General features: G+C 32.0%; 57 protein-coding genes, 1 tRNA gene and 1 other annotated feature (1 of these 59 cut by a window edge). Of the genes, 47 read left to right on the top strand and 11 right to left on the bottom strand.

What is annotated here, in order from left to right; all coding sequences use genetic code 11:
- Positions 1-12 precede the first annotated feature (12 nt).
- The 3 genes from HALHA_RS08385 to cobT all read left to right on the top strand — a co-directional run bounded on the left by HALHA_RS08385 (position 13) and on the right by cobT (position 3,018).
- Positions 13-1,029 (top strand): FecCD family ABC transporter permease, encoded by a 1,017-nt coding sequence (locus tag HALHA_RS08385; RefSeq protein WP_015327364.1) that lies wholly within the window; start codon positions 13-15, stop codon positions 1,027-1,029.
- Between the two features lie 51 nt (positions 1,030-1,080).
- Entirely contained in the window at positions 1,081-1,857 is a 777-nt protein-coding gene (locus tag HALHA_RS08380; protein ID WP_015327363.1) for a heme ABC transporter ATP-binding protein, read from the top strand.
- Positions 1,858-1,968: 111 nt separating this feature from the next.
- The gene (cobT, locus tag HALHA_RS08375) at positions 1,969-3,018 is read left to right on the top strand and encodes a nicotinate-nucleotide--dimethylbenzimidazole phosphoribosyltransferase (protein WP_015327362.1); all 1,050 of its coding nucleotides are present in this window, start codon (positions 1,969-1,971) and stop codon (positions 3,016-3,018) included.
- A 52-nt stretch (positions 3,019-3,070) separates the two neighbouring features.
- Here the strand turns inward: cobT and HALHA_RS13850 are convergent, their stop codons facing one another.
- A complete protein-coding gene (locus tag HALHA_RS13850) occupies positions 3,071-3,202 on the bottom strand; it encodes a hypothetical protein (protein WP_015327361.1) in 132 nt (43 codons plus the stop codon).
- A 92-nt stretch (positions 3,203-3,294) separates the two neighbouring features.
- Between HALHA_RS13850 and cobU the strand changes: the two genes are divergently transcribed.
- From cobU to HALHA_RS08335, 8 genes are all read left to right on the top strand, one after another.
- Entirely contained in the window at positions 3,295-3,879 is a 585-nt protein-coding gene (gene cobU, locus HALHA_RS08370; RefSeq protein WP_015327360.1) for a bifunctional adenosylcobinamide kinase/adenosylcobinamide-phosphate guanylyltransferase, read from the top strand.
- Between the two features lie 106 nt (positions 3,880-3,985).
- Positions 3,986-5,527, top strand: coding sequence for a cobyric acid synthase (locus HALHA_RS08365; RefSeq protein WP_015327359.1), 1,542 nt, complete (start codon positions 3,986-3,988; stop codon positions 5,525-5,527).
- Positions 5,524-7,035, top strand: coding sequence for a cobyric acid synthase (locus tag HALHA_RS08360; RefSeq protein WP_015327358.1), 1,512 nt, complete (start codon positions 5,524-5,526; stop codon positions 7,033-7,035). Before HALHA_RS08365 ends, HALHA_RS08360 begins: the two co-directional genes overlap by 4 nt.
- Positions 7,036-7,222: 187 nt before the next feature.
- Positions 7,223-8,167, top strand: coding sequence for an adenosylcobinamide-phosphate synthase CbiB (cbiB, locus tag HALHA_RS08355; RefSeq protein WP_015327357.1), 945 nt, complete (start codon positions 7,223-7,225; stop codon positions 8,165-8,167).
- 176 nt (positions 8,168-8,343) lie between these two features.
- Positions 8,344-9,723: a cobyrinic acid a,c-diamide synthase CobB gene (locus HALHA_RS08350; protein ID WP_015327356.1), complete on the top strand. Its 1,380-nt coding sequence runs from the start codon at positions 8,344-8,346 to the stop codon at positions 9,721-9,723.
- A 1-nt stretch (position 9,724) separates the two neighbouring features.
- Positions 9,725-10,318, top strand: coding sequence for a cob(I)yrinic acid a,c-diamide adenosyltransferase (locus tag HALHA_RS08345; RefSeq protein ID WP_015327355.1), 594 nt, complete (start codon positions 9,725-9,727; stop codon positions 10,316-10,318).
- Positions 10,318-11,052: an adenosylcobinamide-GDP ribazoletransferase gene (gene cobS, locus HALHA_RS08340; RefSeq protein WP_015327354.1), complete on the top strand. Its 735-nt coding sequence runs from the start codon at positions 10,318-10,320 to the stop codon at positions 11,050-11,052. The genes HALHA_RS08345 and cobS overlap by 1 nt, the downstream gene beginning before the upstream one ends.
- A 46-nt stretch (positions 11,053-11,098) precedes the next feature.
- A complete protein-coding gene (locus HALHA_RS08335) occupies positions 11,099-11,980 on the top strand; it encodes a GHMP family kinase ATP-binding protein (RefSeq protein WP_015327353.1) in 882 nt (293 codons plus the stop codon).
- A 97-nt stretch (positions 11,981-12,077) separates the two neighbouring features.
- Here the strand turns inward: HALHA_RS08335 and HALHA_RS08330 are convergent, their stop codons facing one another.
- Positions 12,078-12,230 carry a ribbon-helix-helix domain-containing protein gene (locus HALHA_RS08330; protein WP_015327352.1) on the bottom strand — a complete coding sequence of 51 codons (153 nt, stop codon included), beginning with the start codon at positions 12,228-12,230 and terminating at the stop codon, positions 12,078-12,080.
- 94 nt (positions 12,231-12,324) lie between these two features.
- Here HALHA_RS08330 and tnpB point away from each other — a divergent pair, with 94 nt between their 5' ends.
- Together tnpB and cobD are read left to right on the top strand one after the other, a co-directional pair.
- Positions 12,325-13,437 (top strand): IS200/IS605 family element RNA-guided endonuclease TnpB, encoded by a 1,113-nt coding sequence (tnpB, locus tag HALHA_RS08325; protein WP_015327351.1) that lies wholly within the window; start codon positions 12,325-12,327, stop codon positions 13,435-13,437.
- A gap of 106 nt (positions 13,438-13,543) precedes the next feature.
- Positions 13,544-14,602 carry a threonine-phosphate decarboxylase CobD gene (cobD, locus tag HALHA_RS08320; protein WP_015327350.1) on the top strand — a complete coding sequence of 353 codons (1,059 nt, stop codon included), beginning with the start codon at positions 13,544-13,546 and terminating at the stop codon, positions 14,600-14,602.
- Between the two features lie 98 nt (positions 14,603-14,700).
- Here the strand turns inward: cobD and HALHA_RS08315 are convergent, their stop codons facing one another.
- Entirely contained in the window at positions 14,701-14,937 is a 237-nt protein-coding gene (locus tag HALHA_RS08315; protein WP_015327349.1) for a hypothetical protein, read from the bottom strand.
- Positions 14,938-15,118: 181 nt separating this feature from the next.
- Here HALHA_RS08315 and htpG point away from each other — a divergent pair, with 181 nt between their 5' ends.
- Positions 15,119-17,026, top strand: a complete 1,908-nt coding sequence (gene htpG, locus HALHA_RS08310; RefSeq protein ID WP_015327348.1) for a molecular chaperone HtpG — start codon at positions 15,119-15,121, stop codon at positions 17,024-17,026.
- 39 nt (positions 17,027-17,065) lie between these two features.
- On the opposite strand, the gene HALHA_RS08305 is transcribed toward htpG, so the two are convergent.
- Complete coding sequence (locus tag HALHA_RS08305) at positions 17,066-18,487, bottom strand: MATE family efflux transporter (RefSeq protein ID WP_015327347.1); 1,422 nt, start codon at positions 18,485-18,487, stop codon at positions 17,066-17,068.
- Positions 18,488-18,652: 165 nt separating this feature from the next.
- On the opposite strand from HALHA_RS08305, the gene HALHA_RS08300 reads away from it, so the two are divergent.
- From HALHA_RS08300 to cobC, 3 genes are read left to right on the top strand one after another with little or no spacing between them, the layout of a single operon-like run.
- The gene (locus HALHA_RS08300) at positions 18,653-19,102 is read left to right on the top strand and encodes a MarR family winged helix-turn-helix transcriptional regulator (RefSeq protein WP_015327346.1); all 450 of its coding nucleotides are present in this window, start codon (positions 18,653-18,655) and stop codon (positions 19,100-19,102) included.
- A 26-nt stretch (positions 19,103-19,128) separates the two neighbouring features.
- Entirely contained in the window at positions 19,129-19,683 is a 555-nt protein-coding gene (locus HALHA_RS08295; protein WP_015327345.1) for a flavodoxin family protein, read from the top strand.
- Positions 19,684-19,716: 33 nt separating this feature from the next.
- Complete coding sequence (cobC, locus tag HALHA_RS08290) at positions 19,717-20,325, top strand: alpha-ribazole phosphatase (RefSeq protein WP_015327344.1); 609 nt, start codon at positions 19,717-19,719, stop codon at positions 20,323-20,325.
- Positions 20,326-20,359: 34 nt separating this feature from the next.
- On the opposite strand, the gene HALHA_RS08285 is transcribed toward cobC, so the two are convergent.
- A complete protein-coding gene (locus HALHA_RS08285; RefSeq protein WP_015327343.1) occupies positions 20,360-20,887 on the bottom strand; it encodes a LysM peptidoglycan-binding domain-containing protein in 528 nt (175 codons plus the stop codon).
- A 175-nt stretch (positions 20,888-21,062) separates the two neighbouring features.
- On the opposite strand from HALHA_RS08285, the gene sigG reads away from it, so the two are divergent.
- The 5 genes from sigG to HALHA_RS08260 all read left to right on the top strand — a co-directional run bounded on the left by sigG (position 21,063) and on the right by HALHA_RS08260 (position 24,197).
- A complete protein-coding gene (sigG, locus tag HALHA_RS08280) occupies positions 21,063-21,848 on the top strand; it encodes an RNA polymerase sporulation sigma factor SigG (protein WP_015327342.1) in 786 nt (261 codons plus the stop codon).
- Positions 21,849-21,850: 2 nt separating this feature from the next.
- A complete protein-coding gene (gene spoIIR / locus HALHA_RS08275; RefSeq protein ID WP_015327341.1) occupies positions 21,851-22,573 on the top strand; it encodes a stage II sporulation protein R in 723 nt (240 codons plus the stop codon).
- Between the two features lie 108 nt (positions 22,574-22,681).
- Entirely contained in the window at positions 22,682-22,948 is a 267-nt protein-coding gene (locus HALHA_RS08270; protein ID WP_015327340.1) for a YlmC/YmxH family sporulation protein, read from the top strand.
- A 140-nt stretch (positions 22,949-23,088) separates the two neighbouring features.
- Positions 23,089-23,541, top strand: a complete 453-nt coding sequence (nrdR, locus tag HALHA_RS08265; protein WP_015327339.1) for a transcriptional regulator NrdR — start codon at positions 23,089-23,091, stop codon at positions 23,539-23,541.
- Positions 23,542-23,552: 11 nt separating this feature from the next.
- The gene (locus HALHA_RS08260) at positions 23,553-24,197 is read left to right on the top strand and encodes a hypothetical protein (protein WP_015327338.1); all 645 of its coding nucleotides are present in this window, start codon (positions 23,553-23,555) and stop codon (positions 24,195-24,197) included.
- Between the two features lie 18 nt (positions 24,198-24,215).
- On the opposite strand, the gene HALHA_RS08255 is transcribed toward HALHA_RS08260, so the two are convergent.
- Positions 24,216-24,503, bottom strand: a complete 288-nt coding sequence (locus HALHA_RS08255; RefSeq protein ID WP_015327337.1) for a hypothetical protein — start codon at positions 24,501-24,503, stop codon at positions 24,216-24,218.
- A gap of 105 nt (positions 24,504-24,608) precedes the next feature.
- Positions 24,609-24,854 (top strand) — a binding site (T-box leader).
- 75 nt (positions 24,855-24,929) lie between these two features.
- Between HALHA_RS08255 and aroF the strand changes: the two genes are divergently transcribed.
- The 10 genes from aroF (at position 24,930) to HALHA_RS08200 (ending at position 35,184) form a co-directional block, all read left to right on the top strand.
- Complete coding sequence (gene aroF, locus HALHA_RS08250; RefSeq protein ID WP_015327336.1) at positions 24,930-25,739, top strand: 3-deoxy-7-phosphoheptulonate synthase; 810 nt, start codon at positions 24,930-24,932, stop codon at positions 25,737-25,739.
- Between the two features lie 21 nt (positions 25,740-25,760).
- The gene (gene larAH6, locus HALHA_RS08245) at positions 25,761-27,014 is read left to right on the top strand and encodes a nickel-dependent malate racemase, LarAH6 family (protein ID WP_015327335.1); all 1,254 of its coding nucleotides are present in this window, start codon (positions 25,761-25,763) and stop codon (positions 27,012-27,014) included.
- A 194-nt stretch (positions 27,015-27,208) separates the two neighbouring features.
- A complete protein-coding gene (locus HALHA_RS08240; RefSeq protein ID WP_015327334.1) occupies positions 27,209-29,146 on the top strand; it encodes a methyl-accepting chemotaxis protein in 1,938 nt (645 codons plus the stop codon).
- A gap of 135 nt (positions 29,147-29,281) precedes the next feature.
- Positions 29,282-29,785: a L,D-transpeptidase family protein gene (locus HALHA_RS08235; protein ID WP_015327333.1), complete on the top strand. Its 504-nt coding sequence runs from the start codon at positions 29,282-29,284 to the stop codon at positions 29,783-29,785.
- A gap of 344 nt (positions 29,786-30,129) precedes the next feature.
- Positions 30,130-31,029: a hypothetical protein gene (locus HALHA_RS08225; protein WP_015327332.1), complete on the top strand. Its 900-nt coding sequence runs from the start codon at positions 30,130-30,132 to the stop codon at positions 31,027-31,029.
- 31 nt (positions 31,030-31,060) lie between these two features.
- Positions 31,061-31,804, top strand: coding sequence for an MBL fold metallo-hydrolase (locus HALHA_RS08220; protein ID WP_015327331.1), 744 nt, complete (start codon positions 31,061-31,063; stop codon positions 31,802-31,804).
- Between the two features lie 13 nt (positions 31,805-31,817).
- Positions 31,818-32,966, top strand: a complete 1,149-nt coding sequence (locus tag HALHA_RS08215) for an amidohydrolase (protein WP_015327330.1) — start codon at positions 31,818-31,820, stop codon at positions 32,964-32,966.
- Positions 32,967-33,022: 56 nt separating this feature from the next.
- Complete coding sequence (locus tag HALHA_RS08210) at positions 33,023-34,180, top strand: YkvI family membrane protein (protein ID WP_015327329.1); 1,158 nt, start codon at positions 33,023-33,025, stop codon at positions 34,178-34,180.
- Positions 34,181-34,244: 64 nt separating this feature from the next.
- Positions 34,245-34,631 (top strand): hypothetical protein, encoded by a 387-nt coding sequence (locus tag HALHA_RS08205; RefSeq protein ID WP_015327328.1) that lies wholly within the window; start codon positions 34,245-34,247, stop codon positions 34,629-34,631.
- A 157-nt stretch (positions 34,632-34,788) separates the two neighbouring features.
- Positions 34,789-35,184, top strand: a complete 396-nt coding sequence (locus HALHA_RS08200; protein WP_015327327.1) for a hypothetical protein — start codon at positions 34,789-34,791, stop codon at positions 35,182-35,184.
- Positions 35,185-35,221: 37 nt separating this feature from the next.
- Here HALHA_RS08200 and HALHA_RS13495 read toward each other — a convergent pair whose 3' ends face one another.
- Positions 35,222-35,371, bottom strand: coding sequence for a hypothetical protein (locus HALHA_RS13495; RefSeq protein ID WP_156801227.1), 150 nt, complete (start codon positions 35,369-35,371; stop codon positions 35,222-35,224).
- Positions 35,372-35,562: 191 nt separating this feature from the next.
- Here HALHA_RS13495 and HALHA_RS08190 point away from each other — a divergent pair, with 191 nt between their 5' ends.
- The 9 genes from HALHA_RS08190 (at position 35,563) to HALHA_RS08155 (ending at position 42,833) form a co-directional block, all read left to right on the top strand.
- A complete protein-coding gene (locus HALHA_RS08190; RefSeq protein ID WP_015327325.1) occupies positions 35,563-35,964 on the top strand; it encodes a hypothetical protein in 402 nt (133 codons plus the stop codon).
- 241 nt (positions 35,965-36,205) lie between these two features.
- Positions 36,206-36,328, top strand: coding sequence for a hypothetical protein (locus tag HALHA_RS13845; RefSeq protein ID WP_015327324.1), 123 nt, complete (start codon positions 36,206-36,208; stop codon positions 36,326-36,328).
- Positions 36,329-36,448: 120 nt separating this feature from the next.
- Positions 36,449-36,526, top strand: a tRNA-Arg gene (locus HALHA_RS08185).
- 156 nt (positions 36,527-36,682) lie between these two features.
- Positions 36,683-37,051 (top strand): YccF domain-containing protein, encoded by a 369-nt coding sequence (locus HALHA_RS08180; RefSeq protein ID WP_015327323.1) that lies wholly within the window; start codon positions 36,683-36,685, stop codon positions 37,049-37,051.
- A 62-nt stretch (positions 37,052-37,113) separates the two neighbouring features.
- Positions 37,114-37,671, top strand: coding sequence for a hypothetical protein (locus HALHA_RS08175; RefSeq protein ID WP_015327322.1), 558 nt, complete (start codon positions 37,114-37,116; stop codon positions 37,669-37,671).
- A 70-nt stretch (positions 37,672-37,741) separates the two neighbouring features.
- Complete coding sequence (locus tag HALHA_RS08170; protein ID WP_015327321.1) at positions 37,742-38,101, top strand: hypothetical protein; 360 nt, start codon at positions 37,742-37,744, stop codon at positions 38,099-38,101.
- 142 nt (positions 38,102-38,243) lie between these two features.
- Positions 38,244-38,444, top strand: coding sequence for a hypothetical protein (locus tag HALHA_RS08165; protein WP_015327320.1), 201 nt, complete (start codon positions 38,244-38,246; stop codon positions 38,442-38,444).
- A gap of 18 nt (positions 38,445-38,462) precedes the next feature.
- Positions 38,463-40,802 carry a 5'-nucleotidase C-terminal domain-containing protein gene (locus tag HALHA_RS13045; RefSeq protein WP_015327319.1) on the top strand — a complete coding sequence of 780 codons (2,340 nt, stop codon included), beginning with the start codon at positions 38,463-38,465 and terminating at the stop codon, positions 40,800-40,802.
- Positions 40,803-40,832: 30 nt separating this feature from the next.
- Positions 40,833-42,833 (top strand): 5'-nucleotidase C-terminal domain-containing protein, encoded by a 2,001-nt coding sequence (locus HALHA_RS08155; RefSeq protein ID WP_015327318.1) that lies wholly within the window; start codon positions 40,833-40,835, stop codon positions 42,831-42,833.
- Between the two features lie 22 nt (positions 42,834-42,855).
- Here HALHA_RS08155 and HALHA_RS08150 read toward each other — a convergent pair whose 3' ends face one another.
- Complete coding sequence (locus HALHA_RS08150) at positions 42,856-43,749, bottom strand: LysR family transcriptional regulator (protein WP_015327317.1); 894 nt, start codon at positions 43,747-43,749, stop codon at positions 42,856-42,858.
- 129 nt (positions 43,750-43,878) lie between these two features.
- On the opposite strand from HALHA_RS08150, the gene HALHA_RS08145 reads away from it, so the two are divergent.
- From HALHA_RS08145 to pepF, 6 genes are all read left to right on the top strand, one after another.
- Positions 43,879-44,853 carry a YeiH family protein gene (locus tag HALHA_RS08145; RefSeq protein WP_015327316.1) on the top strand — a complete coding sequence of 325 codons (975 nt, stop codon included), beginning with the start codon at positions 43,879-43,881 and terminating at the stop codon, positions 44,851-44,853.
- 131 nt (positions 44,854-44,984) lie between these two features.
- A complete protein-coding gene (locus HALHA_RS08140) occupies positions 44,985-46,745 on the top strand; it encodes a GGDEF domain-containing protein (RefSeq protein ID WP_015327315.1) in 1,761 nt (586 codons plus the stop codon).
- Positions 46,746-46,856: 111 nt separating this feature from the next.
- Positions 46,857-49,541, top strand: coding sequence for a type I pullulanase (pulA, locus tag HALHA_RS08135; protein WP_015327314.1), 2,685 nt, complete (start codon positions 46,857-46,859; stop codon positions 49,539-49,541).
- 132 nt (positions 49,542-49,673) lie between these two features.
- A complete protein-coding gene (gene pulA / locus HALHA_RS08130; protein WP_015327313.1) occupies positions 49,674-52,610 on the top strand; it encodes a type I pullulanase in 2,937 nt (978 codons plus the stop codon).
- Positions 52,611-52,748: 138 nt separating this feature from the next.
- Entirely contained in the window at positions 52,749-53,666 is a 918-nt protein-coding gene (metA, locus tag HALHA_RS08125; protein WP_015327312.1) for a homoserine O-acetyltransferase MetA, read from the top strand.
- 113 nt (positions 53,667-53,779) lie between these two features.
- Positions 53,780-55,582 (top strand): oligoendopeptidase F, encoded by a 1,803-nt coding sequence (gene pepF / locus HALHA_RS08120; protein WP_015327311.1) that lies wholly within the window; start codon positions 53,780-53,782, stop codon positions 55,580-55,582.
- A 24-nt stretch (positions 55,583-55,606) separates the two neighbouring features.
- On the opposite strand, the gene HALHA_RS08115 is transcribed toward pepF, so the two are convergent.
- The 3 genes from HALHA_RS08115 to HALHA_RS08105 all read right to left on the bottom strand — a co-directional run.
- The gene (locus HALHA_RS08115) at positions 55,607-55,843 is read right to left on the bottom strand and encodes a PspC domain-containing protein (protein ID WP_041607751.1); all 237 of its coding nucleotides are present in this window, start codon (positions 55,841-55,843) and stop codon (positions 55,607-55,609) included.
- A gap of 94 nt (positions 55,844-55,937) precedes the next feature.
- Entirely contained in the window at positions 55,938-56,669 is a 732-nt protein-coding gene (locus tag HALHA_RS08110; RefSeq protein WP_015327309.1) for a PHP domain-containing protein, read from the bottom strand.
- Between the two features lie 104 nt (positions 56,670-56,773).
- Positions 56,774-57,671 carry the 3' portion of a glutamate synthase-related protein gene (locus HALHA_RS08105; protein WP_015327308.1) on the bottom strand. 740 nt of this gene lie beyond the right edge of the window, so 898 of the gene's 1,638 nt are visible here — the last part of the coding sequence; its start codon lies off the right edge, out of view — the gene reads right to left on this strand; its stop codon occupies positions 56,774-56,776.

Below are 57,671 nucleotides of genomic sequence, written 5' to 3'. Positions count from 1 at the left end.
AGTTGATACTATATGAAGACTAAAAAAACAAAATGGCGAGGCATTATTGTAGGATTAATTATATTCTTGATTTTAACAGTTATAGTAGCGACTAGCTTAGGAGCAGTAAAGATCCCTTTTTTAAAAGTAATACAGATTTTATTTAAATTAGGGGAAAAGCTGGGGGTCAGTCAGACTATTATTTGGAAGATTAGATTACCTAGGGTATTATTAGCTGGTTTAGTAGGATTAGCTTTAGCAACTTCAGGCACAGTTTTTCAGGCTTTACTAAAGAATCCGATGGCTGACCCTTATGTAATCGGGATTTCTTCGGGAGCATCTTTAGGAGCAACTTTAGGGATGTTGTGGGATTTTCAATTTAGTCTATTAGGCTTAAATAGTATTCCTATATTTGCTTTTAGTGGCGCCTTAGTAACTACTTTTATTGTTTATAATCTAGCTAAAGTGGGGCACAAGATTTCAGTAAGCACTTTATTGCTGGCAGGAGTAGCAGTTGGTTCATTTCTGTCGGCTATTGTTTCTTTATTGATGGTCTTTAACAATCAAAGTATGCAACGAATTGTATTTTGGATGATGGGTAGTTTAGCTGTAGCTGATTGGGCTAAGGTAGAAATGATCTGGATTTATATTATAATTGGTTATTTTTCAATTCATGTTTTTGCTAGAGATTTGAATATTATGTTATTAGGGGCAGAAGCAGCCCAGGGCTTAGGGGTTGAAGCAGAACAAATAAAGAAGATTTTATTAATAGTTGGTTCCTTATTGGCTGGGGTAGCAGTAGCAGGAAGTGGAGTAATTGGTTTTGTAGGCTTAATCATTCCCCATTTAGTGAGATTATTAGTTGGCCCAGATCATAGAATTTTAATTCCTAGCTCAGCTTTGGTAGGTGCAATCTTTTTAATTTTAACTGATACATTGGCCCGGACAGTAATTGCTCCAACTGAAATTCCTGTAGGGATTATAACCTCTTTATTTGGAGGCCCTTTCTTTCTTTATTTGTTAAGTAAGAAAAAGACTACAGGATTTTAACTACAAATTGATAATTAAAATCTAAAACCAAATTCACTATAGGAGGAGGTAATGATTGTTAGCAAACTTGAAGTTGATCAATTAAGTTATAGCTATGATAACTTAGAAGTTTTACAAAATATTAGTTTTGCTATTAAAGAAGGAGAGTTTATAGGTTTAATTGGTCCAAATGGCTCTGGAAAATCTACTTTACTTAAGAATATAAATAATATTTTTCAGCCTAAATCGGGAACAATTTATTTAGATAATTTTGATCTGCAGAGATTTAAGAAGAAAGAAATAGCTAAAAAGTTAGCTGTTGTACCTCAAAATACTAGTGTTAACTTTGATTTTACGGTTAGGGAGTTAGTGATGATGGGCAGAAACCCTTACCTTAGTAGATTTATTAGTGAAACAGCAGAAGATGTAAAGATTGTTAAGCAAGCGCTAGAGTTGACTAATACTTTAGAATTAGCTAATAGATCTATCAACCAACTTAGTGGAGGAGAAAGACAAAGGGTTATTTTAGCTAGAAGCTTGGCCCAACAGCCAGAAATATTATTATTAGATGAACCGACCTCTAATTTAGATATTAATTACCAGTTAGAAATAATGAATTTATTAACAAGACTTAATTGTAATCATAAATTAACTATTTTAATAGTACTACATGATTTAAATTTAGCTGCTAAGTATTGTGATAAATTACTACTGCTTAAGCAAGGCCAAATTTATGATTTTGGTAGACCAGAAAAAGTAATTACTTCCCAAAATATAAAGGAAGTTTATGGGGCAGAGGTGCTAGTCAAAAAAGATTACGACACCAACAAACCATATATAATTCTTTAATTCAAAAAAATGGATAAAGGGATTTTATTTTAACATATATCTTTGGCTATTAGCAATTTCGGTATTAGTTTTGTGAAGTATGATCATCTGAGGAATAGAGGAGGCATAAAAATGGGTTTATTAGAAGAGACAGTTGCCAAGATTGAAAAGTTAGATCAAGAAAAGATGAATCAGGCCCAAGAAAGGTTAGATAGTTTAACTAAGCCACCAGGAAGTTTAGGGAAATTAGAAGAAATTGCAGTTAAATTAGCTGGAATAACTGGAGAATTATTTCCTAAGGTTGACCATAAAGCTCATATTGTAATGGCTGCTGACCATGGAGTAGTAGCTGAAGGGGTAAGTGCTTTTCCACAAGAAGTAACTACTCAGATGGTTTATAATTTTTTAAATGGAGGAGCTGCTGTTAATGTGTTAGCTAAACAGATGGCAGCTGAAGTAACAATAGTAGATATAGGAGTTGTTAATGAATTAGAAGCTGAAAATCTGGTTATTAAGAAAGTAAAGGCAGGAACTGATAATTTAGCTCAAGGTTCTGCTATGTCTCGTCAGGAAGCTAGGGCTGCTTTAGAAGTAGGAATTGAAGTCGGTAAAGACCTAATCTCTCAAGGAGCTAATTTAATTGGAACAGGTGAGATGGGAATTGGAAATACTACCGCTAGTAGTGCTATTTTGGCTACTATTACTGATTTATCATTAGATGAGATAGTTGGTTATGGAACAGGAATTGATGAGGCAGGATTAAAAAAGAAGAAGCAAGTAATTACTCAATCTTTAGCAGTAAATCAGCCCCAAGTTGATGATGGCATTGATATCTTAGCTAAAGTAGGTGGCTTAGAGATAGCAGGTATGGCTGGAGTTATGTTAGTAGCAGCTGCTAATCGCGTACCAGTTATAGTAGATGGTTTAATTTCAGGAGCTGCTGCTTTGATCGCTAAGAAACTAAAGCCACAGGTTACAGGTTACTTGATTTCATCTCATAAATCAGTAGAACCAGGCCATATTAAAATCTATGATCTATTAGGTTTAAAACCATTATTGGATTTAGATATGAGGTTAGGTGAAGGAACAGGAGCAGTTTTAAGTATGAATCTAGTAGAAGCTGCAACTAAGATTATTAGTGATATGGCTACCTTTGAAGAGGCGCAGATAATAATAGAATAGTAAATGATATAAAATATCTGGGAGAGGTCAAAGACCTAACCCAGATTAATCATTATTCTCCTGTAAGAGCCCAAAGCATAATTTCATCATTTTTTCTATTTTTATTTATTCTAGCTTCAGTTTCTTTAATCATTTTAACTTGTTCAGCCGTTAAGTCAGCAAAATCATATTCTTCAACAGTCATATTAACCACCTCCAGTTTTATTATTATAATTTGTGATTTAAGTAGAAATTATGCTTTTTTATAGAGGGTTAGTTAATTTAGGAGGAGTATAAATGAGTAGGTTAATTCTAGTGTTAGGCGGTGCAAGAAGTGGTAAAAGTAGTTTTGCCGAAGAAATTGTTACAAATTTAGGAGGTTTAGAAGTTACATATATTGCAACTTCTCAGCCTAGAGATAAAGAGATGAAAGAAAGAATAAAACAACACCAAGCATCTCGTCCTCAAGAGTGGACTACCATTGAGGAAAGTAGAGAAGTTAGTCAGATTTTAAGTGAAATAAAGAAAGGTTCGGTTGTTTTGGTAGATTGTTTAACAGTATTAATTTCAAATCTGCTATTACAGAATGAAGAGTTAAATGAAGATGAATATGATTTTAATGAGCAAATGAAAGAAGAAGAAATAATAAGTGAAATAGAAAAAATAATTACTAAAATTAAAGAAAAAGATTTAACTGTAGTGCTGGTTTCTAATGAAGTGGGCCAAGGTTTAGTACCTCCTTATAAATTGGGTAGAGTTTATCGAGATATTGCAGGAAGAGTTAATCAGTTAGTAGCGAATGAGGCCGATGAGGTTTATATAACTTATGCTGGTTTACCTGTTGAGATTAAAGAGTTGGCAGAGCGGACGAAATTCAATTAACAATTAAAAGGAAAATTCAGATATGTCTTATATGCAATGTAGCTTAATTGATTTTAACTGTCAATTGTGCATTCTAAATTGTCAATTAGTTACTGGAGGTGAGTAGATGGTGCAAGGAATTATGATTCAGGGTACAGCTTCTAATGTAGGAAAGAGTATATTAGCTACTGCTTTATGTCGCATGTTGGCCCAGGATGGCTATCAAGTAGCTCCCTTTAAGTCTTGGAATATGGCTTTAAATTCTTATGTTACACCTCAAGGAGGGGAAATTGGTTGTGCTCAAGCAATTCAAGCAGATGCAGCAGGAATAAATCCTACTGTTAAGATGCAACCACTATTAGTTAAACCTAAAGGAAAGGGCCAATCCCAAGTAATAGTTAGAGGAGAACCTTATGGTGACTTTGGATTAGAGAGAAAGAGTTCTAAGTATATTAACTGGGCGTTAGAAATAATATCTGATTCATTACAGGATTTGGCCCGAGAATATGAAGTGATTGTTTTAGAAGGAGCAGGGAGTCCAGCAGAAATAAATATTAAAGATCAAGATTTAGCTAATATGAAGGTAGCTAAATTAAATCAGACTCCTGTATTGTTAGTAGCGGATATTGACCGAGGAGGAGCATTAGCTTCAGTAGTTGGAACTTTAAAGTTATTAGAACCGGAAGAAAGAGAATTAGTACAAGGGATTATATTAAATAAATTTAGAGGTGATTTTGATTTATTAAAGCCAGGAATTGAGATACTAGAGGAAAAGGTAGGGAAACCGGTAGTAGGAGTCATACCTTATTTAAGAGATTTTAGATTACCTGAGGAAGATAATGTTTCCTTAGCTAGTTTTACTAAGCAGGAGGCTGAAGTTAAGATAGGAATTATTAAGTTACCTCATATTTCTAATTTTACTGATTTTGATGCTTTAGCTTTAGAACCACAGGTAGCACTTAAGTATCTAGAAAGAAATGACCAATTATCTGGTTTTGATACAATAATTATTCCTGGAACTAAGAATACAACTGCTGATTTAGAATATTTGAAAGAAACAGGTTTAGCTGAAAAAATAATTGAATTAGCAGAAAAAGGAGTATCAATTATTGGTATCTGTGGTGGTTATCAGATGTTGGGTAATAAGTTGTTAGATTCTGAATTGACTGAAGGAGATAAAAGAGTCAGTAGAGGACTAGGGTTATTAGATATAGAAACGGAGTTTAGTCCAGCTAAGTCAACTTATCAAGTCAGTGCTGAGATAAAAAGTAAGCAAAATTTCTTTTCTAATCTAGTGGGCCAACAAGTAACAGGCTATGAAATTCATATGGGCCAAACTAGTTTAGGAGATCAAGTAGAACCTATTTTTAGGATCAATTATCGGTCTGATCAGCAGGTAGAGATAAATGATGGAGCCTGTAATAAAGAAGGAACTATCTGGGGTACATACTTACATGGTTTATTTGCTAATGATCAATTTAGAAGAGAATTTATCAATAATTTACGGAGTCAAAAAGGATTAGCTAAATTAGATGAAGATTATTCTTCTAGTAGCGAAGAATTAAAAAAGAATTATAATCGATTAGCTGAAGTAGTGCGGGAAAATCTTGATCTAGAGTTATTTTATGAGATCTTAGAGGGTGGAGAGATTAGGATGGTGAGAAAGTGAAAAAGACAATAATGTTTCAGGGAACAGCTTCAGATGTAGGTAAAAGCACCTTGACAGCTGCTGTAAGTAGGATTTTAATTCAAGAAGGCTATCATGTAGCCCCTTTTAAGTCGCAAAATATGGCTTTGAATTCATATGTGACTAAAAAGGGAGGAGAAATTGGCCGAGCCCAAGCTGTCCAAGCTGAAGCTGCAAAAGTAGAAGCAACAATAGATATGAACCCAATTTTACTCAAGCCTAAAGAAGATACTACTTCCCAAGTAATTATTCATGGTCAGGTTAAGAAAAATATGACTGCTAAAGAGTATTTTAGTAAGCAACAAGTTGGTTTACAAGCAGTTAAAGATTCTTTAGCTAGATTAAAGAATGAGTACCAGGTAGTTGTTTTAGAAGGGGCGGGTAGTCCAGCTGAAGTGAATCTAAGGGATTATGATATGGTTAATATGAAGATAGCTAAGTTGGCCCAAGCACCTGTTATTCTGGTAGCTGATATTGATCGCGGAGGAGTTTTTGCTAGTATTATTGGGACTTTAGAACTGCTTAATGAAGCAGAGCAAGAACGAATTAAAGGGATTATTATTAATAAATTTCGTGGTGCTGTAAAACGGCTACAATCTGGTATAGATTATATTGAAGAAGAGACTGGGATTCCTATCTTAGGGATAATTCCTTATATAAGTGATTATAATCTTCCAGAAGAGGATTCAATACCAAGTTATAAGCAGGGAAGTAAAGATTATCAGTTAGATATTGTAGTAGTTAAGTTACCTCACATTTCTAACTTTACTGACTTTGATGCTTTAGCACAGGAGTTTGAGACTAGAGTAAGGTATGTGGATCTTAAAAAGGAATTAGGAAGTCCAGATTTAATCATTCTACCAGGGAGTAAGAATACAATTGAGGATTTAGAATACTTATATCAGACTGGTGGTGCAAAAAGAATTATTGAACAAGTAGAAGCTGGAGTACCAGTTGTAGGCATTTGTGGTGGCTATCAAATGTTAGGTAACGTTATTTATGATCCATCTGGAATAGAAACAGACCAAGGAGAGATTAAAGGGTTAGGTCTATTAGATATAAAGACTACTTTATTAACAGATAAGGTTACTAATCAGATAGCAGCTAGAGTTAAAGAGGATAGTTTATTTAATTCTCAGCAGGAAGTACTAACAGGTTATGAAATACATGTCGGAGAGACTAAACTAGGGCCAACTGCTAACCATCTCTTTGAGATTACAGAGCGTTCTAGAAGAGAAGTTCAAATTCTAGATGGGACATATAGTCGATCAGGTCTAGTCTGGGGGACATATATTCATGGTTTATTTGATAATGATCAATTTAGAAGAGATTTTATTAATCAGTTAAGAGTAAAGAAGGGATTATCTTCAATAGCTAAGAATACTCTTTCAGTCAAGCAGGAGAGAGAAAAAGCTTATAATCAATTAGCAGATGTGGTAAGAGAACATCTGGATATGGAGTTGTTGTATCAGGTTATAGATATTAATTGACAATGTACAATTTACAGTGATTTACACGAACAGTCCAGAGGACTGGTAGGAAATTCAAACCTCAAGACAAAATCTATATAGTTCTTTATATACTATTGGGTTAAAAGGGTTTGATTTTAATTTTCAATTTACTGTTAGGACATTTGTCCTATTAAAATGAGGATTGAACTTTATAAGAGGTGAGAAGATGAATAGATATCTATTACTACTAGCAATAATAGTTGATTTAATAATTGGGGACCCGAGGTGGTATCCTCATCCAGTAGTAATCATTGGTAGAGGAATTGAAAGGTTAGAAAAGTTTTTAAGAAAACTATTTAGTAAGCAATCAGAAAGAGTAGCAGGAATTATATTATCTTTAATTATGATTATCAGTACTTATTTAATTACTCAAAAGTTGATTGATTTAGCTTACTATATTAATTATTACTTAGGATTGGTAAGTGAAGTTTGGATATTGACTACTACAATAGCAATTAAGGGGTTGGCCCAGGCTGGAAAATCAATCTATCAACCATTAATTAATGATAATTTAGAGTTAGCTAGAAAAAGATTAGATTGGATTGTAGGTCGAGATACAGATAAATTAACTGTAGCAGAAGTTACTAGAGGAACTATAGAAACGGTAGCTGAAAACACCAGTGATGGAATAATTGCTCCTCTCTTTTATGGGGTAGTTGGGGGAGCACCTTTAGCAATGGCTTATAAAGCAATTAACACTCTTGATTCTATGCTAGGCTATAAAAATGAAGAGTATCAATATTTTGGCTGGGCTGCAGCTAGCATTGATGATTTAGCTAACTGGATTCCGGCTCGAATAACAGGATTATTATTTGTGATAGCTGCTTTATTTACAGGTGATAGTTGGAAAGGTGCTATAGATATTATGATTAGAGATGCTAATAAGCATCCTAGCCCTAATGCTGGTTTTCCTGAAGCAGCAGTTGCTGGAGCTTTAGGTATTCAATTAGGAGGAGTCAATTATTATCAAGGAAGAGAGAGTTTTCGGGCTTATTTAGGTGATGCAAAGGTTGAATTTCAGCCGCAGCAGATTAGACAGACGATACAGCTAATGTACTGGGATGTTGGGGCTTTTATCGTATGTTACTCTTTTGTACTAATGATAGTTTAAGTTTAATTGATATTAAGTGCAATTGACAATGGACAATGAACAATTTACAATTAAACTTCAAAATCGTATAAACTCTTGATTTAGAAAGGTTTTAAGGGGTTCTAATTGTCAATTGTTAATTGTTAATTGTAAATTAAAAGTGAAACTATTCATACAAAATACTGGGAGGGAATAAAATGAATCCTCGCGTAGTAATTGCTGGCACAGAAAGTGGAGTAGGAAAGACTACAGTAACAATTGGTTTGATGGCTGCTTTAGATAAACAAGGATATAATGTGCAGCCTTATAAAGTTGGCCCGGATTATATAGACCCTGGTTTTCATACTCTAGTAACAGGTAATCAATCACGAAATTTAGATAGTTTCTTCTTAGGAGAAGAAGGGGTTAAAGAATCATTTTTGAATGCCGGAGGAGAGAGTGATATTTCAATTATTGAAGGAGTTATGGGCTTATTTGATGGTAAAAAGGGTACAGATGGAGCAGGAAGTACAGCTCATATAGCTAAGATTTTAGAAACACCAGTAGTTTTAGTTATGGATGTTAAAAAGATGGCTAGAAGTGCTGTTGCTCTCGCCTATGGTTATCAAAATTTTGATGCAGATTTAAATATAGCCGGAATAATTCTTAATAATGTGGGAAGTAAAGGACATTTTGAGATGATAAAGAAACCCTTAGAAGAGGAAGTTGGAGTTAAGGTATTAGGCTATTTACCTTATCAGAAAGATTTAGAATTACCTGAGCGACATTTAGGTTTGGTACCAACTTTTGAAAGCAAAGAGCTAGCGAACTTTAGGAGCCAACTAGTAGAATTAATAGAGAAATATATTGATTTAGAGCAGTTAGTTTCTTTATCCCAAGAAGGAACTGGAGTTGAGGTTACAGAGAAGAAGATATTTACATCTGCTAAGGATTATAATCTAACTTTAGGGGTAGCTTATGATGAAGCATTTAATTTTTATTATCAAGATAATTTTGATTTATTAGCTAGTAGAGGAGTTGACTTAAAGTTTTTTAGTCCTATAGAAGATAATAAACTACCTAAAGTTGATGGTTTATATATTGGAGGGGGCTTTCCAGAGAGTTTTTTACAGCAATTAGTTAATAATAAGAGTATAAAGCAAGATATATATCGGCATATTCGAGAAGACTTACCTACTTATGCTGAATGTGGAGGTTTGATGTATTTAACTGAAGAGATAATAGATAATGAAGGTAAAAGATTTCCTATGGTAGGAGCAGTTTCTGGTCAAGTTAAGATGACAGATAGTTTGCAAGCTATGGGCTATGTAGATGTTAAAGCAGTTAGAGATAACATCCTATTGAAACAAGGAGAGAAAGCCAAAGGTCATGAGTTTCATTATTCTAAATTAATCAATTTAGCAGATGAGAGTAAACAAGTTTATCAACTCTATGGCGGACGAGGTGAAGAAGGAAGATTGGAAGGGATAGTTAGAGATAATTTATTGGTTAGTTATGTTCACTTACACTTTGGTAGCCAACCTAAAGTAATAAATAGATTCTTAGGATATTGCCAGAAGTATAAAAGGGGGAGCTAAAATGAATGCGAAATTAAAGCAAGGTTTAGTACAAGTATATACAGGTAAGGGTAAGGGAAAGACTACTGCTGCTTTAGGATTAGGATTAAGAGCAGCAGGTCATGGATTTAAAGTAGAGATGATTCAGTATCTAAAAGGAAGTAGTTATACAGGAGAATTATTTTCTACAGAAAGGTTACCTAACTTTAATATTAAACAATTTGGCAAAAGTTGTTCTTATGCAGCAGGAATTAAAGAGGGACTAATGGATTGTCAAGGTTGTGGAGATTGTTTTGTTAGTCAAACTGAAGATAAAGAGATGCACCAGCAATTTGTTGATTGGGCTTATAAGTACACAACTAAAGTATTACAAGAGGAAGCTAGAGATATTGTTATTTTAGATGAAATTAATAATGCTTTACGATATGATTTACTAACAGTTGATCAGGTATTAGATTTAATCAATTTAAAAGCAGAAGAGACAGAGCTAATTTTAACTGGTCGAGGGATACCAGAAAAGATTTTAGATAAAGCCGATTTAGTAACAGAGATGAAAGCTATTAAACACCCTTATCAAGAACAAGGTATTAAAAGCAGACGGGGAATAGAGTACTAATGAATAAGTTTTTGTTGGCCCTACAGTTTATTACTCGTATTCCTGTTAAACAAGAGTTAAATTATGATGAACAAGCAATCGGGGCCTCAATGGTCTACTACCCTGTAATTGGAAATTTGATAGGGGCAATTTTAGTGGCAGTTAATCAATTAGGAGAATTATATTTTCCTCCCTTAGTGACAAATGCTTTGTTGATAATTGGAATGGTAGTTTTAACTGGTGGACTTCATCTAGATGGTTTAATGGATACTTGTGATGGTATCTTTAGTGGAAGAGATAAAGAAAGAATTTTAGATATAATGAGAGATAGTAGAGTAGGTGCCTTTGGTGTCATTGGTGTAGTACTATTATTGTTGTTGAAGTTTAGTTTATTAGTAGAAAGTCCAATTGAATATAAGAGATTAATTTTATTATATGCCCCTACAATTAGTCGTTGGACTATGGTTTATGTAGCCTTTGTCTATCCGTATCCACGCCAAGAAGGATTAGGAAAAGTCTATCAGAAACATTTGAAATTGAGACATTTTTTATTGGCTACTAGTTGGACGTTATTGGTAGGAGTTTTTTTATTTGAAATACATGGGATATATATTTTATTAGCTAGTTGGTTAGTTACAATAGTATTAGTTAAAGTAATTATGGATAAAATAGATGGCCTGACAGGAGATAATTATGGTGCTATTAATGAAGTAATAGAGGTAGTTTCATTGTTAGTGATGGTAGTTACTTTGTAGCAAAAAAGCTATACTTTACTCAAAATTAATCTAGAGGAGTAAGAAGATGACACAAGAAGTAACAGTTAAGGTGCCTGGCACTTGTGGAGAATTAATGCAAGGGATAATTGATGGAGTTGACCTTCAGATTAGCTGTCCAATTGATCGATATAGTTATGTAACAGTTAAAAGAGATAGTTCTTTATCTAATATTAAGATTAATCAAGCAGCAGCTAAGACAGTACTTGCTATTGAGAAGACTTTAGAGTATTTTAATATCTCAGATATTGGTCTGCAAGTTAGTTTAAAATCTGAATTATTAGCAGGTAAAGGGATGGCCAGTAGTACAGCAGATATTGTAGCTGGGATCATTGCTACCATGATAATTTTAGGAGCAGAAGTGAATATTCAATTAGTTAGGAAGATAGCTATATCTATTGAACCAACTGATGCTTGTTTTTTATCTGGGATAGTAGCTTTTAATCATTTGCAGGGTCAACCTCTAACAAACTTAGGTCAGATAAAGTCTGTTCCTATTTTAATTTTTGATGTTGGAGGAGGGGTAGATACAATTAAGTTCAATGCTAGAGAAAATCTAACTAAATTAAAATTAGAGAAAGAAAAGAAAGTAAGAAAAGCTTATCAATTGATTGCGCAGGGAATTAATAGAGAAGATATGAGGTTAATTGGAAAAGGAACTACTATAAGTAGCTTGGCCAATCAATCTATTTTATACAAACCTCAGTTGAAAAGATTAATTAAGTTAGCTAGGCAAGAAGAAGAAATTTTAGGAATTAATATAGCCCATAGTGGTACTTTAATAGGGGTTATTTTAGCTTCAGAAGAAAGAGTTAATTCTATTTTAGCTAGAATTAGAAGTCAAACACCTAGTTTAAAGTATATTACTAGGACTAGAATAATTAATGGTGGTCATCAAATAATGAGGTGATAAAAGTTAAAGTCCACTCGCAAACCACTGTGGCGGATTTATCGTAACAAGGGTTTCCCTTGGTAATATCCTGTGGTAAGAGTGGACGGTCTTGACTTTATTCTTTATGCTTTTTAAGTAAATCCTTAATAGCTTCATCAAATAATTTAGATTTAGGTATTCTAGTTTCTTTAGAAAGATTATCTAATTTATCAATTAAATCTTTATCTAAAGTAGTAGTAATTCTTTTTCTAGTAGTTAAATCTGACATAATTAACACCTCCTAAACTAATTATAACACTTAAATATTAATGTTGCAACTTATTTAAGTTTATGCTATAATATTAAGTAGAGGAGGTGAAAAAATGGTAGTTAGAGAAAAAGCGTATAGGTTTAGATTATGTCCTAATAAAGAACAGAGAATATTAATCAATAAATCAGTAGGTTGCGCTAGATATGTTTATAATCATTTCTTAGATAAAGCAAAAGAAGATGAGTATAAGACTTATACTAAATATTCTAAACAACTAACTCAATTAAAGAAAGAACTAGAATGGTTAAAAGAGCCAGATAAATTCGCTTTACAGAATGCACTTAAAGACTTAGACAGAGCTTTTAAGAATTTCTTTAACAAAAAATATAGTTTCCCTAAATTTAAGTCTAAGAAAAATAAAAAGAACTCTTATCGTACTAACAAATTTACTAGAAAAAGTGGAACTACTAATATTGAGATTAAAGACAATAAAATTAAATTACCTAAACTAGGTTGGATTAAGTTTAGAAAATCTAAAGAAATCAAAGGCGAAATATTAAATGTTACAGTTACTAGAAATAATACAGATAAATATTATATTTCAATAGCAGTTAAAGAAGATATTAAAGAACTGCCTAAAAAAGATAATGCTATTGGAATAGATTTAGGGTTAAAAGATTTTGCTATAATTTCTGATGGTGAAAAAATAGCTAATTCTAGAGTATTAAAGAAATACGAGAGAAAGATAGCTAGATTAAATAGGAGTTTAGCTAGAAAAGAAAAAGGTTCTAATAATTGGCATAAAGTTAAAAAGAAATTAGCTAAGGTATATGAAAAAGTTAGAAATATCAGATTAGATTTTCTTCATAAATTGTCAACTAAGCTAATTCGTGAAAATCAAACAATTTGCTTAGAAACACTTAAAGTGAAGAACATGCTTAAAAACTCTAACTTAGCTAAAAGTATTTCTGACGCTAGCTGGAGTAAATTTGTTGAATTGTTAGAATACAAAGCAAAATGGTATGGTAGAAATTTAGTTAAGATAGATACCTTTTTTGCTAGTAGTCAAAAATGTAGCAACTGTGGCTACAAAAATAAAGAAGTTAAAGATTTAAAAGTTAGAAAGTGGAAATGTCCTGAATGTGGAGAAATACACGACCGAGATATTAATGCCAGTAAAAATATTTTAAACGAAGGATTAAAAATGAAGGTAAGTACCACTTAGGATATGTACTGTCGGGCTGACAGGAAGTTACGCTTAGGAGATATGAGTAGTGGTTACACTCTCAGCCTAAGAATCCTCGGTGGCTTGCCCCGAGGAGGGTCAAATTGTGCAACAGAATCATGGAGGAAATATTAGAGCAGCAGCTAAAGAGTATAATTTAGATCCAGCTGAAATAATTGATTTTAGTGCTAATATAAATTTTTTAGGACCACCTGAATCAGTAACTAAGGCACTTAAGAATAACTTAAAGGGGATAAAGGATTATCCTGATCCGGAGTGTAATCAGCTAAAGACTATAATAGCTAAGCAAGAAAATTTAGAAGAGGATAATTTAGTAATTGGTAATGGAGCAGTAGAGTTGATTTATTTGTTGGCTACAGTATTATCACCTAGAGAGGCTTTGGTCTTAGCTCCTACCTTTTCAGAGTATAGATTGGCGATAGAGAGTGTGGGAGGAAGTATAGAGGAGTTTCAACTACAGAAAGAAGAAGGATTTAGATTTAATCTAGATGATTTATTACCTAGATTAGATAATATTGATATCTTCTTTTTATGTAACCCCAATAATCCTACCGGAAAATTTATAACGAGAGAAGATATAATTGAGATAATCAATTATGCTGCGAGTCAAGATACTTTTCTGGTAGTAGATGAAGCTTTTGTTGATTTTTTAGAGGAAGATATAACAGTAATTGATTTAGTTAAGCAGTATGATAATCTATTTGTATTGCGTTCGTTGACTAAGTTCTTTGCCATTCCTGGTCTACGATTAGGTTATGGAGCAACTAATAAGGAATTAATTAAGAAGTTAAATGCTAGCAAAGATCCCTGGAATGTTAATTGCTTGGCCCAGTTAGCTGGGGAAAAAGCTTTAAATGATAAGGAATATATCAAACAGACTGAGGAAGCTATCTTACGAGAAAAAGAATTTTTATATCAAAAATTGAATCAATTTTCCAAATTTAAAGTGTATTATCCTCATGCTAATTATATCTTGGTTGATCTAGAAAATAGTAACTTAACTTCTACTAGATTAGAGGAAAAGTTGGCCCAACAAGGTATTTTAGTTCGAAATTGTAATACTTACTCTGGTTTAGGAGAAGACTTCATTCGAGTAGCAGTTAAGAGTAGAGAAAATAATCTAGAATTGATTAATAGATTATAGGCTAAATTTATGATAAATATCTGTATGGGATTTTATAAGAAGAATAACTTTAAAAAGCCACCACTAGAACTAGATAGTTTAGAGGTGGCTTATTACTATTACTTATCATCACAGTCAACATCAATTAGATTATTATAATTAAAGCCTACACTTTCAGATAGTTCATCAAACATGTGTTCAGTAGATACTCTTCTTAATGTTGCTAGTTCTAGATCTTGCTCTTCTAAAGCTGAAAGTAATTCTTCTTTATCTAAATTAGCTTCAGCTGCTAGATCATCAAGTGAACGAAAAGGATTTTCTTTTAATCTTTCGATTGCTTCTTTTGTATTTTCCATACTTAACAACTCCTTTTCTTATTAGGCTTCTTAAGATTAGTATAACACAGTTTAATTATATTTATCTAAGTGTAGTTAAGGTAATTCTATCCTTCATAATTTTGGGATATACACTTGACAATAAATCCCATATGATGCTACAATATATGCTGGATAATGATTACTTAAAGGAGGAAATATTATGACAGCTAAAGAAGTAGAAAAAAAAGAATTTCAGACTGAAACTCAAAAAGTACTTGACTTAATGATTAATTCGATTTATACAAATCAAGAAATTTTCTTAAGAGAACTAATTGCTAATGCATCTGATGCAATTGATAAGGTTAAATTTCAGTCACTAACTGATGTAGACCTATTAGAAGGAGACTCTGATTTTGAAATCTGGCTTGACATAGATGAAGAAAATAATGTATTTACAATTAAAGATAATGGAATTGGAATGACGTATGATGAAGTTATAGAGAGTATTGGGACTATTGCTCAGTCAGGTTCGCAAAAGTTTTTACACCAACTACAACAAAAACAAGCTCAAGAAGATGATGCTCTAGATTTAATTGGTCAGTTTGGAGTTGGATTTTATTCTGCATTTATGGTAGCAGATAAGGTAACTTTAAGTACTAAAGCTCCTAGAGAAGATACAGCAATTAAATGGGAATCAACAGGCGATGGTACATACACAATAGAAGAAGTTGCTAAAGATAAGCGAGGAACTACAATAAAATTGCATCTAAGAGATGAATTTGTTGGTGATGAAGCTGAAATAGATTTAACTAAGCGCCAGACTATAGAACAATTGGTGAAAAAACATTCTAATTATGTAGAGTATCCAATTAAAATGAAGTTTTACGAAGATGATGAAGATGGTAATGTAACAGAAGAAATAAAAACTTTAAATAGTATGAAACCACTGTGGGTTAAAAATAAAGGAGACATTAAAGAGGAAGAATATAATGAATTTTATCAAGAAGCTTTTAATGACTGGACTGAACCCTTAGAAGTAATTCATAATAAGGTAGAAGGATTAGTTAAGTATGCTGCTTTATTATTTATTCCCCAGCAAGCTCCATCTAATATTTTTTCTGAGGACTTTGATCAAGGATTAAGGTTATATTCTAAAAATAATTTTGTGATGGATAATTGTTCTAAATTATTGCCGGATTATTTAAGATTTGTACGTGGATTAGTAGATTCTCCTGATTTTAATTTAAATCTATCTCGACAGGTTTTGCAGGATGATAAGCAGTTAAAAGTAATTAGTAAGACTTTAGAAAAGAGGGTTCTAAAACGATTAAAGAAGATACTTACTAACGATCGGGATAAGTATAGGAAATTTTGGAGTGAGTTTGGTCAGTTAATTAAGAGTGGGGCTAATATGACTTTTGGTCAAAAGCAGGATAAATTAGTTGAGTTAATGATCTTCCCTTCTTCTGATTGTGATAGTGAGATGACTACCTTAAATGAGTACGTTAACCGTATGAAAGAAGATCAGGATGTAATTTATTATGTCACTGGGGAAGATAAAATGGCAGTAGAAAATATGCCTCAGATGGAATTACTCCAAGAAAAAGGTTTAGAAGTGCTTTATTTCTTTGATGAAATTGATGAGTTTGTAATTAATAATTTAAGAGAGTATGATGATATAGAGTTTAAATCAGTTCTGCGTGGTGATTTAGATTTAGATGATGCTGAGGATGATGTTGCAGCTGATCAAGATGAAGTTGAGGAATTATTAACTGCAATAGAAGATAATCTAGAGGGTAAAGTTAGTGATGTTCGGTTAAGTAGGCGATTAAAGTCAAGTGCAGTCTGTTTAGTTAGTGGAGATGCTGGATTAAGCATGTCAATGGAGAAAGTGCTAGAAAAGATGAATCAAAATATGGGCCAAGCCCAGCGGATTTTAGAGATTAATCCAAATCATGAGCTATTTAATAAGTTAGAGCAGATTTATAATACTGAAGGTAATTCAGAACAGTTGGCCCAATATAGTGAATTATTATATTCTTTAGCTTCTTTAATGGAAGGATTCACACCAGATGATCCAGTCGCACTTAGTGATCAAATTACAGAGTTGATGGTTAAAGCAAATTAATTATTAATAAAAAAGCTGCCATTTGTGGCAGCTTTTTTATTAAGCAGGTTCATATTCATAATCTTCTTTTGTTTTAGTATCTTTTTCTGCCGTAATCTTTTTCATCTCACTTTTTATTAGAAGAAATGTAATGATAACAGCAAGAATATCTGCTATAGGAAAGGATATCCAAACTCCCATTAATCCCAAGTTAAATAATCTTGGGGTGATTAAAATTAATGGAGTTAATATTATAAATTGTCGTAAGAGCGATAGTATAATTGCTGGCACTGCTTTACCAAGTGATTGGAATAAGGTTCCACCTACAAACTGAATTCCTATAAAAGGTACCATAGCAATCATAATTCTAAAGACAGTAGCTCCTTCTTTAATTATAGTTTGATTTTGAGTAAATACTTTGATGATTGTTACCGGAAATGCTTCTCCAACTATCCAGCCTAATGTAGCTAGAATTGTAGAAACAATTATTGATAATTTAACTCCTGTTTTAACTCTTGCTATTTTTTTAGCTCCATAGTTATAGCCTACAATTGGTTGCATACCTTGGACAACCCCTATAATAGGCATAAATAGGAAGGCAATAATTCTATTAACAATACCAAAGATAGTAATAGCTATATTTCCGCCATAGATTCGTAAAGAGTTATTAACAACTATAGCAAAGATTGTACTAGTAGCTGACCTAGAAAAAGCAGAGAAGCCTACACTGAATATTTCTTTAATAATTTCCCACTTTAATTTTAGGTGGTCTAATTCAACTTTGATAGAGCTTTTGCCGCTATACATATAACTCATAATATAAACAAAAGAAGCAAACTGAGAGATTATTGTTGCAGTAGCTGCTCCTTGAATTCCCATATCTAATCCTGGGAGGGTAAACCAAATCAGATTAAGTTGACCAAAGATAAAGAATGGATCTAGTAAAATATTTAGCCCTGTACCAATAATCATAGAGAACATTGCTATTTTAGCATTCCCTTCAGCTCGAATAATATTATTTGAAGTTACTGCAAAGGAGAAAAAGACAGTTCCTAAAAAGATAACTTCAATATAATCTTTAGCATAGGGGAGAAGTTTCTCAGTAGCACCAAAGAGTGTTAACAATTGATCAACAAAGAGTGACCCCAAGATTGTAAAAATAAGACTTATGATAAAGATTGACATATAAGCATTACCAGCTACTCGATCAGCCTTTTCAACTTGATTAGAACCTAAGAATCTAGAAATTGCTGAGGAGGCTCCAATACCTACCATTTGAGCAAACCCCATAATTAACATTTGGATAGGGAAAGCTATAGCTAACCCCCCAATAGCTAAAGCTCCAACACCTTGGCCAATAAAGATAGTATCTATCACATTGTATAGTCCGTTAACCATCATAGCAATAGCTGCTGGTAAAGAAAGTCTTAGTAAAAGTTTGCCTATTTTTTCTGTACCTAATTTTTTACTACTTACTTGCATATATTTTTCTCCTTTCAAGTTATTAGCGTACTTTTTAATAAATAATATTGACTTTTTATAGAAAAATTATTATCATTTATATAACAGTTATAAAATAATAACCATTATACTTATATAACTATTATATAATCCAAAGTAAGAAAAAGCAATTATAATTTTTATGAGGTGATTACAATCAATAATCAAAACTTCACATCCATTGTAGAGAGTTTATTTGCTCTCTTTCCTTTATTTAAAAAGAAGCTTATTAAACCCAAAGCAAAACAAGATATTGATCTCTCACCATCCCATTTTAAGATATTATTTTTAATTAATGATTTGGGTAAGATACCGATTTCTGAAATTGCAAAAAATCTCCACATTGCAAAATCTAATATGACCCCTTTAATTCAGAAATTAATTGATAAAGGTTATATAGAACGGATAAGAGATAAGAATGATAGAAGGTATATTAATATTGCTTTAACAAAAGCGGGCCAAGAATTCATAGAAGAGCATAAAAAAATAATAGCAAATGATCTAAAAAAAAGACTTACTGTTCTTAGCCAAGAAGACTTAGAGCAACTATCTGTTTCTTTAAATAATGTTAAGCGAATTATTTCAAAATTAGATTAGTCATTAAAAAGTGAAAGGAGGAGTTTATGAAGAAAGTAGTTGGCTTTATAGGAAGTGCAAGAAAGACTGGAAATACTAGTAGTCTCGTAAAGCAAATTTTACAAGGGGCTAAAGATGAAGGGGTTGAGACTAAAAATTATTATTTAAATGAGTTGAATATAAAAGGTTGTCAAGGTTGTATGTATTGTAGGAAGCATAATAATTGTTGTATTAAAGATGATATGCAAGAAGTCTATCAAGATATTAAGGATGCTGAAGCAGTTATAATAGGTAGTCCAATATACATTCATCAAGTTTCAGGTCAAACTAAATTAATGTTAGATAGATTTTATCCGTTAACAAATGAAAAGCATAAACCTAGGTTTGGTAAGAAAAAGTTAGTAATGGCGTATACTCAAGCTGCTCCTTTTAAATGTTTTTTTAAGAAGTATAGAAAGTATATTAAAAAATCATTAAAAGCAATGGGGCTTATACATCATAAAGATATTGTGGCAACTAGGTGTTTTGAAAGTGATGCAGTAAAGAAAAATAAGAAAGTATTAAATAAAGCATATAAGTTAGGAAATTCATTGTTTGAATAGGTAAAATTAGAAATGGTAAACGGGAGGATTTAAATGGGAACTGAAATAGTATTAGTAAGACATGGTGAGACAGATTGGAATCAGGCTGGTAGATTTCAGGGCAGTGAAGATATTCCTTTAAATGATAAAGGTAAGTCCCAGGCTAAGAAGTTGGCCCAACGACTAAAGAATAAACAATTTGATGCTATTTATGCTAGTGATTTAAGTCGTGCTTTTAAGACAGCTGAAATTATAGCTGATAATCATAATTTAGTTATAAAAGAAAGAAAGGCTTTACAGGAGATAAACTTTGGGGAGTGGGAAGGCTTGACTTTTGCTGATTTACAAGCAGAATATCAGAGTGAATTTGAAGCTTGGGAACAGGACCCAGTAACTAATGGTGCTCCTAGTGGAGAAAACTTAGCAAAGTTTCAAACTAGAGTAGTTGCTAGTTTAAAGAAAATTTTAATTGATGATACCTCAAAAAGGGTGTTAGTAGTCACTCATGGTGGTGTAGTTAGAGTTTTAGTAGCTACTTTTTTAGGTATGCCTCTTGCTAAGTGTTGGCGTTTATCACAGTCTAATACAGCAGTTAGCCAACTTAATTTCTATGATGATGAAGTGATTTTAGAGTTATTTAATTCTACAGTTCATTTGGAATAAGAAAAGGGTCTGGGGATATCCCCAGACCCTTTTTCTATGCACATGGAATAATTAAGATTCGCCCAGGAAATATTATATCAGGATCAGCAATATTATTTATTCGGACTAATGCATCTACAGTAGTATCATACTCTTGGGCAATTTCGTATAAGGTATCTCCAGGTTGTACATAATACTTAATATGCTGGGCTGGTGGTTTAGGAATTTTAATTGGAAGATAGATTAATTGACCGGCTTCTGGAGTATCAGTTAGTTTAGGATTTAATTCTTTGATTTTAGCTACAGTAGTATTATATTCTCGGGCCAAAATACGAAGGTTTTCTCCAGGTTGCAATATATGTTGGGCATAATAGATTTCATCAGCTGGTGGACTAGGTAATTCTTCTTCTAGTTCATCCATTAAAGTTTCTAAGATATCAATTTGTTTTCTTTGTAGATTACATAAAAAATTAGCAGCTCTTTGATAGCGAGTATTTTCTAATTCTATACGAAGTTGTTTATAAAGAGGTTGATCTTCTTTTTCACTTTTTAATAGTTTATCAATAATTTCTAAACTATTCATTGAGTTTACTAGACCTCCTTTCCATACTTTAATATAAACTATGCAGTAAGCTAGTACTTCGTTAGTATAAAATCATAAAATTAAATGTATATCTAACTCAATTCAAACTAATACTGTTAATGATGTTGATTGAAAAGCTAATTAGATTCAATTTTGGGGAATTAGGAGGGAGTTTATGGGAAAAAAAGTAGAAATTTCAGGTGTTAATACTTCTGAACTACCTGTTTTATCAAATAAAGAGATGAGAAAGTTATTTAAAAAGATGCAGACTCGTGGAAGTGATTTTGCAAGGAGTAAAATTATTGGTGGGAACTTACGTTTAGTATTAAGTGTTTTGCAAAGATTTAATAACCGTGGGGAACCCATTGATGATTTATTCCAAGTAGGCTGCGTAGGTTTAATTAAAGCCATAGATAACTTTGATTTAAGTAAAAACGTTAAATTTTCTACTTATGCTGTACCAATGATTATTGGGGAGATTAAGCGTCATCTAAGAGATAATAATCCGATTAGAGTTAGCCGTTCTCTCCGTGATACAGCTTATAAAGCTTTACAGATGAAGGAAACATTAGAGAATAATAAGACTAAAGATCCCAATTTAACTGAAATAGCTAAAGAGTTAGGAATTCCCCGATCTGATATTGTACGAGCATTAGATGCTATACAAGATCCAATATCTTTATTTGAACCGGTTTATCATGATGGTGGAGATCCAATTTATGTTATGGATCAAGTTCGTGATGATGAAGATGATGACCATGATTGGTTAGAAGCAATTGCAGTTAGAGAAGCTTTACGCAAGTTAGATGATAGAGAGAAGTTAATTTTAACTTTAAGATTCTATGAAGGGAAGACACAGATGGAAGTAGCAGGAACAATAGGAATATCCCAAGCTCAAGTTTCAAGATTAGAAAAAGCTGCACTACAGGATTTAAAGAAGCATGTTAGGGAGAAGGAATGAAAATGAGGATTAGCAAAAGGATTAAGGTAGTAATTTTAACCTCTATTTTAATAAGTTTATTATTTATAATAGGAATACGAGGTAGCATAACCTTTAAAAATGAGTCATCAAAAAGAGCAAGCAGTTCTGATAGTTTAGTGAGATTACATGTAATAGCTAACAGTAATTCTTTAGAAGACCAAAGAATAAAGAGACAAGTTAGAGATATACTTCTTAAGCAAGCATCTAAATTATATATAACAGCTGCAAAAGGAAAAAAGATTTTTGATCCTAAAGCTATAGTTAGAAAGAATTTAAATAATCTAGAAGAAATTATTGAAGCTAAATTAGGCCAAGAAAATAAAAGCTATGGTGTTAGTTTAAAATTAGGTGAATTTCAGTTTCCAACGCGAAGCTATGGTGGAATGACTTTAGTAGCGGGAAAGTATCAGGCTTTAAGGGTAGTTTTAGGAGCAGGTAATGGAGCAAATTGGTGGTGTGTATTATTCCCTCCGCTTTGTTTTATTGATTCAGTTAATGAAATATCTAAGCGTGAATTAAAAAGAATGTCATTTAAAAAGGAAAATAAAGAAGAAATACCAGTAGAATTTAAATTTAAATTAATAGAAGTGCTTAGAGAAAATCCTCAGTATGTTAAATCGAAATTGAGGTTGGCCCATATTTTAGAAACTTCTTTTCCGGGATTAAGCAAACTAATATTTTCTGGTAAAGAGCAGGATGAATAAGCAGAGCCTTCATGCTAATGAGGGCTCTTTTATAATTTTTTGTAACAAACTTATGTTTTATACATATAAATACTATAGATACTATTATATTGGAAGGAGGATAAAAATATGATGCGCACTTCAGAGTTAGAGACTAAAGAAGTAATTAATATTGATACGGGCCAACAGCTAGGGATGATTCTTGATGTTGATATAAATTTAAATAATGGGCAAATTAAAGGTTTAGTAGTTCCAAAAGACCACCAAAAGGTTTTTAGTTTCTTTGGTAAGGCTGAAGAGACGTATATACCCTGGTCTGATATATATAAAATAGGTGAGGATGTTATTTTAGTTAAGTTAGAAGCAGAAGAAGTAACTCCAGAATTAACTGAATAATTTGTTTGATGATTGAATAAATTTGAATGATATATTATAATTAAATAATACACTAGTAATAACAGATAATATTTTGTATAAAATAATATTAGAAGTTAAAGGAGGGAATTAAATTATCTTTACAGGTAATTTGAATTATTATGAGATGTCCATACTGTACTAACTCAGCAAGTAAAGTAGTTGACTCACGTGCAACAGAAGATAATACAACTATTAGAAGGAGAAGAGAGTGTTTGGATTGTGGTAAGCGTTATACAACATATGAAAGAATAGATAACTTGCCTATTATGGTTATTAAACGAGATGGGAGTAGAGAGCGATTTGATAGAAACAAGCTTTTAAATGGTTTATTGAAGTCATGTGAAAAAAGGCCTATTTCTAGAGAACAGTTAGAAGGAATAGTTAATTCGGTAGAGCAAAAAGTGAAAAATAGAATGGAAAATGAAGTTCATAGTACGGTGATTGGAGAACTAGTAATGGATTTTTTACGTAATTTAGATGAAATAGCTTATGTTAGATTTGCTTCAGTTTATAGGGAATTTAAAGATATACAAACCTTTAGAAAAGAACTAGATAAATTATTGAACAATTAGGAGTGTGGGAGATGACTAATTTAACAGTAGCAGTGAAAGATTATTTTAAGGAGTATACTGTAGAAGATATTTATGATGAAGAGACTAAACTTTTGTTTATTTTAGAGTCACCACATACGCAAGAGATAAAGTATGGTTATCCTGTAGCAGGGAACTCAGGATTAGAAATGACAAAATTCATCTACGAGCCAAAGCATCAAAAACCTTTAGGAAAACTTGTGGCTAATAAAGAAGAATATAAGGCTAATTATAATAATTTAGAGAAATTTGGGTTATTGAATGTATCTCCAGCTCCTATGCAAGAGCAAGCTTTAAAGAAGAAAGATTTAACTAAATCTGAATTTGATGTTTTAGAAATTTTAGAGAAGTTAAGGGTTAATTATAAAGCTAAACGCCATCAAAAACAGGAGTGGAACTTAGTTAAAGAGATTGTATTAAATAATTTTAAGCAACGTTTGGTAACAGCTTTAAAAGATCATCCTCAGATAAATTATTTAGTTCCTTGTGGTAGATTTGCTACTAGTTATTTAGATTTAATTGATGATCCAGTAGTAGATTCCAAAGAAGTTATTGCTGATATTCCTCATCCTTCTTTTAACCAATGGCAGAGGTATGAATTAATGGATAAGTTAGAGCATGTTTTAAATAAGATATAATAAGAAGCAACCATAATATTATGGTTGCTTCTTATTATATCTACAGTCTGTTAGATATCTAACTGCTGCATCAATTTTAACTGTATCTGAGTTATCATCAATGCGAACCATTCCTAATACTCCTTGTTCATTCTTCCAATCTAAATAATCTTCAACCAAGTGTTGGACTGCTTTTTCTGAGAATGGATTAGAGTATTGGGAAAGGCTATTTAAATAGGTTTCACGTGGGAGTTTTAAAGACTTATGCTTTATTTGAAAACAGAATCCATCAGTTTCTTCTTCATTAATTTCTTCTAAATAAGACATTTAATCACCTCGTTAATATTTTGTTAAATTTAATGAAAAATATTAATTTTTTCTTGACTCAAATAGATTCTTCTGTTAAAATGTGTAACAACAATTTAATGATGACTAACAGCTAAGAAAGAGTTAAGTAGGTTAAAGATCACTTTTAAGAGAGGAGATGTCACCGGCTGAAAACATCTCTAAAAATCTTTGATTGAAATTTCACTCTGGAGCTATATGACTGAAATTAAGTAAGTTATATCGGCATCAAAATGTCGTTAACCAAAACTAGTGAATTATAAATTTATTATATATTTATAATTAATTTAGGGTGGTATCACGGAACTGGACCTATCTTGTTTCGTCCTATTTGGACGGCAAGGTAGGTCTTTTTTATTTATGAGTAGTGAGTAGTGAGCTTAAAATTAATTTTATGGAGGGATTAATATGTTAAATGATTTAGAACTAACGGATCATAAAGAGGTAGTGAAAGTAGGAGATGTTGTAATTGGAGATAATGATTTGGTCGTTATGGCTGGTCCATGTGCTGTAGAGAGTAGAGAGCAATTATTAACAGCAGCTAGAGAAGTTAAAAAGTGCGGAGGACAAATTTTACGTGGTGGAGCCTTTAAACCTAGAACATCTCCTCATAGTTTCCAAGGTCTAGGAGAAGAAGGGTTGAAGTTATTAGCAGAAGCTAGAGAAGAAACAGGTTTAAAAATAGTTACTGAATTATTAGATGCAACAGATATAGAATTAGTAAATCAATATGCTGATATACTACAGATTGGATCAAGAAATATGCAAAATTATGCTCTACTAAAAAAATTAGGTCAGTTAGATACTCCAGTCATGTTAAAGAGAGGATATGCTGCTACAATTAAAGAGTGGTTATTAGCAGCGGAGTATGTTGTCAGTCACGGTAATCCTAATGTTATTTTATGTGAAAGAGGAATTAGAACTTTTGAAACAGCCACTAGATATACTTTAGATTTAAATGCAATTGCTTTAATTAAGGCAGAATTTAAATTACCGATTATTATTGACCCTAGCCATGGAACTGGTAAAAGAAATTTAGTCAATCCTTTGGCTAAAGCTGGAGTTAGTGCTGGAGCAGATGGTGTTATGGTAGAGATACATCCTAATCCTGAAGAAGCGTTGTGTGATGGTGGTCAATCATTAACTATGAAAGGTTTTTCTAAGTTAATGCATGATTTAACTGGGGTTGCTGATGTTGTTAATAAAAAGTTGGCTTAAGTTTTAGAAGGAGGAGCAAATATGAAGTTAAAGTATGGAGCAGAGAAAGTAGAGTTGGACTTAGATCGATTATCACAGCCTAAAGTTTTATTACCTAATGAAGAAGATGGTTTAAGCAATCCCCAAAGGGCTGTTAAAGCAAGTTTAGAAGATCCAATTAATTCTCTTCCTATTGAAGAATTAGCAGTAAGAAAAGAAGCAAAAGAGGTTGTAATCGTTGTAAATGATGTAAGTCGACCTACACCTTATGATACTTTATTGCCTCCTTTGCTAGAGAAGTTGCATCAGGCAGGATTAGAAAAAGAAGAGATTACTTTTGTTGTTGCAACTGGAATCCATGAGCCACATACTGATAAACAGAATCGAGATATTTATGGAACTAAGATTGTTGATAATTATCAGGTTGTTTCTCATAATCCAGACCATGGATTAGTCGATTTAGGAAAACTAAGTTCAGGAAATAGATTATATGTTAATCAAAAGGTAGTTGAGGCGGATTTATTGATTACTATAGGAGTGATAGCTCCTCATTATTTTGCTGGTTTTTCTGGTGGTCGAAAGTCGATACTGCCTGGAGTAGCTGGTCGAGATACAATTGAGTATAACCACTCTCGGATGGTTAATTTGATCGGGGATTTACCTAAAATAGAGAAGAATCCAATTAGTCAAGAGATGATTGAAGGTGCTAATAAAGTTGGGGTAGATTTTATTTTGAATGTAGTTACTAATAGTAAACAAGAAATAGTAGAAGTAGTAGCTGGTGATTTAGAGGAAGCTTGGCGTAAAGGAACTAAAACTTCAGCGCAGATGTACCATGTATCACTAGAGGAAAAGGCAGATTTAGCAGTTGTAAGTGCAGGAGGTTATCCTAAAGATATTAATATCTATCAAGCTCAAAAGGCACTTGATAATGCTAATGCTGGGGTTAAAAAAGGTGGGACAATTATTTTGTTAGCAGAATGTAGGGCTGGATTAGGAGAGGATGTCTTTGAGGAGTGGTTAAATGATGCCACAAAGCCAGAAGATAATATAGAAAGAATTAAACAAAAATTTGTTTTAGGAGGACATAAAGCCTTTGCTATTAGTAAGGTAGTACTGGATAAAGAATTTATTTTAATTTCTGAGTTTAACCAAGAAGTTACAGATGCTTTATTTGCTACTAAAGCTGAATCTCTTGATCAAGCCTTAGAACAAGCAAACAAGCAATATAATAAAGATTATAAAACTATTGTTATGCCCCAAGGTGGATTGACTGTACCAGTACTTTGTGACTAAGGGGAATACCTATTTTAAAAAATTAAGATTAGTTTACCATTTAACCACCATTTTGGTGGTTTTTCTTTTTAATAGAAAATAAACTATTTAAGAAGGAATAATTAATTATATGGTTAATAACTAAAAATGGCGATTAATAATTTATTATCAGGAAATAAGTCGATAATTGTTTTTTAAAAAAAGGGGGATTAAATATGAATTATGGGATTAAGACTAAATTAATTATAATATTTATGTTAATTTCTTTAGTACCTATTATTTTTCTAAGTACTTTAGGTTTTATGCAGGGGAAAGAAATGATAAAAGATACTTTTATTACATCAGCAAGAGGAAAGGTTAAACAGGTAAATAATGCTATAAACCTTTATTTTAAGACAGTAAAGAATAATGTTAATTTATTAGCTCAAAATCCTAAAATAAGAAGTGCAAATGAAACTATTAGTTCGTATATAAATAAAGAAAAAAGCGTGGAGATGACGCCTTCTCAAAATGGGGGAATTGAAGAAAAGATTTATAATGTATATAAAAGATATGCAAAGACGCATTCTGATGTAGCATATATATATATGGGAACTACAGATGGAGGCTATATTCAGTGGCCAGAAGGTTCTGTAATGAAGCATTATGACCCTAGAAAAAGGCTATATTATAAGAAAGCTATGAATAATAAAGGGGAAGTTGTTAGAACTAGTCCTTATTATTTTTCTTTAGATGATACAGCTATTTTAAGTACAACTACAACAGTTAAAAATAAGAATGGAGAAGTTATAGGAGTTCAAGCGCTTGATGTTAGCTTAAAGGCGCTAACTAACATGATTAAAGATATAAAAATAGGAGATTTAGGATATGTTATTATGACGACTAAGCAAGGAAAGATTCTTGCTCACCCTAAAAAACCAAATTTGAATTTTGATAATCTAAGTAAACTGGGAGTAAAAAAATTAAATAATATCTCCAATCTAAAAACTGGATCTTTTGAAACTATTATAGATAAAAAACCATCAATTATTAATGTGTATACTTCGCCCCAAACAGGTTGGAAATTTATTTCTGTAATTAGACAGTCAGATATTAATGAAAAGTTTAGTAAATTAGGAAAAATAGCATTAATAGTAGTGTTATTAACTGCAATTATAACTATCATTGGGGCAGTAATAATTTCAACTAGACTTTCTAAACCATTAGTTTCTGCTAGTCAATTTGCTCAACAAGTAGCGCAAGGTAATTTAAATATAACATCTTTACAGGTTAATAGAAATGATGAAATAGGAAAGTTAGCTCAGACTCTTAATCAAATGAAAACTAATTTAAAAGAAATAGTAATTAGTATATTAGATTTAGTTGAAGAGTTAACTTCCTACAGTGAAGAATTATCGGCTTCAGCCGAGCAAGGGAATGCTACTATAAGTACTACTAAACAAAATATAGAAGAAATGATGTCAGGAGTACAGCAAATTTCGGCTAGTAGTCAAGAAATTACTGGTTTAGTAGAAGAAGCTAGTTCTCAAGTTGAAACAGGAAATCAAAATATAGAAAAAACAGTTTCTAGTATAGGAGAGATTAATCAAGTTGTAGAAGAGACAGTTGATGTAATTGAAGAGTTAGATGATTATTCTGCTGAGATTGATCAAATTATTGAATTGATTAGTGATATAGCTGAACAGACTAATTTATTAGCATTAAATGCTGCAATTGAAGCTGCAAGAGCAGGGTCAGGGTCGGGAAGTAGTTCTGGACAAGGTTTTGCTGTTGTAGCAGATGAGATTAGAGATTTAGCGGAAGAAACAACAAATGCTACTGAAAATATTGCTAATTTAATTGGTCAAATTCAAAAGAAGTCAAAAGAAGGTTTAGAGTCAGTTGAACAAGCAGAAATAAAGGCTAAAGAAGGAGAGGAAATAGCTGAAGAAACTGGAGTAGTATTTAATCGTATTAATTCTTCTATTCAAGATACTTCAGCTTACACTCAACAAACATCTGCTTCAACACAGGATCTAGCACAAAATAGTGATCAAATAATGGATTCGGTATCTGATATTGATAATATGTCACAGGAAATATCTCATTCGGCTCAAGAATTAGCTAGAATGACTGAAGAGCTACAAAACTTAGTTGAAAAATTTGATGTTTAAATAAATATATTTAAGAATAGCCCCCGGAATTTGGCCCGGGGGCTATTAATTTATTTATAGTATAATTTTTATGTTATTATTTAACAAGTCATAGCTTAAGCAATATACTAGTAAAAAAGAAAGGAGAGGGGATAGATGAGTAAGATTTTAATTATTTTAAATCAACGTAGATTATATTTATATCAAGGTAGGCAAGTAGATAGATCATTTCCTGTAGCTATTGGCAAAGATAGTACGCCTACTCCAACTGGCAATTTTTCTATTTTAAATAAGATTAAAAACCCTTATAATCCGGCTTTAGGAAGTCGTTGGATGCAATTTACTCGTAGAATGCATGGTATTCATGGTACTAATCAACCTTGGTTAATCGGGCAAGCAGTATCTCATGGTTGTGTAAGAATGTATAATCAGGATGCTGAGTATATTTATGATAGAGTAGAAGTGGGAACACCAGTAGAGATTATAAAAAGTCAAAGTAATACTACAAGAGATTTCTTTTATTATACAGTTGAACCTGGTGATACATTATATAAAATCGCAAATTCATTTAATACTACAGTAAATGTTATTGTTGATTTAAATAAAATTGAGAATAAAAATTTAATTTATCCAGGTCAAAAACTTAAGATTCCCCAATAATTATATTTTATTAAGAAGAGTATAAATAAGACTGCCCCAAATTAGGAAGAATATAAATAAGCTTTCATATAATAAAAATCCTAGATAGATTCCAGTATGTTTAATTTTTTCTATATTTGTTTTAGATATAATCCAGATGGTTCCAGCCCAAGTTGTTATCCCCCACAGAATTAGCAGGTAAAGTAATATATGACTTAGAATTGTAATATTAAGCATCTTTTTTGTCCTCCTTTTATTATTTGCTATTATTTTATGTAAGATAATTTATAATTGTTTTGAGAATTATAGTTATTTGATATAATTATAAAAGAAAATTTAAATTTATAGAGGAAGGAGTAATTTATTTGAATCCAAGCTTTGCTCAATCTGTATATTTTGCTCCACGTGGTAAAAAGAGATTAATGAATTTGGGTAAACAAATATCCTTAGGATATTTAGACCCTGAGGATAAATTAATTGGTTTAATAGGTGATGCAGGAGCAGGGAAATCATTGTTGATTCGGGGGATGTTTCCAGGATTGACATTAACCAATGATGATCATGGGGTTAATATTCGCCCGTTACCTTTATTATCTGAAGCAGAGGAAGGTCAATTTACTACTCATACTTATCATATTGATGCTCGTTTTGAAGCTGCTTTTACTCAACCATGGAAATTAGCAAAAGCGATTAAAAAGTCTATTCAGCAAGAAAAAAGAGTAATAGTTGAACATTTCGATTTATTAGCTTCCCAATTAGATTTAAAGGCTGATATGTTAATTGGGGTGGGAGAAGAAGTATTAATTACTAGACCAGGAGTTTTTGGCCCATATCCAGAAGAGATAGCTAAGATTGTTTTTAACTCAATTGTTAATCGACGAATGGCTCATACTGCTGAGGATTTAACAATTCATGCCTTACAGGAAATGGGGATTGATAGGCCGAATCCATATTATCATAGTGATATTAAAAGTGGTTTTGTTTTACAGTTTACAGAGAAGTTAGATATAGATATTAATAAAGCAGAAACAAGGGTTAAAAATTATATTAAACAAGGAGTTAATGTTAAAGCTTATGATGAAGAACATATTAAAATAGGAGATGATATTTATTCCTGTACTGGGCCAAGAATTCACGTTAAAAGCACAGATAAAATAGAAGGTTTTCATCTTAAAGATTTGAAATTTGATTCTAAATCTGGACTTTATTTATTAGCCGGTTTAGTAGGAGAAGAGAAAAGTCAATTTGAATTAAGCCATATTTAAGTTATACTGGTTATAACTAGGAGGTTATAGGATGAAATTAACTGTATTAGGTAATAGATCTCCTTATCCAATAGAAGGTTCAGGATGTTCAGGTTATTTATTACAAACCAAGCAGCAAAATATCTTGATTGATGTTGGGGAAGGAGTTTTAGAAAGATTAAATGGAATAATTGATTATCATAAGTTAGATGCAATTATTATTTCTCATTTACATGCAGATCATTTTTTAGGATTAATTCCATTGCAGTATGCTATAATGGTTGCACAAAAGTCTGGTCTAAGAGAGAAACCTTTAGATGTATATTTACCCTTTGAGACTGGTGCTGAATTAAGTTATATCCAAGCTAAATTGGGAACAGAGTATAACTTAGAAGAAATTAATGAAAATAAAAAATTAGAATTAGGGGCATTAGAGATTAATTTTCAAAAGACAATTCATTTTAAAGAATGTTATGGGATGATGATTAGTAATGGAGAACAGGTACTAGGTTATACTGCAGATACAGCATGGAGTGAAGATTTAATTCCGTTCTTCTCTAAAACAGACTTATTATTAATAGAAGCTACGTTGTTAGAAGAGAATATAAAGGCAGAACAAGCAGGTCATATGACAGTTAAACAAGCTGTAAATTTTGGCATTGAAGCCAATAGTAAAAGAATGTTATTAACCCATCTTAGATCAACTCGTCAAGAGGAGGAGATAGTTGCAGAAATTCCTGAAACAAATATTAATGTAGAAGTTAGTCAAGTAAATAAAACTTATATAATAGATTAATAGGGGGCAGCAGATGTTAGCATTAGTTGATGGTAAAATTTTAACTATGAATGAAGAAATATTTGCTACAGGGTCTATTCTAATCGAAAATGGTAAGATTAAAGATATAGGAGATAACATAGATATTCCTACGCAGGCAGAAAAAATTGATTTAGCAGGGCAAGTAGTTATGCCTGGTATAATTGATGCTCATACTCATCTAGGAGTCGGAGAAGAAGGTATTGGTTGGGAGGGCCAAGACTATAATGAAATGACTGATCCAATTACTCCTCACCTAAGAGCAATTGATGGGATTAATCCTGAAGATGAAGGTTTTGTTGATGCTTATCAAAGTGGAATTACTACAGCGATGGTTAGTCCAGGTAGTGCGAATGTATTAGGTGGGGAATGTACTGTTGTTAAGACTAAGGGCCAAACTGTAGAAGATATGATCCTAAAAAAAGATGTTGGAATCAAAGCAGCTCTTGGAGAAAATCCTAAACGAGTTTATAATGAACAAAACAAGGCACCAAGCACTAGAATGGCAGTAGCAGCTTTATTGCGCCAAACTTTATTGAAAACAGAGGATTATATAGCTCGCAAGGAGGTAGCTAGAAAAAAGGGTAAAGCTTTTGAACGTGACTTAAAGTTAGAAAATATGACTAAGATATTAAATAAAGAAATACCTCTTAAAGCTCATGCTCATCAAGCTGATGATATTATGACTATTATTAGGATTGCAGAAGAATTTGATATTGATTTGACTCTTGAGCACTGTACTGCTGGTCATAAGATAGCTGATCAGTTGGCTAAGGCTAAGTTTCCAGCAGTTGTTGGCCCTACTTTAACTGGTAGAATTAAAGTGGAGTTAAAGGATAGAACTTTTAAAACTCCAGGAATACTATCACGAGCGGGACTTAAAGTAGCTATTATGAGTGATCATCCAGCTAGCCCAATTGATGGTTTATTAGTTTATACTGCATTAGCTGTTAAATCGGGTATGGATAGATTAGAAGCTTTAAAAGCTATTACTATTAACCCAGCTCAAATCTTAGGAGTTGCTGATAGAGTTGGGAGTATAGAAAAAGGTAAAGATGCTGATTTAGTAGTCTTTAATGGAGATCCATTAGCAATTGGATCTAAGGTTAATCTGGTTTTAATTGATGGAGACAAAGTTAATTAAGTAGAGTATAAATCACTTCTATTTAACCCAAACTATGGTTAATGGAGGTGATTTATATGTCAGAAGAAAAAGGTCTGTCTACTTTTAAAATAGCTGCTACCTATATTGGAACAGTAGTTGGAGCCGGTTTTGCATCCGGACAAGAAGTTTTACAGTTTTTTGGGTACTATGGGTTTATAGGGTTTATTGGTTTATTAGCAGCTACATTTGCGTTTGCTTTATATGGTTATATTATTTTAAAACTAGGACATAAGTATCAAGCAGATTCACATGTTAAAGTTATTAGAGAAGCAGGAGGAAAGTGGTTAGGTTGGATAATTGATATTGTAATCACTTTCTTTTTATTTGGAGCTTTGACTGCTATGATTGCAGGAGCTGGGGCTATTTTTAATCAGCAGTTTGGTTTATCTCCACTCTGGGGTAATATTTTGATGGCTGTTTTACCGTTACTAACAGTTTTAATAGGAATTACAGGAGTTATTTCTTCGATTAGCTTTGTAGTTCCTATATTATTAACTGGAGTTTTTTCTGTAACTATTTTTACTGCAATTAGAGAGTGGCCCTTTAATTTACAGGCCTTAAATTTTATGATGTTAGATAAAGCGCCAATAGATAATTGGGCTTTATCTGCAGTTAATTATGCATCTTATAACTTGGTGCTTGCTGTAGCAATTTTGGCCCCATTAGGTAAGCAAGTTAAAGATAAAGAAGATTTAAAAAGAGGGGCTATCTTTGGTGGTTTAGGCTTAGGCCTTGGGGCAATGACTATTTTATTAGCTATTGTATTAAATATGCCAGCAGTTATGAACTATGAAATTCCAATGGTTTATATAGCTAGTAGATTTGGCCCGATAATACAAATAATTTATAGTGGGATTTTAATAGCAGAGATCTATACTACTGCGGTAGGTAATTTATACGGATTTGTAATTAGATTAACTGGCCAAGATGGTCCAGCTTATAAATGGTATGTGGTTGGAACAAGTCTTCTTGCTTTGGTTGCTAGTCAATTTGGATTTTCCACCTTAGTTCATTATTTATATCCTGCTGTTGGTTATGCGGGATTATTAATGTTAGCTGGGTTGACTATAGGTATGTTTAGAGGTTATTTTCAAGGTAATGAAGGTGGAACAGACATGAAATATGCTATTCAAGATGCAGAGGTAGCAGAAGAAATTGATCCTGAGCTTAATGAAGATGAAGATCAGGAATAATTAATTTTGGATGCATATTTTCCTTAGTTTAAAGCACAAATTAAAACTAAGGAGGGATATTTAAATGAAAAATAAAATTACTAAGCAAAGTCCTACGCAGGTAATTGAAGATCTTACTCATACTGATGAAAATAATTATAAAGCAGGTGCAGAAGTAGCAGAAGATGTTGTTCCTGGCTTTAGTAATGGGGTAGATTACACTCCACAAAATGATGAACAAGCAGAGGATGTTATCCCTGGTGTTGATATGGGTGATTATAATATGCCATTAGATGATGTAGTAACTGAAGATGATACTAAAGAGGCTAAAGCTAAAGAAGAGATAAATATAGCTGAAAAAATGGATGTTGATATTGATGTAGCAGGTTATGATTCTGTTGATCAAGATATAACAGATGAGATGGATGATGATATTAATACAGATTATAATAGTAAACAAAAAAATGAGTAATTAATAATTAAGCCACTACTTTCTGAAATATTATTTTCCAGAAAGTAAGTGGCTTTTCTTCTTTTAAGTTAGTAGAAAAATATTAGTTTATCTAGTAATAAACTCTAGCATTTTTTTAATTTGTAAGGAAAGAATAAGTATAAGGAGGAGAATAAATATGGAAATAGATGAAGTAAGTGATGAATATATGCCAATATTAGAAGAAATTAGTGAAGAAGAAGTTGAGGATATTATTGCTCAAGATAGGTATATGCCTAATAATGATGAAATAGCTGCAGGGGTAAATGACATTCTAGATAGAAGAAGTTATGTTTTTGGTGATGAAGAAATAGTAGATGAGATTGCTGATGATATAGGGATAGCAGATTACAGTCCGGCTGATGATATAGTAGCTAGAACAATCAATGCTGTAGATTATAACGAAGAAATAGCAGAAGAAATTGTAGCTAATATAGGGGATTATACTCGAGACCATGATAAAATAGCAGAGCAAATGGGCCAAGATGTCTATGAGCTAGCAGATGAAATCGCTAATATTGTTGATCTTGATTAAAACTAAGCCCGACTTTAGTCGGGCTTTATTAAAGAGTCTAATCTTCTAGCCCGAGTGGGGACATAACCATAGGCATGGTTGTATCTAGTCCATCAGGGTCATAAATTGATGATGCAATTGGCTGTTGGTTATTAATATCAAAGCCACCTATTAAATTAATGATAGGTTCATTTTCAGCAAGTGCCACTTTAATCCCTCCTTTAGATGATATTGATATTAAAGAATTAAGTGGAGCTTTAAGTATTGGAAATAATTTTGGTATTGATGTAGTCAAGAAAAAAAAGAAGGAAGCCCTAAATAACTCTACTGAAGACAAGAGTCCTAAAGTTAATATTCGGTATACTAAAGATTAATCTGGTTAACAAGGAGGTTAAAGACTTGGCAAATAAAAATGATATTGATCTATCTCAATTGCAGAGTCAGATTAATGATATTTTAGATCAATCATTAGGTCAAGTAAAGGGATTAGATGCAACAGAAATAAAAGAATATGTTAATGATATGATGAATCAATCTTTTAAACAAAGTAAGGAGTTAACGAATGCCATTGATAAAGCGGATATAAAAGAACATATTCGAGACATGTTTAATCGCTCTTTAGACCACTTAAGTAATGATTCTAATAATGCTCCAGCAAAGTTAGGAGATAAGCCTAAATTATTAAATGATTTAGGAGTGAAAGAACCTAAACCTAAGTATTTAGAACTTAATAATTCTATTATTATGATAATGGAGTTACCTGAATCTGTTAATGGAGATAATATAGGAGTGGCTTTTTGAGATGGTAAACTAATTATTGATTGGGGGGGCTGATTATAAGGAACAGGTTCTAGACCCACCAGATAATATAAAACCTAGAGAAATATTATAAAGGATGGTATCTTAGAGTTAAGATTTGCTATTAGTGCACCTGTGCAGGAATAATTTAAAAAAGAACTTGAACTTTTATCCTTTTTATTCATATAATATAAGTACAACCAATTATAAGACTATAAGATTATAAGAAAGGGTGATTTGAATTATGTTGAATCGTTTATTTAATTTTTTGGATAATGTTGTTAAAGAAGGTTCAAGAATTGATAGTAATGTAAAAGAAGCTAAAGAATCATATGAAGAGAAAAATCATATGTTCTTTGGTAATTAATGATTTTATAAGATTATAAATCAAGACAGAAATTAATCATGAACTGATATATTAACATGATAGAGGGATTAATCCCTCTATCATACATAAAAATATTTAAAAAGTATAGTAAAATATCAGGGGGCTATAGCTCAGGCTGGATAGAGCGACAGACTCCTAATCTGTAGGTCGCAGGTTCAAATCCTGCTAGTCCCACCAATTTTTAAAATTAAATATCTGTAACTTAGTATTAGCCTACTTAATATTAAAAGAAGTAGGTATTTTTTAATTTGTGAGCAGAGAATATTGACTATGAATATCAAAATTTTTATCAATAATATTAGAAGTTTAATTAAAAGTATGGGGGTGCGTTAAATGAGATTATTAGGTAATATAATTTGGTTTATTTTTGGTGGGCTAATTGAGGCAATTCTCTGGTTCTTTTTTGGATTACTTTGTTCAATTACAGTAATTGGTATCCCGGTTGGAAAACAGTGTTTCAAAATTGCTAGAATGCAGTTGGCTCCTTTTGGTAAAAAAGTAGTAGATAAAAATCGCTCTTCTTTGGGTTTAGTAGCAAATATTATTTGGATTATTCTTTTTGGTTGGGAATTAGCTGTAACCAATTTAATATCTGCTTTAATATTTGGTATTACAATAATCGGTATTCCTTTTGCTAAACAGAGTTTAAAGCTTGCTTATCTATCTTTAATGCCTTTTGGCAAAGACATAGTTGAAAACTAAAGGTACATGATAAATTCAAAATGTCAAAAAATCAATAGTAAATTTTTAGTTAGGAGGTAATTATGAATAAATTAGAACTAATTTTTGGCATCATGGGCCTGGTTTATTTAATGGTAATGTTCTTGTTAATAGTAAAAGAGTCATTATTTATATTCACAGTACTTTTGATTATACTTGTATTATTGTCTAAAGTTGTAGCAACTAGGATGATTAATACAGAAAATATACTAGCAATGACTTTTTTAATAGTAACTTTTTTTATGTGGCAGAGCAACTTTTTCTCTTTACATAGTTGGTGGGGAGCTACTATTCTTAGAGATTTATTACCTATAGTTAATATCTCTTTATTGGTTTATAATCTTTTTATTCCTTTACATTTGGACCCCTTAGAAAAGAAAGAGAAATACTATTTTTCTAGGGCATTGTCTTATTTTATAATGATTCATTATACCTTAATTTATATCGAAGTACTAAACTATACTCCTCAATATTTTTATGGTGCAGTTGGAATTACCATATTTGAAATGATTAGCTTTATATATTTTACCAGCAAATATATATTCACAAGCCATTATTTAGAATCTATAATACAGATTAATGATAAATCAAATAAGATATAAAGCTAATATTCATATTTGTACTTGCATAGTTATGATAATGTAAATTTAATCTAAAAGGGGAGGAGTTTTAATGGCAGTTAAAGATTTATTAGCTAATTTAGTTACTGAAGAATTAATAGAAGGATATGAAGTTAAAAGGAAAGAAGAAGGACTATGGAAAGAAGTTAAGTGTATCTTAAAAAATGGAAGTAGTATGATAATCAATAAATTAAATCAAAAGCAGAGTAAAGAAGGGTTTCAAGCTCAATTTAAAGAACATTGTTTAGCTACAGAGATTAGAATAGTGGCTTATTATACTTCGCAAGGAGATAAAATAAGGGAGTGGGTTAAAGAGGTAGAGGTAAAAGATAATTCTGGATTGGTTGTAATTTGTCTAGAGGAAGCAAAGGAATTAGAATTTATAAATAAATTAAAGACCTTCATTATTTAAACACTTTAATTGTAATGAAACTATTGACATTTATGTTATAAATTATTATAATGAAGATGAACTGGATGTTTTTTTACTGTTTATTGTTAGACCTCTGACTTATCTTTTAAGCAACTAGCAAAAGGGGGTGGGATAATCTTATATGAGGATAAAGGTTAATACTGAAAGAATTGAGATTTTTAGTGGTGCTCAAGTAAAGGATGTAATAAAGAAATATTCACCAACAGATTACAAAGATGTTGTAAAGGGGGAGAAGGTAGTCTTTGATCAAGATAATAATCAATTATCGTTAACTGGTGAGTTATCTAGCTTAGAGAGGATAGAGATTAAGTCTAGAGCTTAAAGGGGGCACTAATTATTTATGAATAAAATTCTGAAAATTAAGAATAAGCGGCTGATTATTTTATCTATTTTAATGGTTGGTATTCTAAGTTTAGTTGGCTGTAATGATGCGCAGCAGGCTACTTTATCGGGCCAAATTACAGATGTTAGAGGAAATGGAATTACTGGAGTAAAATTAAACTTTACTAATGCTAATGGAACTGCTACAACAAATGATAGTGGTAAATGGGTTAAATCCAATTTAACAAGTGGAACTATTATAACCCCGATTAAAAAGGGATGGACCTTTGCACCTGAAAGTATAGAAGTAACGAAATTAGGACAGGATTTAGATTTTATAGGAACACCTAAGCCCAAAGATGATTCTGGTAAAACTAAAGTGGTTATTCTTCACTTTAACGATGCTCATGGGAAAATAGCTAACTTTGGTAAGTTGGCAGCTGAAGTAGATAAACTAGAAAAAAAGTATGATAATGTATTTTTAATGAGTGCGGGGGATATGTTCAGTGGGAATCCGCTTGTTGACCAGTACGATATGATTTCTGGAGAAAAAGGGAGAAAAGGCTATCCTATGATCAGTTTAATGAATCAAGCAGGGGTAGATTTGATGTCTATTGGAAATCACGAATTTGATTATGGTCAGGCTACGTTAAATCGGAGAATGAAACAAGCTAACTTTCCTATAATTTCTGCTAATATAGATGCATCAAACACAATACTTAAGCAGCCGAACCCCTATAAAATTTTAAAGACAGATAACGGTTTAACTATTGGTGTTTTAGGATTGATTCAAGTTGATGAGACAGGTATTCCAGCAACTCATCCTAAAAAAGTAGCAGGGATTGATTTTATTAGTGGCGTTACTAAGGCTAAAGACTATCAATTTTTAGCTCAAAACACTAACTTAGCTATTGTGTTATCTCATTTAGGTTATGGTAAAGATAAAAGATTGGCCCAAGAAGTAGCTGGATTTGATTTAATTGTTGGAGGCCATACTCATACTAAAACTAGTAAGCCCCAAGAGACTAATGGTGCTTTGATTGTTCAAGCTGGAGATGATGGTCAATATCTAGGTAAAGTTTTAATTACTTTAAAGGATGGTAAAGTGATTAATAAAGAAGCAGAATTAATCACTTTAAGTCAAGTGTCAGAGACTGATTCTGCTGTGCAAGCAAAGATTAATCACTATAATAAAGAAAAGAAAGAGCTTTTTAGTAAGAAATTGGCTACAGCAGAAAGTTCTATTGATGGCAAAAATGAATTAGGAAGTCTAATGACAGATGCTATAACTAAGATGCACGGGGTAGATTTTGCTTTTCAGAATGATGGAGGAATTAGAGTTGATAGTTTAACTGGAGATATAACTGTAGGAGATGTATATGAATTAGATCCTTTTGGAAATAAAGTGATCAAATTAGAAATGACTCCCCAGGAAATAAAATCATTAATTAGATACTCTTTTGAGAGTCATAGTGGTTCAATTGATTTGAGAGTATCAGGGTTAAAGTATACAGTTAATACAAATAACTTAGGTGAGTTTGTAGGTGTTACTTTAAGAGATTATAGTGGTAATTTACTTAATGAGTCTAAGACATATACTGTAGGTTTAAATGGATATATTGCTAATAGTTATAAGTTTAAGCATGATACCATAGGAAAATCATTAGGGGTTACTACTGCTAATACCTTGATTGAATATTTAAAACGACAAACAGATCAAATTAATTATAATGGAGTTATTCGAACTGCTACTAAAGTTACTAAAAAGGTAGAGGGTACTACAATAGCTAGTACAGATGTAGCTATTACTACCGGAGATCCTATAGTTAGCTCTAATACAGCAGGTAATCTAATGGCTGATGCTATTAAAGAAGTTACAGGAGTAGATATAGGGATGTATCCTAGTGATCAATTAGTAGCCCATAAAGAGATTAAAGCTGGGCCAATCTATAAGGAAACATTATCTTCGTTATATGGAAGTTTTAAATACAATAATAAAGTAACTATAGCTAAGGTTACAGGAGCAAATTTAGAGAAGATGTTATTAGCCCAAGCACAATATGTAACAGGAGTAGCAACTCAAGTATCTGGACTGACTTATGATTTAATTGAAAATAGTAAAGGGACAATCACTGATATTAAGGCGTATGTTAATGGAGAGCCTATTAAAGTAGATAAAGAGTATACAATGGGATTAAATAATTATAAATTTGGTTATTATCAAAAAGCAGTAGGAGCAGAAAATGTAACAGTAATTAAAACCACTGAGCAAACAGAAGAGGAGATTCTTATAGATTACCTAACAGCCATAAAGGAAGTTGGTAGTAAGATAGCTGAAGTAAGAGTAGAGATTAGATAAATTTATCAAGTTAGAGAAAGGGGAGATTTTATGTTAAAGAGTAGATTTAAGTCTAAATTTTTAGTTATTGCTTTAACTTTAGCTTTTATTTTAGTTGGTATTTTAAATGTTAGAATTCAAGCAGCTCCAAAAAAGACAATTACTATTTTACAGACTGGTGATATTCATGGTAGCCTTTACCCTTGGGCCTATAAGACAGGAGAGAAAGAAGAAGATAAAGGATTAGTTAAAGTTGCCAGTATTGTTGAAGATATTAGAGCTAAGAATCCTAATACTCTATTAGTTGATTCAGGAGACATGATTCAAGGAAATACTTTAGCTAGTATTTTTAAAGATCGTAAAGATGTAAAACATCCTATGATGAAGGTTATGAACCATATGGGCTATGACGCTTGGGTTTTAGGAAACCATGAGTTTAATTATGGATTAAAAACTTTAAATAGGATTAAGTCACAAGCTGAATTCCCTGTTTTGTCTGCTAATATTAGATACAAAAAGAATAACGAATTGTTTGTTAAGCCTTATACTATTAAAGAAGTTGGTGGAATAAAAGTAGGGATTTTAGGTTTAACTACACCCAATATTCCACGGTGGGATGGATCTAAAGTAGCTAGTTTGAAGTTTAAAGGCATGAGCAAGGTTGCTCAAGAGTTTATACCAGAAATTAAGCAACAAGGTGCAGATATTATTATTGCCTTGGCCCATGCTGGATTAGAAGGGAGAGGACATAAAACTGGTGGTGATAAAGTAAGTAAAGTTGCTAAAGAGAATCCAGAGTTAGCTGCTATATTTATTGGTCATGATCACGTTACAGTCAAAGAAAGAATTAATGATGTTTTAGTTGTAGCACCTAAAGACTCAGGGGAACAAGTAAGTAAGGTAGATCTAAATCTGGTTAAGAAGCAAGGAGACTGGACTGTTGTTAGTAAAAAGGCTACTCATTTAGAAACTAAGAAGGTAAAAGTAGATCCTGAGATTGCAGAAATAGCAAATTACTATCATCAAGAGACAATAGATTATGTAAATACACCAATTGGATTTGCTACAGGAGATTTTGTTCCTGAAAATGAAATTGAGGGTATTCCAGTGGCTCAAATTCAAGATACTGCTTTGCTTGATTTAATTAATAGAGTTCAATTAAAGTATGCTGATGCAGATATTTCTTCTGCAGCTTTATTTGATACTAAATCTAATATTAAAAAGGGACCAGTAAGTATTAAAGATGCTGCTTTAATTTATAAATACTCCAATACTTTATATGGAGTTAAAGTTACTGGAAAAGAGTTAAAAGAATATATGGAATGGTCAGCTCGTTATTATAACACTTATCAGCCTGGTGATATTACAATTAGCTTTGCTCCAGAGATTCCAGGATATAATTATGATATGTTTGCAGGAGTTGAATATAAGATTGATATTTCTAAACCAGCAGGAGAAAGAATAGTTGATCTTACTTATAATGGGAAGCCAGTACGAGATGATCAAACATTTAAATTAGCTGTTAATAATTATCGTTATAATGGTCTTAAAAGTTTAGGTATCATTGATCAAGAACCTTACTTTAAATCTAAAACTGCAATTCGGGACTTTATTATTAAGTATATCAAAGCCAAGGAAACAATTAAGCCACTAGTAGATAATAATTGGAAGATTACTGGGGCCAGCTTAGAAGAGCCAGCTAGAGAAGAAGCTCTTAGATTATTAAAGCATGATATTCTTAAGATACCAGCTAAGAATAGATCTTGGAATGCAGCTAGTATTAATTTGGCTCAACAAGTAAAGCAAAAGCAATTTATTAATATAGTAAAGAGATTGTTTAAGAAAAAGGTTAGTCAAAAACTAACATTAGGCCAACTAGTAGAGTTAGTTGATGCTATATATTATAAAACTTATACTATCAAATCTGGTGATACACTAAGTGAAATTGCTCAAGATTATAAGATAACAGTAGAGACTATTATTGATCTTAACCAAATTGAAAATCCTAGTTTAATAATCCCAGGACAAAAAGTTAAAATACCATCAAATTAAGACTATAGAGGGGGAGACCCCTCTATTTTTTTGTGCTTGCTTTTTCTTTTAGATAACTAATGAATTTTTTAAATAACTTAGATTTATATTTGTCTTGATGGTGAATTAAACTAAATTTGCGAATGAAGTTAATATCTTTTATCTTGGCTGTGACCAGTTCTCCTGCGTCAATTTCTTCTTGAATTGCTATTTTAGGTAGTACAGAAATCCCAATATTAGCTGAAACTGCTTTTTTAATGGCTTCTATGTTATTAAGAACATGTTTAATTTTGTAGGAGAGTTTATGTTTAGCTAAAATATCCTCTATAACTTCTCGAGTACCACTTCCCTCTTCTCTCATAATAAAGGACTCATTATGAAATTGAGTTGGTGTGATTAGTTTTTGGTTGGCCCATCTATGTTGAGGAGAACAGACTAGGTTTAAGTGGTCAACAAAAAAAGAATCTGTAGTAATATCTTTGCTTTGGGTTGGCCCTTCTACCAACCCAATATCAATTTGATTATCTAGAATTAACTCCTCAATAATGCTACTATTATCAATGGTAAGATTGATTTCAATACTTTTATATTCGTTATTAAATTGATTAATTATGTTTGGTAATAAGTAGGTACCAATTGTCATGCTAGCTCCGATCCTTAATTTTCCTTGCTTTAGATTAGAAATACCCTCGATACTATTTTCTACTTCATCAACTAAGAGTAATATTTTATTGCTATATTCTAATAATATTTTTCCGGCATAAGTTAGAACTAATTTTTGATTTAATCTTTCAAATAATTTCACTTCTAGTTTACTTTCTAAATCAGAGATAGTTTGACTAATAGCAGGCTGAGTAATATACATTTGATCAGCTGCTTGTGACATAGTACCTGTTTGGCAGACTTTTTTAAATATTTTTAGTTGTCTAAGATTCATTTTATCGCTCCTTATAAGTAAAAGGTTATAGGTTTTATAATATTATATTATTTTACTAATATCAAGTTAGATATTAAAATAGAAGTAGTTTAAGTAAGTTCAATTATAAAGTACTACAGGAGTGATACAATGAAAGGGAAAATCAGTAAAAAAACACCGGGTGTACTATTAACAATAATAATTGGATTATCAGCTAGATATTTAGCTAATTGGATTCCTAATTTAGGAGGGGTAACATTAGCTATTTTATGTGGGGCATTAATAAAGAATACCTTGGGAGTAAATTCTACTTATACTTCCGGAGTATATTTTGCTAAAAAGAAAATACTTTCCTTAGCTATTATACTTATGGGTTTAAAATTACAGTTGGCTATTTTAGCTCAATTAGGTTTAGCAGCTGTGTTAATAATTATTATAATGGTGGTTGCTACAATATCTTTAGGCTATTTGTGGGGGCAATATTTCGGACTGTCTCGTAGCTTTAGTCTACTATTGGGAATAGGAAATGGGGTTTGTGGTTCATCAGCTATTGGTGCTACAGCACCTTTAATAGCCCAAGATGAAGAAGAGATTGGTTTATCAATTGGGGTAGTTAATTTATTAGGAACATTAGGGATTTTTTTATTACCTGTATTAACTTATTTATTAAATTTAGCAGAAGCAGAAAGTAGTATAATGATTGGAGGGACATTGCAAGCAGTAGGCCAGGTTGTAGCAGCTGGATTTTCTATTAATGAAAGGATCGGTAATTTAGCTACAGTAATTAAAATGGGCCGGATCTTAATGCTAGGGCCAATAGTTCTATTATTAAGTTTATTTACTAATCAAGAGACTAAAAAAGAGAGTAAAGTAACTATTCCATTTTTTATTATTGGCTTTTTTGTGTTTAGTTTAGTAGGGAGTTTTAATTTATTACCAGTAATAGTTAGTAGTTACTTACAGAACTTTAGTAAAATTTTATTAACTATTGCTATGACAGCAATAGGTTTAGAGATTAAACTAACTAGTTTAATTAACCAAGGGCCAAAAGCTTTATTAACCGGAGGATTAGTTTTTATAAGTCAGTTAATATTAATAATAAGCTTAATATATTTCATTTACTAACTTAATCATTCCATAATTCTTTACCATAAGAAAGGTATTTTAGTTATAATTGTAGAAATAACCATACTAGTAAAGGGAAAATATAAATTTACTTTCAATAATTCTTTTTTACTAGGTGGTGAAATAATAAAGTGACAGAAAAAATAGCACAACAACTTAATAAAATAATAAATAATAAACAGATTAGGTCGGTATTTCAACCAATTATTAGTTTAAAAACTGGTGATATATTAGGATATGAAATTTTAAGTCGAGGGCCCCAAGGAAGTATTTTAGAGAGTCCTTACCATTTGTTTAAAGCTGCTAAAGAGTTTAATCAATTATCAGATTTAGGAAGAATATGTAGAGAACAGGCTCTATTAAGTGCACAGAAATTAGATGATGATTATACAATTTTTATTAATGTAGATCCAGGCGTTATTTGTGAGCAAGGAGCTGAAATTGAAAATACAGAAGAAATTATTAATCAGTTTTCTATTTCACAAAAAGAGGTAGTAATGGAATTAACAGAAGAGACTTCTATAGATGATTTACAAGGCTTTAAATTAGCTCTAGATAATTATCAAGAACAAGGTTATAAAGTCGCTATTGATGATACAGGAGCAGGGTATTCTGGATTGCAATCAATTGTTTCTATTCCTTATAATTATATTAAGCTAGACCGTTCTTTAGTTAGTAATATAGATCGAGATCCAGTTAAAAAAGCCTTATTGAAATCTTTTGTTAAATTTGCTGATGAAATAAATTCACAGGTAATAGCAGAAGGAATAGAAAGAGAAGAAGAACTAGATACTTTAATAGAAATGGGGGTTGATTATGGTCAAGGTTACTTAATAGCTAGACCAAATCCAGATGTAACGGATAAATTGGAGATTAGCAATAAAATTACTACTAAAAATAAAGATATATATAATTCTCTAGGAGTGGGGGATACTATTAATTCTTTAGCTACAACAGAAAATGTAGCAACAGTTAAACCTACTACTAAAAATCACGTTATAGTAGATATTTTTGAGACTAATCCAGGATTAAATAGTATAGTAGTTATAGAAGATAAAAAACCAGTTGGATTAATTAGGAGGGATAATTTTTATTTTCAATCAGGTGAAAAGTATGATCATACGATCCTAGAGAGTAAAATTGTTAAAAGTATTATGAATACAGATCTTTTAGTGGTCAATCTTAATACTTCAACGGTTGAAGTTGCTCAATTAATTACGGAGAAGGGATCAAATAGGTTGTATCAATCTATAATTGTAACTAAAGATGATCAATATCTAGGGGTCGTTGCAACAAAAGAAATACTAAAGGAATTAACAACTAAACATTTAGAACAAGCTAAGAATTTAAACCCATTAACTAAGCTACCAGGTAACCGAATTATTAAACAAGAAATTTCAAGTAGAATAGAAGCAGGAAGAGAATTTGCTGTTTTATATGCCGATTTAGATAATTTTAAGATTTATAATGATTGTTACGGATACCAAAGTGGAGACCAGATAATAAAATATACTTCTAAAATATTATTTAATGTAGTATCTAAACTAGGCTATAAAGATGATTTTGTTGGTCATATAGGTGGAGATGATTTTGTGGTTATTACTACTCCAGATCAAGCTAAAGAGATTAGTCAAGAGATTATTAATAGATTTGAAGAAAATATTGACCAGTTTTTCAATGCTAAAGATAAGAAGCGAGGCTGTTTTGTAGGAAAAGATAGGCAAGGGAAAAGAAAGGAAGTACCATTAACTAGTCTATCTATAGCTATTGTAACTAATAAAGAGAGAGAAATTTCTAGTCCTTTACAGGTTAGTGATATAGCAGCTGAAGTTAAAAAATGTGTTAAAGCTAAACCAGGTAGTAATTATATGAAGGATAGGAGAACTGATTAGATATTTTTTAAAAATAAAGCAGGAATTAAGAGATGAGTGTCTAAATATAATAGTAGCATATAAGTATATAACCCTATATAAAGTGCAAACGATTTCACAGGAGGGGTTACTTTGTTTAATGCCAAAAGTAGATTTTTCATTTCAACTGTATTGCTTATGTTTATAGTTTTAGGTTCAGGTTTACAAGTAGATGCAATGTCTTCAGGGCCAATTAAAGAGAAAAAGGTTCAGAAGCAAGAAGTCAAGTCTAAAGCAGTTCCGAAAGGTTCTGTTAGAATTCATTATAAGCGTTTTGATGATAACTATGATGGTTGGGGACTTCATGTGTGGGGTAAAGGATATGCTGGTCCTAAAGTCAGCTGGGGGAAACCTTTAAAAATCACAGGTTTTAATGAGTATGGAGCTTACTGGGATATTCCTTATAGTGGCAAGGGTAAGTTGAATTTTATTATCCATAAGGGTAATAAGAAGGATCCAAATGGAGATCGTACTTATCCTAATCCAAATAAAAATAAGGAAATTTGGACAGTTTCAGGTGATATTAAAGAGTATTTAAGTAAGGAAAAAGCTAAAGCAAGAGCAACTAATAAGATTGAACAGGCAATGATTAAAGGTCAACAAACTATTGAGGTTAGTTTTAAAATGCCTGTTGATAAGATCGAGGTTAAAAATAATGGTAAATTAGTTGATATTGCTAAAATTGATAGATCAAAAGCACCTAAATATGTAATTAGGACTAAAAATAAGTTAGATTATAACAAAGATTATAAGGTAAAATCTGGTGATATAAGTAGTAAAACTACTTTAAGTGCACAGGTGATTGATAAAGCATATGCTTATGATGGTAAGTTAGGTGCTTTGTACAGTCCGCAAGAAACAACATTCAAGTTATGGGCACCACTTGCTTCTCAAGTTAAATTAAAGTTATTTAAAGATGGTGCTGACCAAAAGCCGTATAAGATAGTAAAAGCAAATAAAAATAATAAAGGTGTTTGGTCTGTAACTATTGCTGGTGATTTAAAAGAGGAATTTTACCAGTATGATGTAACTAATAATGGTAAGACAAAAACAATTCTGGATCCGTATGCTAAATCAATGGCAGGATTTAATAGTAACACTGATAAGATTGGAAAAGCAGCAGTTGTTGATTTAGAAGAAACTGATCCTAAAGGTTGGGAAGAAAGAGAGTATGTCAATATTGAAGATCCAGAAGATGTAGTAATTTATGAGGTTTCAGTACGTGATTTTACTAGTGATCCTGAGTCTGGTGTAGCAAAGGAAAAACGAGGAACTTATACTGGTTTCATCGAAAAGATTCCATATCTTAAAAAATTAGGAGTAACGCATGTCCAGTTATTACCAGTGCTTAACTTCTATTATGGAAATGAGTTTAATAAGTCATTTGAGAAAAAAGGTAGTAAGGGAGAAGCTAATTATAACTGGGGTTATGATCCACATAATTACTTTACTCCAGAAGGGTGGTACTCTCAAGATCCATCTAAGCCACATTTAAGAGTAAAAGAACTTAAGAAGTTAGTGCAAGCCTTACATGATGCTGGTATTGGGGTTATGTTGGATGTAGTATATAATCATACTGCTAATACTGATATCTTTGCACCAATTGTTCCAAATTATTATTATCGTCATAAAGCTGATGGAACATTAAGTAATGCATCATTCTGTGGTAATGAGACTGCCTCTGAGAGAGCTATGATGAGAAAATTGATTATTGATTCAACAACTTATTGGGTGGAAGAGTATAATATTGATGGGTTCCGTTTTGACTTAATGGGAATTCATGATGAAAAGACAATGAGGTTAGTAGATCGAGCTATTAAAAAGATTAATCCTAATGCTGTGATTCATGGTGAAGGTTGGAATATGCCAACTACTTTATCGGAAGAGAGAGAATATATTAAAGGATCGGGCAAAGAGCATAGCCTATTAGAGATTAAATTTGGAACAGGTATGTTTAATGATAGCTACCGAGATGCAATTAAACATCAGTCTTATGCTTCTCCTTTAAATGAAGGTGGTTTTATTCAAGGAGTAGCTGGTAAAGAGGCTCTTGTGCGTGCAGGTGTAATCGCTGGGATGGATAAATTTAATTCAGAGATACCTGTTAATGAAGAAGAATATAATCGATTTGCTGATGACCCAGCAGAGGTGACAAGTTATGTAACATGTCATGATGGCTATACTCTATGGGATAAAGTTGTAGGTTCTACTCCAAATGCAACTTTAGAAGAAAGAAAACGAATTGATAAATTAGCTGCAGCTATGATTTTTACTGCTCAAGGTAGATCATTCTTACATGCTGGAGCTGAGATGTTAAGAAGTAAGCCAAATACTGATCGAAAACATGGGGTAGATCATAATAGTTATGATTCTGGCGATTCAGTTAACATGATTGATTGGTCACGAACAGAAAAGTATGCAGATGTTGTTGATTATTACCAAGGATTAATTAAGTTAAGAATGAAGCATGATGCATTTAGAATGGAGACAATGAAAGAGATTAATAAAGGAATTACATTTCTTAATTCGACTAAGAATAATGTTGTAGCTTATAAGTTAGCAGAACAAAATGGAACAGATAAGTGGGATGAGATTATTGTAATTTATAACAGTAATCGTACTGCTAAAACAATAAGTCTGTCTGATGTTGACTCTAGCTGGAAGGTAGTAGTTGATGGTAATCAGGCAGGAGTTAAAGAATTGACAGATACAGCAGTTGAAGTTAAAGATGGTAAAGTTAAGGTTCCAGCTATAGCAGCTGTTGTACTGCATAATTAAGTTTTATTTAAAAGGCTCTGGATATCCAGAGCCTTTTTTGTATATAGTATAATCAATTAACTCATCATATTATATATAATTAATAGTAAGAATAATAGTAAGACCATAAAGTTTCAATAGGGAGGAATATAATTGGAACAAGGACATGAATCTAATCAAGATGTGGAGGTTCCTAAAGGTTATCTAAGGTTACATTATCTTCGTCCAGCTGATCATAAGTACTATAATTGGGGATTATATTTATGGGGAGGGGGATATGATAAACAAATGAATTGGGGAGCTCCTTTATCTATCGACGGAATTGATAGCTATGGAGCTTATTGGGATATTCCTTATCAAGAGAAAGGTGCAATAAAGTTTATAATTCATAATGACCGGTTTAGAGTATCAGATATTAGTGGAGAATATCTAGAATCAATGTCTGGAAAAGAAATATGGGTAGTTTCTGGAAGAAAAGAAATTTATTTTACTTTAGAAGAGGCTATTGAGAGTACAAACTTGAAAATGATTCCTCCAATTCCTACTAATTATATAAGACTGCATTATTATAGGCCCAATAATGATTATCAAGGATGTCAGCTTAAATATTGGAGAGAAGATAAAGAAGATGATTTAATTAGAGAAGAAGGTAAAATGATACCTATTGGAGAAGGCATATGCGGTGTTTATTGGGATATTCCTTATCGACCTTGTGATGATAAATTAAGGTTTGTGATTTGTGAAGCGGAGAATAAAATGATTGAACAAGAACATGAATATGATGATTTAAATAAGCAACAAGAAATTTGGATGATGGCAGGAGACCAAAATGAATATTACAGTGGTTTGGAAGTTTTAGAGCGTAGTAAAAATAAGATTGAAGAAGCAATGATTATAGGAAAGAATGAAATAGAAGTTTATTTTAAGGATCCTGTTGACCACCCCATAATGATTAAGGAAAACTTTAAAACTCTTCCTTTAGCTAAGTTAGATGATTCGCAAAAACCAACTTATCGATTAACTACTCAACAAGAATTAGATTACAATAAAATTTATACAATACAAGCGGGCCAATTAGAAACACAGGCAATTTTAAGTCCTGAAATTATTGAGTCAAATTTAGTTTATAATGATCAACTAGGAGTATTTTATAAGCCAGAAATTACTGAGTTTAGATTATGGGCGCCTTCAGCAAATAGAGTTGAACTTGAATTGTTTGAGGATGGTTTTGCTGATTACCCTACTAGATCAATTCCACTGGCTAAAGTAGAGAATGGAGTTTGGGAAACGCAAGTAAAAGAAGATCTAGTGGGCCAATTTTATAATTATAAGGTTACAAATGGTAATCAAACCAAGAGAATACTTGATCCTTATGCTAAATCAATGGCGGGCTTTGATATGAGTAAAGATAGTACCGGAAAAGGAGCAATTGTTGATTTGAGTCAAACTGATCCCCAAGGATGGAGTAATGATGATTATATTAAATTAGAGCGTCAACAGGATGCAGTAATTTATGAAATATCAATTAGAGATTTTACTATTGCAGATAACTCACAGGTTGTAGCAGAAAAAAAGGGGACGTACTTAGGATTTATTGAAAAAATACCTCATCTAAAAGAACTAGGAATCACCCATGTACAGTTAATGCCTATTTTAAACTTTTATTATGGTAATGAGTATAATAGGGGCTATGAAGCTAGTGGTGATGATGTAGATGGCAATTATAATTATAATTGGGGTTATGATCCACATAATTATTTTACTCCTGAAGGCTGGTATTCATTAAACCCTGATAAACCCCATCAGAGAATTAGAGAAGTTAAAAGATTGATTAAAGAGTTACACAAGGCAGGAATAGGGGTTATTTTAGACGTAGTTTATAATCATACTGCTGAAGTTGAGATTTTTGAGAATATAGTGCCCTATTATTATTATCGCCGTCATGAAAAAATAAGTCTGACTAATGGTTCAGGGTGTGGTAATGATACAGCCTCGGAACGTAAAATGATGCGTAAATTAATGATAGATTCGACTACTTATTGGACGAAAGAGTACCATGTAGATGGTTTTCGATTTGATTTAATGGGGTTGCATGATGAAGAGACAATGACTAAGTTAGTAAATGATATAAAAGGGATTAATCCATCTGCTCTTATTTATGGAGAGGGATGGAATCTAGGGACTCTACCAACTTCTCAAAAGTATGTAAAAGCTGATGGTGAAAAGAGGAGTTTATTAGAGGTAGAAAAGGGAGCAGGCGTATTTAATGATACAATTAGGGATGCTATTAAACAGACTTATTTTGGAGCTCCTCTAAAAGAAGGAGGATTTATCCAACAAGAAGTTGATAAACAAGATTTAATTAGAGCAGGAATTATTGCTGGGATGGTCGATTATCAAACAGATTTACCAATTGCTACTGATCCATACCATCGTTTTGCTGATGACCCCCAAGAAGTTATTAATTATGTAACATGTCATGATGGTTACACACTGTGGGATAAAATTGTAGGTTCTACTCCAGCTGCTACTTATAAAGAACGAAAGAAGATGCAAAAATTAGCTACAGCTATTATTTTAACCGCTCAAGGTATACCATTTTTACATGGTGGCTCAGAAATGTTAAGAACTAAACCTAATCCAGAAGATGATGCTGCATTTGTTGCTAATAGTTATAATTCTAGCGATTATACTAATCAAATTGATTGGTCAAGGAAAGAAAAACATCAAGATATATTTGCTTATTATCAGGGATTAATTAAATTGCGCTTGTCACATGAAGCTTTTCGGTTAGATACTATGGAAGAAATTGAAGAGTGTTTAACTTTTTTGCCGGTTGCAAGTGATTATTTAGTTAGTTTTAAGTTAGAATACCCTAAAGACAAGTGGGAAAAGATTATAGTTGTTTATAATGCTAATCGAGAAGTTAAAAAGATTAATTTAGAGGAAATTAATTCTCATTGGAAAGTAGCCGTAGATGATAAGCGAGCAGGAGTTAGAGAAATTAATAGAAGCAAGGTAGAAATTAAAGGAAGTCAACTAAAAGTACCAGCTATATCTACTGTTGTAATATATAAAGAGGAGAGCTAGCAACAACAATTGAATGTGTATTGTATGATACCAGGTTGCAAATAATAAGCTTTATTAGATAGGAGCTTTAATATTACATAAAAAGATGTTATAATTAGAAAAAACTTTTTCGTATAGTTAAATAGAGGAGTGAGTAGGATGCCAATTAAAGTTCCTGATAATCTACCAGCAGTAGAGATACTAGAGAATGAGAATATATTTGTGATGAAGGAAAGTAGAGCTTATAGTCAGGATATTCGTGCCCTTAAGATTCTAATTTTAAATTTAATGCCTCTTAAAAAAATTACTGAAACACAGCTTTTACGTTTATTAGGTAATACCCCTTTACAAGTAGATGTGGTTTTATTGCAACCGGAAACACATACGTCTAAAAATACTTCTCAAGAGCATTTAAGTACTTTTTATAAAACACTTGATGATGTTAAAAATGAAAAATTTGATGGTATGATTATTACAGGTGCGCCTGTAGAGCAACTTGATTTTGAAGAAGTAAATTATTGGAGAGAATTACAAGAGATTATGGATTGGTCAAAGCATAATGTAACTTCTACAATGCATCTTTGTTGGGCCTCTCAAGCTGGTTTATATCATCATTTTGGGATTCCTAAATACAAGTTAGAAGAGAAAGTATTTGGGATATTTTCTCATAATATTAAAAATAAGAAATGTAAGTTAGTGCAGGGGTTTGATGACCAATGTTTTTGTCCTCATTCACGTTACACAGAGATTAAAAGAGAAGATATTGAAGAGATTCCTAAGCTAAAGATTTTATCGGAATCGAAAGAAGCAGGAATTTGTATGGTAGCTACTAAGGATGGGAGACAAATTTTTGTTACAGGACATCCGGAGTATGATCGAAATACCTTAAAGAGGGAATATGAACGAGATTTAAAGAAAGGATTAGATATAGCAAAACCTAAAAATTATTTTCTTAATGATGACCCCACTAAAGAGCCCGTAGTTACTTGGCGTAGTCATGCACATTTGTTATTTTCTAATTGGCTTAATTACTATGTTTATCAAGTTACTCCATATAATATTAATAAAATTAAATAATTTTTTTAGTTTGAGGGTACCTTATATATAGAGGTGCCTTTTTAATTTAAATTTAAAGGAATATTTATCCATATGTAGAATTAGTATATTTAAAGATTACTAGGAGGCTAAAGATGGCACAAGGTAAGGGATTACCAACAAGAGATGAAATCAATGACCAATTTAAATGGGATTTAACTGACGTTTATCAAAGTGAAGAAGAATGGAAAGAAGAGTTTAATCAAGTCAAGGGCAAGGTAGCAGAGATTAAGAAGTACCAAGGACAATTGGGTAATTCAGCAGAGGATTTATTACAGTTGTTAAATTTAAGTACCCAATTAAGTAGAGTTTTAGCTAGATTATTTACTTATGCGCAACGTAAAAATGACCAGGATACAACTAATAACCAATATCAAGCTTTGGTATCTAAAATACAAGGTTTAAGTAATCAAGTTTCTAGTGCTACTGCATTTATTGTTCCTGAAATTATTCAAATTCCAGTAGATAAGTTAGAAGAGTTTTTAGCTAATAATGAAGATTTGAAATTATATCAACAGTATTTAGATGATATTATACGTAGGAAGGAACATTTTTTATCTCCAGAAGAGGAACGGATTATGGCTTTAACTGGAGAATTGGCCCAGGGACCCGAAAATATATTTGGAATGATTAATAATGCTGATATGGAATTTCCAACTATCGAAAATGAAGCTGGAGAAGAAGTTAAAGTCACTCATGGTCGTTATGTTGAGTTATTAAAGAGTGATAGTCGCCAGGTGAGAAAAGATGTTTTTGAAGCTTATTATGAACAATACCAAAAACAAAAAAATACTATTGCTACTACTTTAAGTACTAATATTAAAAAAGATTTGTTTAGAATGAGAGCTAGAGATTATTCTAGTTGTTTAGAAGCAGCTTTAGATGCTAATAATATTCCGGTTGAAGTATATAATAATTTACTAAAAACAGTAAAAGGTAATTTAGACCCCATGTATGATTATGTTGATTTGAAAAGAGAAGCTTTAGGAGTTGATGAGTTACATATTTATGACTTATATACTCCTTTGGTTAAGGATGTAGAAATGAAGATTGATTATAAAGAAGCAAAAGAAATTGTTTTAGAAGCTTTACAACCATTAGGGGATAAATACTTAGAGGTTGTTAATAAAGCATTTGAGAGTAATTGGATCGATGTTTATGAAAATAAAGGCAAGAGAAGTGGGGCTTATTCTGCAGGGTGTTATGATGCCCACCCTTATATTCTATTAAATTATACTGGAGAAATGAATGATTTATTTACTTTAACTCATGAGTTAGGGCATGCTTTGCATTCTTATTACTCTAACCAAGAACAGCCTTATCTTTATTCTGATTATAGTATTTTTGTAGCAGAGGTAGCATCTACAGTTAATGAGTCATTATTAATTCAGCATTTATTAAAGAAAACAGATGATGAAACTAAGAAGAAATATCTTTTGAATCATTACTTAGAACAATTTCGAGGTACAGTATATCGACAAACTATGTTTGCTGATTATGAACAGTTGATTCACCAATTAGCTGAAGAAGGTGAAGCTTTAACTCCTAATTTATTGTCAAAGCGTTATCATAATTTAAATGAGAAGTATTATGGAGATAATTTAGTTATAGATGATAAAATTGATATTGAGTGGGCTAGAATCCCCCATTTTTATTATAATTTTTATGTTTATCAGTACGCAACAGGTTTTTCTGCTGCTGTTGCTTTATCTGAACAAATTTTAGAAGAAGAAAATAAGGCAGTAGAGAGTTATTTAGAATTTTTAAAGAGCGGTAGTTCTGACTATCCACTAGAGATACTAAAAAAAGCAGGGGTGGATATGAGTTCTCCAGAACCTATAGAAAAGGCAGTTAATATTTTTGCTGATTCAGTTGGTAAGATGAAGGAATTAATTTAAACGGGCCAAGCTTGGCCCGTTTCATCATTTTTCTTTAGATTCAGAATCATTTTTTGGGGGAGCAATTTTTTTAGTGTGGTTATTACGTTGAGGAATGATTAATGTAGCTATTAAATAAAGGATAATGGTAAGTGGATTTAGAAGGCTAAATAATATAAAGCCTAATCTAATAATAACTGGATCAATATTAAAATACTCTCCAAGGCCACTGCAGACCCCAGCAATTTTTTTATTCTTTTCTGATAAATATAATTTTTTCATCATTTCCTCTCCTTTATAGTATTATTATATGCATGCTTATATTAAAAAGACTGATTGAATTAAAAATAGAAGAAATGATTAGTCGCATAATAGATTAATTTAAAAGATAGTGTAGATGTTTTCCAAATAAAGCAACAGCCGAACAACAATTATATAGATGCTTCTTTATTCTTGATAACTTAGAAAAGTTATTATTTTGGTATCTATAGAAAGATAATATTTCTTTTTTAATATGAGCATCACTACCAAAGGTAGCAAATTTTTCTTTCTTCTTTCTTATTTCATAAGCTGTTAAATTTCTTTTTTGAGGTAGAGCATGATTATAAGTTTCTATAGCATCTATTTTATTAATGACTTGTTTGATATATGATTTGTTTTTTAGATAGTTTTTTTGTGCTAAGCCAGCCGGATGAGGAAGTGAGACAAATGCATCATATTTTTGTATTTGCTTTAGGTAATAGCTATATGATTGTTTAGTTCTAGTAATTTTATATTTATTTTTAAAGGGTTTAACATTTGTTCTATAAAATTTTTGCAGATCTGAAGCATCTTTAAAATAAATCAATAATTCAAAACCATCTTTGCAACCAACTTCAATACCAGGAATAATATTAATGTTAGGTGTAAAATACAATTCAAGGTTACCTTCAATAGCATTATGATCTGTAATGGAGATTAAATGTGGAGTATCTTGGAGAAATTTTATTAAAAAATCAGTTTTAATTAGGCCATCTGATGCAGTAGTATGAATATGAAGATCTATATATTTAGTTTTCTTAGGCAAAAATTGAGTAAAGGAATTAGGAAGTTGATTTTTTTCTAACATTTATTTACTCCTTTTAAAAAGTAGTAACCTTATTATATCAAGAAAGAAGTAATTCTACAAATTATTCAAAAAAACACCCCACCTATAAAGGCGGGGTTAAAGATTTATTTTCTTAAAATTTCTTTTGCTTCCTGATCAAGTGCTTCAGTCATATAAGGAAGACCAGTTTCTTGTGCAGTGGCTCTATTACCAGCCATTAAATCAGATTGGTCAAGAGCCTGTAGGTTAAATTTCCTCGCTCCAGCCATAAATTGTTGTAAACCAGCTTTTAATTTATCAGCTAAATTCCAGAGAGCTATAGCTCCAAATGGGATATTTTTCATTTCATCTGTACCTACTTTTTGAGCTATATCATGCCATCCAGCAAAGATACCTTCTGGAGTATCCCCGATTTCTTTAACTGTTTTAGGTAGTTTATCCCAGTGAGCATTAAGCTCTTCTTTTCGCTCTGGGTGAAAGACACCTTCAATATTAGAACCTAAGAATCCAGCTATCATTGGAGCCCGCCCCATACATACCATCTTAACGTAAGGTGAACCTAATGCTAGAGCTTTAAAGATATGATCCTCTCTAGCTAAACCACCAGCTAAAGATAAGTCCGGAACTTCTATACCTTCGTCAGCTAAAATATCAGCATATTCAATAGCTTTAGTGTGGAGTTGTAAAGAAGGGATTCCCCAATGCTCCATCATATTCCATGGACTCATGCCTGTTCCGCCCCCAGCACCATCTATAGTAACTAGATCTAAATTAGCATCAGCAGCAAAGCGTAGAGCCATTGCTAGACCTTTCATACCATAGGCACCAGTTTTTAGAGAAATCCGTTTGTAACCTAAAGATCTTAAATACTCAACTGAAGTCATAAAGTCTTCTTTTAAAGATTCAGGGTTATCTGCGGTAGTGCCACCTAATCTACTATGACGAGCAAAACTTTTAATTGCACCTGATTTAAAGGCTTTTTGATTTGCTTTAATAGTTGGATCAGGATCAACAACGTAACCT

The organism is Halobacteroides halobius DSM 5150 (assembly GCF_000328625.1).
Taxonomy (GTDB): Bacteria; Bacillota; Halanaerobiia; order Halobacteroidales; family Halobacteroidaceae; genus Halobacteroides; species Halobacteroides halobius.
Note: the sequence above shows the minus strand (reverse complement) of the source record. Positions and strands in the feature narration are given on the sequence as shown.

What these genes read in the sequence shown, in the direction of transcription:
- HALHA_RS08385 (WP_015327364.1), top strand. Translation starts at nt 13, where the DNA reads ATGAAGACTAAAAAAACAAAATGGCGAGGCATTATTGTAGGATTAATT.
- HALHA_RS08380 (WP_015327363.1), top strand. Translation starts at nt 1,081, where the DNA reads ATGATTGTTAGCAAACTTGAAGTTGATCAATTAAGTTATAGCTATGAT.
- cobT (WP_015327362.1), top strand. Translation starts at nt 1,969, where the DNA reads ATGGGTTTATTAGAAGAGACAGTTGCCAAGATTGAAAAGTTAGATCAA.
- HALHA_RS13850 (WP_015327361.1), bottom strand. Translation starts at nt 3,202, where the DNA reads ATGACTGTTGAAGAATATGATTTTGCTGACTTAACGGCTGAACAAGTT.
- cobU (WP_015327360.1), top strand. Translation starts at nt 3,295, where the DNA reads ATGAGTAGGTTAATTCTAGTGTTAGGCGGTGCAAGAAGTGGTAAAAGT.
- HALHA_RS08365 (WP_015327359.1), top strand. Translation starts at nt 3,986, where the DNA reads ATGGTGCAAGGAATTATGATTCAGGGTACAGCTTCTAATGTAGGAAAG.
- cbiB (WP_015327357.1), top strand. Translation starts at nt 7,223, where the DNA reads ATGAATAGATATCTATTACTACTAGCAATAATAGTTGATTTAATAATT.
- HALHA_RS08350 (WP_015327356.1), top strand. Translation starts at nt 8,344, where the DNA reads ATGAATCCTCGCGTAGTAATTGCTGGCACAGAAAGTGGAGTAGGAAAG.
- HALHA_RS08345 (WP_015327355.1), top strand. Translation starts at nt 9,725, where the DNA reads ATGAATGCGAAATTAAAGCAAGGTTTAGTACAAGTATATACAGGTAAG.
- cobS (WP_015327354.1), top strand. Translation starts at nt 10,318, where the DNA reads ATGAATAAGTTTTTGTTGGCCCTACAGTTTATTACTCGTATTCCTGTT.
- HALHA_RS08335 (WP_015327353.1), top strand. Translation starts at nt 11,099, where the DNA reads ATGACACAAGAAGTAACAGTTAAGGTGCCTGGCACTTGTGGAGAATTA.
- HALHA_RS08330 (WP_015327352.1), bottom strand. Translation starts at nt 12,230, where the DNA reads ATGTCAGATTTAACTACTAGAAAAAGAATTACTACTACTTTAGATAAA.
- tnpB (WP_015327351.1), top strand. Translation starts at nt 12,325, where the DNA reads ATGGTAGTTAGAGAAAAAGCGTATAGGTTTAGATTATGTCCTAATAAA.
- HALHA_RS08315 (WP_015327349.1), bottom strand. Translation starts at nt 14,937, where the DNA reads ATGGAAAATACAAAAGAAGCAATCGAAAGATTAAAAGAAAATCCTTTT.
- htpG (WP_015327348.1), top strand. Translation starts at nt 15,119, where the DNA reads ATGACAGCTAAAGAAGTAGAAAAAAAAGAATTTCAGACTGAAACTCAA.
- HALHA_RS08305 (WP_015327347.1), bottom strand. Translation starts at nt 18,487, where the DNA reads ATGCAAGTAAGTAGTAAAAAATTAGGTACAGAAAAAATAGGCAAACTT.
- HALHA_RS08295 (WP_015327345.1), top strand. Translation starts at nt 19,129, where the DNA reads ATGAAGAAAGTAGTTGGCTTTATAGGAAGTGCAAGAAAGACTGGAAAT.
- cobC (WP_015327344.1), top strand. Translation starts at nt 19,717, where the DNA reads ATGGGAACTGAAATAGTATTAGTAAGACATGGTGAGACAGATTGGAAT.
- HALHA_RS08285 (WP_015327343.1), bottom strand. Translation starts at nt 20,887, where the DNA reads ATGAATAGTTTAGAAATTATTGATAAACTATTAAAAAGTGAAAAAGAA.
- sigG (WP_015327342.1), top strand. Translation starts at nt 21,063, where the DNA reads ATGGGAAAAAAAGTAGAAATTTCAGGTGTTAATACTTCTGAACTACCT.
- spoIIR (WP_015327341.1), top strand. Translation starts at nt 21,851, where the DNA reads ATGAGGATTAGCAAAAGGATTAAGGTAGTAATTTTAACCTCTATTTTA.
- HALHA_RS08270 (WP_015327340.1), top strand. Translation starts at nt 22,682, where the DNA reads ATGATGCGCACTTCAGAGTTAGAGACTAAAGAAGTAATTAATATTGAT.
- nrdR (WP_015327339.1), top strand. Translation starts at nt 23,089, where the DNA reads ATGAGATGTCCATACTGTACTAACTCAGCAAGTAAAGTAGTTGACTCA.
- HALHA_RS08260 (WP_015327338.1), top strand. Translation starts at nt 23,553, where the DNA reads ATGACTAATTTAACAGTAGCAGTGAAAGATTATTTTAAGGAGTATACT.
- HALHA_RS08255 (WP_015327337.1), bottom strand. Translation starts at nt 24,503, where the DNA reads ATGTCTTATTTAGAAGAAATTAATGAAGAAGAAACTGATGGATTCTGT.
- aroF (WP_015327336.1), top strand. Translation starts at nt 24,930, where the DNA reads ATGTTAAATGATTTAGAACTAACGGATCATAAAGAGGTAGTGAAAGTA.
- larAH6 (WP_015327335.1), top strand. Translation starts at nt 25,761, where the DNA reads ATGAAGTTAAAGTATGGAGCAGAGAAAGTAGAGTTGGACTTAGATCGA.
- HALHA_RS08240 (WP_015327334.1), top strand. Translation starts at nt 27,209, where the DNA reads ATGAATTATGGGATTAAGACTAAATTAATTATAATATTTATGTTAATT.
- HALHA_RS08235 (WP_015327333.1), top strand. Translation starts at nt 29,282, where the DNA reads ATGAGTAAGATTTTAATTATTTTAAATCAACGTAGATTATATTTATAT.
- HALHA_RS08220 (WP_015327331.1), top strand. Translation starts at nt 31,061, where the DNA reads ATGAAATTAACTGTATTAGGTAATAGATCTCCTTATCCAATAGAAGGT.
- HALHA_RS08215 (WP_015327330.1), top strand. Translation starts at nt 31,818, where the DNA reads ATGTTAGCATTAGTTGATGGTAAAATTTTAACTATGAATGAAGAAATA.
- HALHA_RS08210 (WP_015327329.1), top strand. Translation starts at nt 33,023, where the DNA reads ATGTCAGAAGAAAAAGGTCTGTCTACTTTTAAAATAGCTGCTACCTAT.
- HALHA_RS08205 (WP_015327328.1), top strand. Translation starts at nt 34,245, where the DNA reads ATGAAAAATAAAATTACTAAGCAAAGTCCTACGCAGGTAATTGAAGAT.
- HALHA_RS08200 (WP_015327327.1), top strand. Translation starts at nt 34,789, where the DNA reads ATGGAAATAGATGAAGTAAGTGATGAATATATGCCAATATTAGAAGAA.
- HALHA_RS13845 (WP_015327324.1), top strand. Translation starts at nt 36,206, where the DNA reads ATGTTGAATCGTTTATTTAATTTTTTGGATAATGTTGTTAAAGAAGGT.
- HALHA_RS08180 (WP_015327323.1), top strand. Translation starts at nt 36,683, where the DNA reads ATGAGATTATTAGGTAATATAATTTGGTTTATTTTTGGTGGGCTAATT.
- HALHA_RS08175 (WP_015327322.1), top strand. Translation starts at nt 37,114, where the DNA reads ATGAATAAATTAGAACTAATTTTTGGCATCATGGGCCTGGTTTATTTA.
- HALHA_RS08170 (WP_015327321.1), top strand. Translation starts at nt 37,742, where the DNA reads ATGGCAGTTAAAGATTTATTAGCTAATTTAGTTACTGAAGAATTAATA.
- HALHA_RS08165 (WP_015327320.1), top strand. Translation starts at nt 38,244, where the DNA reads ATGAGGATAAAGGTTAATACTGAAAGAATTGAGATTTTTAGTGGTGCT.
- HALHA_RS13045 (WP_015327319.1), top strand. Translation starts at nt 38,463, where the DNA reads ATGAATAAAATTCTGAAAATTAAGAATAAGCGGCTGATTATTTTATCT.
- HALHA_RS08155 (WP_015327318.1), top strand. Translation starts at nt 40,833, where the DNA reads ATGTTAAAGAGTAGATTTAAGTCTAAATTTTTAGTTATTGCTTTAACT.
- HALHA_RS08150 (WP_015327317.1), bottom strand. Translation starts at nt 43,749, where the DNA reads ATGAATCTTAGACAACTAAAAATATTTAAAAAAGTCTGCCAAACAGGT.
- HALHA_RS08145 (WP_015327316.1), top strand. Translation starts at nt 43,879, where the DNA reads ATGAAAGGGAAAATCAGTAAAAAAACACCGGGTGTACTATTAACAATA.
- metA (WP_015327312.1), top strand. Translation starts at nt 52,749, where the DNA reads ATGCCAATTAAAGTTCCTGATAATCTACCAGCAGTAGAGATACTAGAG.
- pepF (WP_015327311.1), top strand. Translation starts at nt 53,780, where the DNA reads ATGGCACAAGGTAAGGGATTACCAACAAGAGATGAAATCAATGACCAA.
- HALHA_RS08115 (WP_041607751.1), bottom strand. Translation starts at nt 55,843, where the DNA reads ATGAAAAAATTATATTTATCAGAAAAGAATAAAAAAATTGCTGGGGTC.
- HALHA_RS08110 (WP_015327309.1), bottom strand. Translation starts at nt 56,669, where the DNA reads ATGTTAGAAAAAAATCAACTTCCTAATTCCTTTACTCAATTTTTGCCT.